The sequence below is a fragment of the Klebsiella sp. PK18 genome, assembly GCF_057784655.1.
This window is the reverse complement of record NZ_JBYNWC010000002.1, coordinates 1-57,671: the sequence shown is the minus strand read 5'-3', so window position 1 is coordinate 57,671 and position 57,671 is coordinate 1. Positions and strand designations below refer to the sequence as shown.

Here is a 57,671-nt window from a genome sequence, read left to right as displayed (position 1 = left end):
GGAGGATATATAGGCTTGTCTATTTGTATAGTCATGGGGATTGGGAAATCAACACCAACCAGAGCAACTTCTCCTTGCTTGAGGCTTGGTAAAAATGATGCTGCAGATTTATCAATTTCACCACAAGCTCGCTCAACAACATCTCTATCTCTATCATTCGTTAAACGATGGACTAACAAGGTTCCAATTTGACTAAGTACACCTTCTGTAATATCTCTAGGCCTTTGTGTTGTTAGGCAAATATTTAGGCCATACTTTCGACCTTCTTTTGCGATCATCTCGAAAGCATCAAGTTTAACCGCATGATCTTCTGATCCCACTCGCTTACCAAGAAAGTTATGGGCTTCGTCTACTATGACTAATAATGGATTAAGTCTGAATTTTTCTAGACGAGCTAGTGTTAAAAGCTTTCTTCCAATAACATTTGCAAGAATTTCTCTTGCATAGAATTCATAGCTTACATCACTAAGGCATAACCTGAGCACCCGTTTATTAGACAATAAAAAGGATTCTAATATTGTTCCTAATGTTTCAATTTCCTCGCCACTATTAAAAACAGATTTTAATGAGCTCGCATAAGTGACAGCTTGAATTCTTGTTAAAAGAGAAGAGCAATAGCTTAAGTCTTGAGTTGCAGCGTTTCCCCAAGAATTGTCACCATTGTCGTAACAACATTCCTGAACGATTTGCTTTATGAGTTTAGTTATATCAAAAGGTTGGGATGGATTATCAACAAGTTTTGAGTTATCTCCTGTATTCATCGCGCGGCGATAATCTGTTTTAGGTTGGTTTATTTTTTTCAAAATACCATCAGTTGCAATGGTTGGGTCTAATGATACTAATCTAAGGCTTTTTATGGCCTCTTTAAGTTTAGGTCCCTGAACCTTACCAGAGGGATCAAACATAGCAACAAAATCTGATTCAATGAAATCAGTAGGTGGTATTCTAAACTCTAAGGAGTTAATGTTTTTATTTATTGGTGAGCTTAAATGGTAATGTAAGCAGTGTTCTGATTGAAATGATCTATATTCGCTTGTTGCATCAATGATTATTGTCTTGGAATTTTCATAATTAGAGCATTCTTCTATCAGTTTAGCTGTTGTCCAGCTTTTTCCTCCTCCAGTAGCACCAAGAATGGCGCAATGTCTTCCAAAAAGTTTATCTGGCTCAACTGTGACTATACTTGTAGAACCTCCTGAAATATATCCTAAAACAATTCCGACCCGTTCTTCCTCATCACTTACGAGACCTTTATTAATTAGTTCTGGGATTAAAGATATAAAGTCCAAAGGAGCAGAGTAAACTCTATCACCTAATCGAGGGTAGGATTTTATTCCTGAATCAATACGGAAATTCGATGGATCTATTGTACCAAGTAATTGAATTACCCCTACGGCATCAACTTTATAGTTCTTATGTAACTCACCAGATATCTCTCCTCTATCACGTTCGGGTAGTTTAACTTCTATTAATCGCCCTAATACTATGGATTGTTGACCTTCAATTAATAATATTTCCCCAACTTCGCCTTTACCATATCTAGAGCCATCTAAATATGTGCCGCTAATTTCACCGGCATAATTTAGGTTAACTCTGACGGTTTGAGCGAAAATTGATGAAATAACTCCCACCTTTAGATCGTTTCTTAGAATTCCAAGTTGAAGTGTTATGTTTTTCATATTTAATCGTTAGCTCCAACTTGTTTTATGATTTTAGCTAATTGTTCGGCTGGTGTTAATGCTTTGAGATTAGGAACTAGTTTGACAAAATCAATAAATGAGGAGTTTATAAAATGTATATCATATCCTGATAATGCAAGTTCCATTAGCAATGGCCAATATTTGCTTGAGCCGTTTTCTCCATTGTTTTGTATATGGGTTGCACATTTATAATCCACAACAATTAATCGCATGCTCGGATTCGATTTAATTGCTGAATAAATTGGCTCAGAAAGGTGATCATCATTAAAACCAAACCCAGATATCACTAGACAATTATTCTTTTTTCTTAAGAAATCAAGAAGTCTTGAAAGTAACTCCAAGTGAGGTTGGATAAAAGCTTGTTGGTATTTACCTTTGGCAGGATAAATTAGACAAGCGTTTGTGGCTTCAGGTTTGTTAGATTCATAGATTTGCCCATCTTTTCTTATCCAACTAACTGAGCCGTGAAGTTTGAATAATTGGAATACACCTTCTATAAATTCGTGCTCGTTTTCATCTCTTTTCACGACATCATAGTTAAAGTACTTACCATCGAACCTACGAAGGCCTGTATAGGAAAGACCATCTACTACCATCATTCCTAATTCTGAAGCAGCTGTTTCAAAAGTTAAATCATAGTTAGTGGTAAAAACTTTAAGCCTAGGGTCTCTTACTCTTCTTCTTGCCATTTTTTGAAGTAAATTCACGTAGGCTGTAAGATCGCAATTTCCATCATCAATAAATGAACGACATTTGTCTAAAATAATCAATTTAACTTGGTTTAAAAAATTCAATACATTTTCATCATCATGGAAAGCTAAGTATGCTTCACAATTTGAAAGAAAGTGTTCAATGTTTGGGTAGTCTCGTTCTGAATATCTTACTTTATCACAAACAGTTATTGCATCTGGCTTCAATTGCCCATTTTCTAGCAATAAAGGGTTTTCCCACATTGCAAACTTCCAAAGATCCCACATGCTTGGTCCACCAACATCACCAAGTGACGTGCCGCTACCAGCGAAGAATGAGAGGTTAGGGAATTGTAATGATTTTAATAAAAATTCATTAACATATGCTTGGTTGTCTTTTAATTTTTTATTTTCTCCTTCGGATAGAGGTAATGGTTGCGGAATTGGTGTGCCTGCATCTTCTAATATTTTGTTCTGCCTGCGATCACGCCAATATATATATGATTTATAATCTAATGCTTTCCAGTCAGTACTGCCTGGTTTCAAATAAGAGAGGTATCCGTCAGGATTGGTAGCCATGATCATTATCCATTGATGTCGTCAGGAAGTTGTCCCTTCAATTTACTACACATGATGAAGAAGAAAAAGTAACCATAAATACAATATTAAAATATCTTGCGTTCAATACGTTACTGCCTTTGTTGAATAAATCGAACTTTTGCTGAGTTGAAGGATCAGATCACGCATCTTCCCGACAACGCAGACCGTTCCGTGGCAAAGCAAAAGTTCAAAATCACCAACTGGCCCACCTACAATAAAGCCCTCATCAACCGTGGCTCCATAACTTTCTGGCTGGATGATGAAGCTATTCAGGCCTGGTATGAGTCGGCAACGCCTTCATCACGGGGAAGACCTCAGCGCTATTCTGATCTCGCCATCACCACCGTTCTGGTCATTAAACGCGTGTTCAGGTTGACCCTGCGGGCTGCACAGGGTTTCATTGATTCCATTTTTACACTGATGAATGTTCCGTTGCGCTGCCCGGATTACACCAGTGTCAGCAAGCGCGCAAAGTCGGTTAATGTCAGTTTCAAAACGTTCACCCGAGGTGAAATCGCGCATCTGGTGATTGATTCCACCGGGCTGAAGGTCTTTGGTGAAGGCGAATGGAAAGTCAAAAAACACGGCAAAGAACGCCGTCGTATATGGCGAAAGTTGCATCTGGCAGTTGACAGCAAAACACATGAAATCATCTGTGCAGACCTGTCGCTGAACAATGTGACGGACTCAGAAGCCTTCCCGGGTCTTATCCGGCAGACTCACAGAAAAATCAGGGCAGCATCGGCAGACGGCGCTTACGACACCCGGCTCTGTCACGATGAACTGCGGCGTAAGAAAATCAGCGCCCTTATCCGTCCCCGAAAAGGTGCGGGTTACTGGCCCGGTGAATATGCAGACCGTAACCGTGCAGTGGCTAATCAGCGAATGACCGGGAGTAATGCGCGGTGGAAATGGACAACAGATTACAACCGTCGCTCGATAGCGGAAACGGCGATGTACCGGGTAAAAGAGCTGTTCGGGGGTTCACTGACGCTGCGTGACTACGATGGCCAGGTTGCGGAGGCTATGGCCCTGGTACGAGCGCTGAACAAAATGACGAAAGCAGGTATGCCTGAAAGCGTGCGTATTGCCTGAAAACACAACCCGCTACGGGGGAGACTTACCCGAAATCTGATTTATTCAACAAAGCCGTGCCGAGCCTCAAGGTGCACCGGTCTCGCCTTTTCACCTCACTGCGTGTTGATGCTGAGTAGGTTAATTAACTGCTCGACAATCTTGTCCTCATCGAGAACCAGATTCACACTAGCCACCTGTAATTGTTCCTTGCCTGCTAGAATCCTATAGCCTGCATTCAGAGGTTGCGTTCCCAGACCTGCATGATGTGGATAGAGAAGCATAACTTGTGGGCATTGATAAATCCGTGCATAGGCCATCATCTGGTAGACATCAGCCTGCGATATGCCATGCCTGGCATCTTCGGGATGACGACCAATACGCTTCCATTTAGTGTCTATGATCATAACAATCTGATGGTTCCGCTCGATAAGCAGATCTGGTCGGGTCTGGAAGCGTGGTTTGCCTTCTTTTACGTCCTCGATCAGACAGTATAACCTGCCTGCCTGTGCACGAACCGTCCATTCCGTACCGCGTACAGCACGCTTCGCCAGCGCCGCTATATATGCCTCGAACAGGTCGTTCATTGGGAAAAGCAGTGTAATCCCGTTCTGCGCTCGTTTATCGTGGTGTGTAGCTTGCCAGTCGCGTCGCAGGAGAAGACGTGCCAGATTGTAGAGGGCTTCCCAGCGATGATTGGTTCGGTCGATCCGTACCTGTGACCACGGCAGATGACTGAAAGGGACGTCGCTAACACCCGATAACAGGATGCGCAATTCATTCAGACGACGGAGCGTATCAGCAGCGCGGGCATAATGGTGAAGCAGAACTACACACGCCTTCATAATTCGAAGCAGGGCGGTATCAGCCGACAGTTCGTCGTAACGACAGGCGAGACGGTCGGGGCGGACGGCAAGCGTAGTGAATTGTCGTTTGATATTGAGCCTTCCGCGCAATGAGGGCAAATCGTCTTCCTGTGCCAAATAGGTGCGCGGTAATCCCCGATGTACTTCAGATAAGAGTCGCTCGGCGAACAAGCGGATGAGTATCTCAAGTAAGCTTTCAGCTTGTCTCGCCATTGTTGCAGCCTGTCCATTGCCGAGTTTAAGGCCGAGGGCGACATCAAGCATACGTATCAGGCGATTGCGTATTGTGGCGTCCGGTTCTATCGTCTCGTCGTCGAATTTGGGCAGGATCTCAAGACTACATCCCGGAGCGGCAATGACCCCAACCATTTGCCCGGCAATAATTTTGCTATGGCGATCGATTAAGATATTAGTACCGTGCTGATTTGCCAGCGGATGCTCGCGCGCCGCCGTAAGCAGCGCGTTAGCCTGAGGGCGGGTAAAAGCATGAGGAGCGTTTATGCTGCTTTCAGTGTTCACACAAACACCACCCCATTCGCGAACCGTGAGGTGCGTCATTCTTTCGATTCACCAGCCACCTCAAGATCGGTGACATTTAACGTTCTGGTTTTGCCTATCAGTCGATCAAAGGCGTCATTTATGAACGGTGCACGTACCGACCAGCTTGATAATGGTTCCCCCTCTATTCCGGGTGGCGGTAAAATCTGCGCTTCCTGCATAAAACCATCGCCCAGCACTGCCGCGATTCGGCTCCAGTCCTCGAAGAAATACTCTTGTAACAGCGGTATGACCTTATTGCGCACTGCATCTTCAACTTGTGCCCTGGATTCACAATTGATAAAGAAGGCGTGTCCAATGCGATATTCCCGACCTATAAGATATTCAATACGCTGGTTGATGGTGGTAAGAACGGCTTTGAGATCGATCCCCTCTACTTCACTTAGCAGGGTCGCGTCGGGAGCCATTTCCCGGAAGTTGAATCGCCGCCTTAATGCTGTGTCGAGCAATGCGATGGATCGATCGGCGGTATTCATGGTGCCTATGATATGAAGGTTGGCGGGGATGCCAAAATCTTTCTTTTTCGAATAAGGCAGAGTTACGGTGAGTGCATCAGGCATTCCAAGACGTTTATCCGGCTCAATTAACGTAATCAGTTCACCGAACACTTTCGAGATATTTGCCCGGTTGATCTCATCAATAATGAGGACGAATTGTTCTGGTTGTCCTTTAACATCGGAACTATTATCCAGGTTCTCTGTACTCGAGAGCAGTCTGCCTAGCGCCGGGATATTCACACGACTGGTGGCAATGGAATAGAGCGTCCGCATGGTGAAGTTACCATCGATAATTGTATCGAGTGGCAGTGGTTCATCAAGGGTCAGTAGCCAGCGAACTGGGCGGCGGTGGGCATAGTAACCTTCGGCTTCAGGAACGAAATAGTAATCACCAGTTATTTCAGCGATAGCGCGAAACGCAGTGTTCCCGTAAGGGACAATCACGATATCACCAGGCTTCATTTCGCAACGGAAGGGATAGGTTTGCGTCCAGTTACTAGGCGTCAGATTCCCTGGATTTTGCTTGATCCATTCATCATGAATCGCGTTGAACGATGAGAATCTATCCGCGCTCCAGTCTATGGTCCCACCCCACCCCAGAGCGATATACCCATTGTCGCGGGCATCTTCATACACATCGTCTTCGGTGCCAATTGTCCCTTGCCCCATTTTCCAGAAGCGTTTCTGGGATAGTTGCAGTGCCGAGGCATCTGTCTGTGCACGGGGTTGTGTTCTGGCCTGATCGGCAAGGGCACAAATTTCTCTGAAGAGCCCCGGCGTAGGCATGAGTCTGAATCCAGCAGACGAAGACTCATCTTCACCGATTTCTGGACGAAGGCCCTCAACGAAGGTTTCGTAGTCATAGCTCTGGTGGAATGTGACGAAAGAGATTCTCTTTTCTGCCATCAGTTCGTTATAGCGCGCCATCAGGGCCGCACGCCCATCTTTTGAGTTCGGATAGGCATCTTTGCCATCGCAGAGCGCTACGGCTTCCCTCGCCGTGTGATAGGTCTTTCCGGTACCTGGAGGACCGTAAAAAATAAGGTTAGTCGGAGTTGGTTTAGTCTGGGCCACCAGTTCGCTTCCTTCCGTAAGGATGAACGTATATTTCCGGGTTGTGCTCTTTTTAGGCCCTTCCGTCACCGGAGGGGGAACATCCGCTAGTTCCTGAAATTTTTGACCATCAAGAGCCTGACAGATGTTCGGCCATCCCTTGTCGAGACCCATTTCAGTATTCAGAGGACCAACTACCAGGGTGACACTTGCGTCACCTCGCTCTCTGGCTGGGGTGATGTAGTTTTCAAGGACATAATCCCGAATTTCGTCGGCCTGAGAGTCATCACCGCTCAGAAAACGTCCATATTGTCCGAGCCAGCTATTCCAGTTGGACAATCGGTTAAGCGGTTGCTCTGATTCAGGCATTAGTAACCGATAGTCATTGCCGTTGTCTTTGGCATCACGGCGAATCTCTTTGATCCGCTGCCGCAATTGCGCAAATCCATCCGCCTGGTAGGCTGCATCCAGATCTGCATGAGGAGAACCAAGTGCTGCGAGATTTTTTTCTATAGTTTTGACAGCATAAATACGGGAATTGAGGCCTGCTTGCGTTTTGGCGCCTCTGCTCTTCAACCATTCCTGAAATTCAACTTCGAGCATTTCCGATGCACTCTCATTTTCGTTAACTTACTGATAGCTATCATTGTGGATGATGGAAGGGGCAGTACTGCAACTCTTCGCTACAGATTGCCAATACTATTAATCTTCCTTGCTGATTGTCTCGCTTGCGGGGCGAAGGGTTTGACCAACCTGACATAGCAGACAGGCATCATCCTCGAATGTCATGGTCCCTCAGGAGTGCAGCCCAAGCGCTGTGTCGCTTACCGTAAACATAGCACTATGGATGCCTCGGTCAAGGTATGTTTTTCCATAATTTATTGATAAGAAACAATAATAGTTATTATGTAATGATTTGAACCTTTATGAGCCTTTTAATAAATCGTCATGACCAAAACTATGTAGCAGCTGAAGGTGGAAGTGTGGACAAATTCCTGGACCTTCAGGAGTTAATTTATGCATTCATACGAGGACCGGATTCGGGCCGTCGAACTCTATTACCGGTACGGAAAGAAAGCCTCCGTTGTCGTCATGGAGCTGGGATATCCTTCCACAAAACAGCTGGGCCGTTGGGTTCGGGTTTATGAAGAGAAGGGCGATTTACCCAGGGAATTAAAGCCAAGAGAACGCTATTCACGTACACAGAAAATTGCTGCTGTTGAGCATTATCTTCCTCACGGTGGTTGCCTGTCGTACACTCGCCGAGCCATCGGCTACCCCAGTAACGAAATTCTAAAGCGCTGGATTGAAGAGTTTTACCCAAATGCGCGTCCCCTGGTCATTCGCTCAGGCACAAGCAAATGCTTCAGCCCGGAAGAGAGGTCTCAGGCCGTCCGGGAGCTCTGTAACCGACGTGGAACCGCGCGTAAAGTTGCACAAAGCATAGGCGTCAGCGTCCCGGTCCTGTACAAATGGAAGAAAGACCTTATCAGTGACGAGGCTTATCAATCCATGCGCAAACGAAAGGCAGCCCCTCAGGATAAAAATCAGGATGCTTTACTCGGTGAAATCCAGCGTCTCAGGAAGCAGGTTCATCAGCTGCAGCTCGAACGTGACATACTGACAAAGGCGAATGAACTGATAAAAAAAGATCTGGGCATCAGCTTTCTGAAACTGAAAAACAGGGAGAAAACCCTGATAGTTGATGCCCTTAAGAAAAAGTACCCCGTTGCTGAGTTGCTAAGCGTTCTGCAACTTGCCCGCACCTGTTATTTTTACCACAAAGCCAGCAAACGTCTGTACGATAAGTATGCGGAAATACGCGTGATCATGGCCGATATCTTTGAGGAGAATTACCGCTGTTACGGCTACCGGCGCCTTCACGCGATGCTTCGCAGTAACAACAGGGTTATTTCTGAAAAGGTTGTCCGCAGAGTGATGGCAGAAGAGCAGCTCGTTGTTAAGCGCACCAGGCGACGACGATTTAACTCTTACTGTGGCGAAATCGGTCCGGCACCGGAAAATTTACTCGCCCGGGATTTTAGTTCCTGCAGGCCAAATGAGAAGTGGCTGACCGATATTACGGAGTTCCAGCTTCCGGCTGGAAAAGTCTATCTGTCGCCGGTTATCGACTGCTTTGATGGCCAGGTTGTAAGCTGGTCGATAGGAACACGCCCGGACGCGACGCTGGTGAATACGATGCTCGATGACGCACTCGATACGCTCAACGAACATGATAAACCGGTGATACACAGCGATCGTGGTGGCCATTACCGGTGGCCGGGCTGGCTCGAGCGTATCAACACCTCCGGACTTATAAGGTCCATGTCGCGCAAAGGATGCTCGTCGGATAATGCTGCGTGTGAAGGCTTCTTCGGGCGTATCAAAAACGAAATGTTCTATGGCAGAGACTGGGCGGGTATCACGCTGGAAAAATTTATCTGCTTCCTGGACAGGTACATACGCTGGTATAACGAGAAACGTATCAAGCTATCATTAGGTGCAATGAGTCCTGTGAAGTACCGGCAGCATCTTGGGATCACAACATAACAGTCCAGGAAAACATCCGCAGCCCCAGCACGGACATTACAACTTTTTTGTTACAGCATTTGTCAATGCAGTTTTAAAGTGTCACCTCTTTGTGCAAAATAGAAAGGGCACTTTTGGCCTATGTTATCGTCATGAAGCACAGTAGAGTTACTTCTGCATCGACAAAAACTTTATCCACATGATATTGAACCAGTTGCATCTCTGGAGTCTGGTCAAACTTTCTTTTTAAATGTATTAACAATTTTTTTCATGAAATTGACTATTAGAAAATAGAAAAATTACTGATTCGGAGGGATTATGAATAAATCATTAGATGAACTAATTGTTAAATTAACTGGTTATCTTGGCGCTCTAAGGGAACAAAAACCCAACAATGAAAGCATTGGTAAATTCCCGAGTAAAAGAAATCTATTATCCAATAATGAAGCACACATAAAAATCATTATTGAACAAGGAGAAAGATTGTTAAGCCTTAATAAGGAGAACGAACTATTTGGTTTAAAATTCCACCAAAATGATAAAGCAGTTTTAATGGAGAATTTCGCGGCAGACCTTGAGCAATTTGCTACAACAAAAGGGTTTTATTTAGGTGGAAAGCACGTACTCTCGTACGGTCAATCTAGGATTGCAGAGCACGCCTTTTTCCACTTGGCCGCTTCGCCACTCCTACCCAACACTTACGCAACAATAGAGCAGCATGCAGGTCAGGTTTTTAGCGTTTATTCTATTCCGTTCAAAATAAGAGTGGCGCTTGAAAATAAAATAAAAAGCATTATCGGATTTAGAAGTTTAAATATAATTAAAAAGAATGGAAGGAATGATGAATCTTATGAGTTGCCTTTTACGCACATCCTCAATGAGTTAAAACACACAAAATGTCTAGACTTGCCATGTTCTTTAGATGATATAAAAAACATATATCAATGGAGTTGTAACTTTTGTCATACCGGAGAAAAAGAACCATTATGGCTTTCAATGAAAGCATTGGAGATGATTTCACCACTATTTATCTTTAAATATCAAAAAATACATGAAATTGATATTGCAGATCTGTGGCATAGATATGTTTTATCGGAGGAGTATATTACATCGAAGCTAATTGATTATAAAGGCCTTGCTCACCCAGTGTATTACTTCAAGAAAGGGTGGTCGATCCAGAAATTACAAAAGCATCTAAATAACCCTAAAGATTCGAAAAGGAAGTATAGTAGAAAAGATGCAACTGAAATTACCTTTAACCTATCTGAAACAGAACTTTGTGAGGTTTCATGCTATTGGTGTTCTAGGACAAAGGAGCACTATTGAACTTTAAAAACCTATATAAATGAAATTTCAAAGTACCTCTTTTACTTGTAAGGTATAAGTGGCACTTTTCAATGCTTCTCAATCTCCTGCGGAAAATTTGGCCGCAATTAGTTTCATTGTCCTTTCCATACCCTGATAGACAGTCGCATCTGTAATATTTAGCCTTGCGAGTTCCTTCATTATTCTAGCTTTGTTTCTGATCACTATTTTTTCTACTTTAAACTCTTGCATAGAATCATCAGGATTTGATACTAAATCTGGATAAACAGCATTATTTCCGAATAATAAGAATGCACCTGACTGTGATGATATTCTTTCATTATTATTTCGTCCTTTAACGAAAATTAACCTTTCCAAATCTGTTGGTAAAATTACATCTTTAAAATAAGGCTTTTCATCCTTAATATAATGTATGAGTTTTTGACAAGCTTCAATTTTATTGAAAGTCTCCTTGTCCATATTGCAATCCAGCTGATCTTTCAAGGTTTGGCTTAGCATTGATATGTTTGAGATGCAACTTACTGTATCAGAATCAAAAAATTTTATACGTTCCCTTTTGGTTTTGAAAATAATCACATGTCCATCAATCTCATTTGTTAGTTCATTATTACTAATGTCACAGCAAGCGAAATACAGAGCGATTAATGGATTTGATGTTATATCCAACAAACGAGTTGGCAATCCGTAATGTTGCATCCTTACTAACTTATCTAGCATTGTTTTATCATCAACAAACTCAGCTGGCCTTGCTGTTAAGGCTTCACGGACTAAGCTTGATTCATTGTGTAAATGCTTAAAGTTACCTTTTTTGTTTTTCCTGAAAACAGATGGGGCTAACTCATAAGATACGTCAGAATGTCCACGATAAAAGATCTCTTCATCTTCTTTATGTTCTTGCTCTAAAACACACGCCATGAAACTTTGAATATTATCAATTATTGGGTAATTATCGGTCTCATCGGGAAGTGCTTCGGCAGGAGGGAGTGGGGTGCTTCTTGTTGTTATATTTAGAAGGGCTAGTGTTTGATTTAAATCGCTAGACTTTATTCCCCAGTGAGTACGTTTCAATCCATATGAACCTAATTCTAAAACTTTTTGATATAACTCTTTGTCTATTACAACCACATCATCTTGTGAATGAGTGATTTGAAAATCAAACTCAACGTTTTTGTTAACTGTTCGTAGGTTTGATATAACACCAAGCCGAAGAGTAATGTACTCAACATTACTTCTGGAATAAAGCTCTGACATGAATAACGTAGGTAATTTCTCAATATAAGATAGTGCCTTGTCATTCAAGGGGCTTAACTTCAGTCGGATGTCCTCAGAGGTGCCTTCTAACATACGTGAAATTGGGAAGTCACAACTACCATTAACCTTTTCATACATGGGCCAATGTTCAAAATAGTCAGGTTCTCCGCCCATAATTAGATTAAACATTAAAAATAAATCCTTATATTAAATTAGATGAGTGTTTGACAATCCATTCTATTGCAGTAGGTGTTCTCATCCATGACTTAATATTATGATTCACTTAATCAATGGCTTCATCCAATTAACCTTATGTAATATATCCACTGTTGGACTTCGGTTGCATACGGCATTTTGATAACAAGCCGGGGATGTGGCTGTTAGAATCAATCGCAGTTCTGGCGATATCATCGGCATCAGGGGATGACTGTCTGTAGGCGAGGAGGGCGCGTGTATACTGAAGATACGGGCGCACATCTTCTGAATAATCATCCAGTAGTAAGGTCAGATCATCCACCATTTCGAGTTCAAGATAATAGTTCGCTAATAAATGGCGAATCCCCTGGTTGTCGTTCGGGTTGAGCTTGAGCATTTCGCGGCAATGAGCCATGGCAGGGTAGAAATTACCTGACTCCCATAAAGCATCAGCCAAAGCTGCTTTTGCTCTCATATATGGACGCGTTTCGACAAATCCCCAGAAATTGCCCGCAAATTCCTGAAAATCCTCGCCAAGAGCAATACTGGCTGCGTACAAAGCCGTTTCCAGATTCCCGATTTTTGACTCAGGAGGTTCTTGAGATATCTCGCAGTAGAATGAGTATGCGTCAGCACAGAGCGGGGATTTCTTGATAGCTTTTCTGATGAGTTTCATCACAACGTCCAGGTCATCAGTTTCCCAGGCATCGAACATAAATTCCTGAGCCGCAGCCAGATCCAGCTGTAATTGCTCAGAACTGACGGCATTTTTATATAAATCAACGCGCTTTTTAGTCGGGAATTTAATCATCTCGAGTATCCTTTTGGGAGCTCACGGTTACCTGGTACTTCGCAGTACTGATGGTCGATTCTACCGCTTTGAACTTGCCACAAACAAGCTCGGGTCTGCAAGAACGGGATTGATAGCCCTGAGCTGTTCCTGGACGCGCATCTGAGCCTTACGGCTGAGCGATTTTTTGCTTCGTTGCCGTTTGCCTTCGCTTTCCCGCTCATCCTGTTTTACCTGTGCCAGTCTGAGTACTGTCCCGAGCCGTTTGTTATCAACAATCTGCCCTTGGTCGACACAGGCCAGTTTATCGAATGCCTGGCACTCAAGGCTCCGGTGTCCGTAGTGGAAGGCGAGGGTGCCATCGGGATAATCCAGCACTTTAATTTTCTCACAGGCAAGACGGCTATTTTCTTCTGTCGTGTCAATGAGATAAAGGATCTTATCGTACTGGAAGGTCAGTGATTTCGACACGGTACGAACATCATGCCAGGCAAAGATGTCTCTTAATTCATCGGGGCTTTCCTGCACCGGACGATGCAAATCTTTCGGGAACCTTGCTGGTCGTGAAAACCGACGGTTAAAGTCAGCGATGAAAGTGGCAAGCCAGGCATTCGCGGCTTCAATGCCGGTAATGCCTTCCAGACGCATTTCTTTGATCAGCCGATCCTGAAGTGTCTGATTCGCACGTTCCACGCGGCCTTTAGCTTCAGAGCTGTTGGCGCAAATAAGCTCGATTGCCAGGCCATAGAGGACACGTCCAAACTGGGTAACGGTGGTATTGCGGTTCTCCGGACCACTGACGCGAAATATTGCGTGTTTATCACTGTACAGCGATACCGGCTTCCCATGCTGCTCAATGTATTCCCGGGTTGCCAGCATGTAGTCAAAGGCTGTTTCTGATTCGCTGAACCGCAGATGCATCAGACGGCCGGTGGCATCATCGATAAAGACCAGAAGGCAGCATTTTGGCGCACGGCCTTCAAACCAGTCATGGTGGGAGCCGTCGATCTGGATAAGTTCAACCAGGCAATCACGCCGATGTCGGGGTTGATAAACCCGTGACTTGCGACGAGCATGCGGAACCCAGAGTCCGTCGGACGTCATCCAGTTGCGGACGGTCTCGATAGAAAGCCGGATATCATGGCGCTCTCTGAGTTTTTCAGCGGCCAGCGTGGGTCCAAAATCGCTGTAGTTCTCACGTATCAGTTTGAGCACGCGTAGTTTGAGAGATTCGGTCAACCTGCGGTTGCTGGGCTGGCCACGCTTGCGGCTGACAAGACCTTCAGCACCAGAAACCCGGTAACGATTGATAAGCCGTTGTGCCTGACGTTATGAAATGCCAAGCTGTGATGCAGCATCGCGACGGCGTAGACGCTTTTCACAAACTGCCTGTATCACTGGCAAGCGATGAATCTCTTTATCTGACATGGTCACCAACATGCGTTGAGTCCCTTAGAAGTGCATTCAGTTTAGCTTACTCTAAGGTGACATTTCTATCTGGATAAAAAGTGACATTACTAAATGGTTCTAACAGCATTGGTGCGCTTAATGCGTTTTATGTTCAAGGTGACCTCATCGCGCTGGAGTTTCCCAGCCAGCGAAGTATATCTGCGGCAAGCCTGTCGCTGGCCAGGCCAAAGGCCTCGACGACCTGGCTCATCGAACTACCGCTTATGGGTTGATGTATCACGAAACGCTGGCTGGCTATCACGCGACGGTCGGATGTTTGCACCAGACGCGCGTCAAACTGAATCAGCACTTCGTCTTTTTTATCGCTATAGACCCCCTGGAATGAGGATAAATCCCCCCCGAGTTCAAAATCGGCCTGCAAATTATCTTCATCACTACTGACAGAAATGAAACGGCCATCCGTGCGCAATTCCTGTGTCAAACGATTACGAAACAATACAGGCACCGAATCACTCCAGCGCGACCCGCTGTAGACTGTTATCTCTGCACCCTGAGGCTGAACCGCAATACGTGAACTGTTGATAAACTGGCTGGTACTGGGCTGCATAACACGCAGCGATCGGTTTATGGTTGGACCGCTGGCAGGCACTCCCGGCTGGGCTGGCAATAACCAAACCTGCGAAACAGGTCTTTGCGGCAACACCGTGCATGCGGCCAACGGCAGACATACCAGCACAATCAGCAGCCTTAGATTCTTGCGAGGTAAACAGGAAAACCCAAGAGTAAAAACGGCCATTATGGTGTAAACTCCTTCATACGTTCCGGCCCTCTTAAAAGGGCCGCTGGGTTTGCTTCCAGGCTATTGATCGCTCCGCGTAAAGTGGCCAGGGTTTTGCGTAATTCAGCTAAGGCTGGCCCCAGTTCGTTAAATCCCTGAATGCCGTTGTTAAGTGAATGCTGATTATCGATGACGATCTGATTTAACAGACTGGTCGTCTTTTGCAATAGTGCCAGGGTATTGGCCGCATTATTAACCAAATCTTTCCCCTTACCGTCCAGCAGCAAGTTTGCATTGCGCATCAGACGGTTGGTTTGCGCCAGCGTCTCGTTACTTTGTTTCGTCACTATCGCCAGTTGCTGCAGGATGGTACTGATATCTTCACGCTGATCGGCCACGGTACCAGTAATTTTTTCCAGGTTGTCTAACGTTTTGACTATTCGCTGCTGATTTTCCGTAGTGAGTATCTGATTTAAGCGTAACAGGACCTCATTAACGTTGGTCATTACATCTTCGCCATTAGTAAGCAACTGGTTCAGCGGAGAAGGGGTTGCAATGATCACAGGGATCCTATCATTTTCTCCCTCCAGCACCGGGCTGGTTTCACTTCCACCGCTAAGCTGAATAATTGATGTCCCGGTAATACCTGCCATAGCCAGCCGTGCCTTGGTATCCTGGCGAACAGGCGTAGAGGCCTCAACTCTGATCCGGGCCCAAACTTTACCGGGGTTATCCCTGTCCAGGCGAAGCTGAACCACCTCACCAACCCGGATCCCGCTAAAATTAACTGTACTTCCCTGGGAAAGGCCGCTCACCGCCTCGCTAAATACGATGTCGTACGTGTGGAACTGGCGATCTCTGTCAGATTTGCTCAGCCACAGGCTAAACAATAGCACTGCAGTGAAAATGATGAGAGTGAACAATCCAATGAGAACATGGTGAGCGCGAGTTTCCATTTTTTTATTGCCCCTCTTGTAACGTCGCCTGAGTCTGCTGTGCTGCTCGCCCGCGTGGGCCGTGGAAATATTCCTGAATCCAGGGATCTGGCGTTGCTGCCACCACGTCCAGTGAATCCACGACTAAAACTTTTTTTTGCGAAAGCACCGCTACCCTGTCGCAAATTGTATAAAGGGTATCCAGATCGTGTGTAACTAAGAATACAGTTAACCCAAGCGCATTGCGCAGCGTGGCAATGAGGTTATCAAACGCGGCGGCACCTATAGGGTCGAGACCAGCGGTTGGCTCATCAAGGAACAGGATTTCCGGATCCAAAGCCAGCGCTCTGGCCAGTGCAGCGCGTTTCACCATGCCACCTGAAAGTGACGAGGGATATTTATCTCCGGCGCTGCCGGGCAAACCAGCCAGTGCGAGTTTAACCTGCGCCAGCTGCTCGGCGTCGCGGCGAGGAAGCCCAGCAAACTCAATTAGCGGCAGAGCCACGTTCTCCGTGACTGTCAGCGAGCTGAACAATGCCCCTCGCTGAAACAGGACGCCAAAACGCCTTTCTAGCACGGAGCGGCGCACGCCACTGAGTTCGGTGATATTTTCACCAAATACCTCAATTCGTCCGTCCGTCGGGTGACGAAGACCGACGATGCTACGCAGGAGCACTGACTTTCCGGTACCCGACCCGCCCACTACACCCAGTATTTCGCCACGACACACATCGAGGTCGAGATCGACGTGTACACACTGCGGACCGAAGCAGTTACGCAGTTTACGAATGCGAATTATGGCGTCCTGACTCATGTCTTTTACCATCCCATCTCCATGAAAAACAGTGCCGCAACCGCATCCAGCAGGATCACTACGAATATTGAATGTACAACGCTTGCGGTGGTATGTTCTCCCACCGATTCAGCACTTCCGCTGACCTTAAATCCTTCGAGACAACCGATGATGGCAATCAGGAAAGCAAACACCGGAGCTTTAATCATTCCCACCCAAAAATGCTCAAAGCCGACGTTGTTCTGCATTATGGTTAAAAACATTGTTGGGGATATATCCAGTGTTAAAGCACATACAACAATACCACCCAAAATCCCGCAGATCATACCGATGAAGGTCATCATTGGCAGCGCCACAAGCAGCGCCATCACGCGTGGAAGCACCAGCAGTTCAACCGGATTTAGCCCCATTGTCTGGATAGCATCAATTTCTTCATTAGCCTTCATCAGGCCAATCTGTGCAGTGAAGGCACTGGCAGTTCGCCCGGCCATCAGTATTGCCGCCAGCAGCACGGCAAATTCGCGCAGGAATGAAAACGCCACCAGTTGAACGGTAAATATACTGGCGCCGAAAGTGGACAGTACCGTTGATCCCAGGAATGCAATTACCGCGCCGACCATAAAGGTCAGCAACGCAATGATAGGCACGGCATTCAGGCCAATTTGCTGCAGATTAGCGACCAGAGAAGTCACCCGCCAGTGAGCAGGACGCAACAGGGTGGCAAAAAGTACCTCCATCGTCAGCCCGATAAACCCGATGAGGGCAACAAGATTCTGCCAGAAGCTTTCTACCGACTTACCGATGTTCGCCAATAGCTCGGTCACAATCCCCGGCTGATGCTGCGCAGGAGGGGTGACGTAATTCTGTAGTGCCGATCTGACTGTTTGCAGCAGGACACGACGCTCTAAGGGAAGCGTTGGTGCAATACGTTCGAGCTCAAGCACATTTTTTTCACCAATAAGCTTAACCAGCAGCGTGGCGCCCGCGGTATCAAGTGCCCCTAACTGGCTCAGATCGAAAATGGCGTTCGAAAGGAGTTGAGGCTGTAACGCGCTGACGGCAGGCTCCAGATAAGCATAATGCGCTAGCACCCAGTCACCGGAGGCAGCGATACGGGGAGGATTTACCGTTTGATCAATGTTGAGCAGTCTAGCGAGCGTCTGTTCAGTCATCATGAGGGCCTGTAATTACTCAATCTGTTCACGTGGCCTGAAGGCAAACCACTAAAAGATGTCATTACCTCAAAACATGTTGCCAGGTTGCAACACTGAACCCGCAGCATCCTTTTGAAAGTCGATATCATAATAGGCGCCAGTAGTACGCCTAATGCCTGGTAATCAGGGCGCCTTTAGAGAATTTTATCAGTAAAAACAGATGCCTGCCCGGAAAATCAATCACACTAGGTAATGAATATTTACACTTCGCATAGTACGGTAAGCATAGCAGCAACGCGTAGTGTTGCTGCGCCAGCGTTGAACCGTTTCAACTTTCCAGGCGATCGATATCACACCTTTTTTTGGCCTGGCTCATATACACGACCACTACCCTTTCTCCTGATGGCTGAAGCCGCCCGGAAATGGATGAGGCCGGATGTGATCAGTAAAGTGGCAAAAGAGATCGCCAGATGCTGTGCTTATTTCCCGGCCCTAAAGGGCGAGGCTTCAGGCGCATCAACGGCAATGTGAAGAATCAGGAATCGGAGCTCATCTCGCCTGTTGGTTGATAAGATGACGGTGGCTGGTTCATGTTCTTTAACGCTAATTTATACATACCCCCCATCTTTCAGGGGGATGCTAACTGGGCGCTGTTGCTCGAGGCTGCCTGAGAAGGCTTCTGACCTGACAATGCCTGCCATGAGACAGGCACTTACGAAGTCACAGGAGAGCACAACTATCGCTGAGCACAGCAGTGCTAAAGACCTGGAAAACTCTATTGTCTGGGGAACTTGTCATCAATCCCCCAGGTGATTACCGCAGCTTATACACACCTGCCTGCCAGGGGCTCAATGACAGGGATGTGCTGTGCGGCGCAGCCGCCTGCTGCTGAGTATCAATGACCACTTCCTCGATGGCATCATTAGCCGGGAGGGTATAGCGGACCGGGTACTCCTTAAAGTTCACCACGACCAGATAACGCTCGTTACCCAGCGTTCGGGTATAGGCATAAACGGTATTGTCCTGTGGATTAAGATCCTGATAGGCGCCATATACCAGAGCAGGGATATGGTGGCGTAGATGAATCATTTTTTTATAGTAATTCAGCACTGAATCTTCGCGGGTTTGTTCGCGTTCGGCGTTGATCTCCACATAGTTTGGGTTGATGTGAAACCAGGGCTTTCCGTGAGTAAAACCGGCATTCAGGCTGTCATCCCACTGGAAAGGTGTTCTGCTGTTATCGCGGCTCGTTAGACGCACGTTATCGAGAAACTCGGTGGCCGTGACTTTTCCACTCTGAACATAATCCTGCCAGAAGCCTTTAACTTCGATGTCGTCAAATTCGTTGAGTTGTCTGAAGGGATAATTAGTCATTCCCAGCTCTGAGCCCTGATAAATAAACGGCGTTGCCCGCTGGGTGAGGGTGATCGTCGCCAGTGCCTTAGCCGAAGCTTCCCGCCATTGCGGCCTGTCATCCCCGAAATGGGATACCGCACGGGGGTTGTCATGGTTATCCAGGAAGAACGTGTTCCAGCCATACTTTCCGACCGTGACATCCATTTTGCTGATGATCTGGCGGAACTGAGAGAGCGACCACGGCTTGTGACGCCAGCGCTCATTGCTGTCACGATCGAGACGAATGAGGTCAAACATAAACGCCATATTCAGCTCATGCCGGCGGCGATCAAAAAACTGGGAAGAACGATCCAGCGGGACGCCAAAAATTTCACCCGCGGTGGCCACATCATACCGGGACAGTACCTCCCGGTTCATTTCCTGAATGTATCGATGAATATTAGGGCCCATGGTGTATTGTTCAGCAAAATTTTTCTGTTGTTCAGGTGTCAGATTGGGAAATCCGGGAATTTTTGAGTAGGTTGCCACCGTATCAAATCGCATGCCTGATACGCCTTTATCCAGCCAGAAGCGGAGCATTGCGTAAAGATCCTCGCGTACTTTCGGGTTATCCCAGTTGAGATCAGGCTGCTGCCTGGCAAAATAGTGTAAATAGTACTGTCCCGACTTCACGTCTTTTTGCCATGCCGAACCGCCGAAAAATGAGGAGTAATTATTAGGTGGCTGATTATCTTTTCCGTCACGCCAGAAATAATAGTTACGATAAGGACTATTTTTATCGCTTTTACTTTGAATAAACCACGGGTGTTGATCACTGGTATGGTTAATGACCACGTCGATCATTAAGCGCATATTTCGTTTTTTCATTTCGGCAACAAGATTATCAAAATCCTCCATTGTGCCATACTCTTTCATTATCTGACGGTAATTACTGATATCATAGCCGTTATCGGTGTTCGGAGAGTCGTAATGGGGATTGATCCAGATAGCGTCAATACCGAGCGATTTCAGATAGTCCAGCTTTTCAATAATACCGCGAATATCGCCAATGCCATCATCATTGGTGTCTTTAAATGAGCGAGGATAGATCTGATAAAAAACAGCTTCTTTCCACCATGCAGGATATTCACTTTCCTTTTGAACGTGAATATCCTGATTCAAGGATGGTGCAGCACTGACAGTCGGGCAGGCCAGACTTATTATCAAAGATGACAGCGCGACAGCCACCCCGGTACGTAGCGTAACAAAAGACATAATAATTTCCTTGCAAAGTCAGTTGTGAATGAGACGAATTGTTATTAAAGAAAATCGTAAATCATCAATAGCCAGAGTATGACTCCGGTAACAATAATTATTTTCAGGAAGGGATTGTTTCCCGGAAAGTTATATACCGGAGGCAGAGTGGAACGCCTGGCTTTGATGAGTAAATAAGGGGGGAGTATAATACTCCATAATACCAGTGATATCCCTGCAAAGGACAAGGCAGACAAAAAACCTTGCGGAGCAATAATACAGGCCAGTGCAGGAGGGAAATAAGTCAGAAATATTGCCAGCGGGCGTGAGCACTGACAGTTAATTTTGTTCAGTGTATCTTCAAGATAATCACTTAAGCCGATTGAAGCCGACATCAGTGAAGCTAAAACGGCAATACACCCAAAGGCGACCAGTATCAGACTGGTAGCTGAGGCGGTCCTGTGGATATTGAGGGCCGTGATAAAGGCGCCCATATTCCCGCCTTCATCGCTGACATGCCGGATAGCCTGAGGCGTGAGCGCGCCCATCGTGAGCGTCAGCCAGAAGGCGTAGACAGTTAATGAAACGGCGAAACCGTAATAGAGAGAGCGGAGGACCGCACGATGATTATCCCCCCGGTACATTCTTGTCAGAGAGGGGACGCTGCCATGAAATCCAAAAGCGATAACGCAGACCGGTACGATCGGCAGGTAGTACTGGAGCGGCGTGCTGCCGGCGAAGTCGAGTAATCTGAGTGCTTTTACGCCTCCTGCGGCACCGGCGAACAGCAGGAGAAAAAGGGTGAATTTGGCGGCGATAAGGCCGGAGAGGAGAAAACCGGGCAATTTGCCGCCGGCCCACAGAATCAGCGAGGTCGTCAGCGACAGCAAAATGATCGGCAGCCAGCTGCGGCCAGCAATATCGGGAGGAAGGAGATCCCACACTATCGATGCTGCGCCTGATATGTACGCGTAGGTCAGTAAATAAAGTACGAAACAGAAAGCCACGCCGATGATTACGCTGGCAGCGGGTCCGAGCAGGGCATGGGTGAAGGTATGAAAACTGGCGCCAGGAGGAAAGCGCATCGTAATGTCGACGAGGATCAACCCTGTAGTCAGCATCAATATGCCTGTTACCGACAGGACCAGAAGGCCCTTTATAAACCACACGTTGACGAAAGCAACCGGCAACGCGAACATGCCTCCACCGATAATGGTCGCCACCATAAGAGACGTTCCCCGTAGCGGGAAATTTGTTCCTTTCATATGAGCGAATGTCCGTAAGCGGCCTGACGAAGCAGGCCGGCAGTAGCTATTTATTTTGTGGCTTCAGCCAGTGATTCACTGAAGTTTTTATGGAAGTCGTCGATTTGGCCGCTCTCATGAAGCGCAGACAATGCGCAACGCAGAATGGCGTGTCCTTCCTCAACGGTTGGATACATCGCCACTGTCGTGGCGAAGCCGCGATCGTGCAGTTTTTTGCACATCGTAATGGCGAGGTCTTCGTTACCTATCAGGATCCCCCGAATCGGCATTGTTGTGCCCCGGTTAACTATCTCGGTCCCGCCGAACACTTCGTCAAAATAACGAATGACGTTCTGTAGCTTCTCCTGACGGGCTGTGACGGTGCCGTCCAGGTGGAGATCGGCTGCGGCGACGCAGGCGGCAATCCCCGGTAATGACGGAGGTCCACCAAAGGCGTAGGTTGTACCGTAGGTTTTGATAAAGTTGATGGTCTCAGCTTCCCGACAGGCGATAAATCCGCCGTGTGAGCCAAAAGCTTTGGACAGCGACCCGGCGATAATAATACGCTCGTCAAGCTGATGGTTGAGGCATGACATGACATATCCCGAACCGTAATCTCCGTAGATAGAGGTGCCGTGTGCATCGTCAATATAGGCGAAGCCGTCATACTGATGCGCCAGGCGGACGATATGTGCAACAGGGGCGACACCACCCATTGAGCCTACGCTGTCTGATACCGAGATCGGTGTCAGTCCCTGGCTGGCCGCATAGCGAAAAGCCTCTTCAATCCGCGCCTTGTCCTGGAAATCAATTCTGACGACTTCGCCAAACTGCTGTAAGAGTCCACGGTTGATCTGCAACGTCGCGTGCGCGGTCTTCTCCATAATAAAGTACGGTTTTTTACTGAACGTAAAATGCGGCAGCGTCCCGGATGCCAGCAGCGGCAGCACCGCGATGTGGCAGGGAGTCACTGCGTTGAACGTGAGGGTATGAGCCCCGTGCATGATGTCGTTCAGACGCGCTTCCAGCTGCGGAAAGAGATCGACTTTAACCCGCGTTCTGGCGACAGAAACCTGCACACCAAAACGTTCAATGGCATCGACAACCGCTTTTTTCAGCGCCGGGTGTGTCTCCAGCCCAAGGTAAGAGCAAGAGACAAATTCCACCATTTTTCTGCCATCGTCGAGGGTAATGACCTTACCCTCTCTTTTTACTGCGACCAGTTCGTTAATATGCTCGGAAAATACCCTGGTCTGATATTTTAATGACCTGTCTATTTTCCTTTTTTGCCAGTTTTCCATTGTGTTACCTTCATTGTAGTGACTACCAGAAGAGATAAAATTGCCAGTGTTAACGTGCTCATGCCGAGGGTTCTGTCAAAACCCATACCGGTATCCGTCAGTTTTACAGCGAAATAGCTGATGGCACCGGCACTCACTGTTTGAATAAATCCGGTGACGGACGCCGCAATACCTGTTTTTTTGCCTTTGATTTGCAGGGCGATGAAATTCGCGCTCGGGTAATAGGCGCCAAGGGTGAGATTGAAAATCATCGATCCGGCGATGCACAATAGCAGCGAGTGGCTACCGATAATAAATGGCAAGACCGACAGTGCATTAATGCCAAACAAAAACCACGGATTAATGATTCGCTCGAATTTTGCGAGCTGATTACCAATAATAAAAAATAATACGGAAGCAGAGAACAGCAGCGAGTAGTGTATGGTGCTTAGCCCAAGCTGCTGCATAAAGATGGCCGGCGACAGTGAGATATAGCAAAATAGCGAACTCAGGATCAGCGAAACCAGCAGCGTTCCCTGAATAAATGCCGGGGTGATAAAACCGGACGAAGAGGATACTGTGGCCACGTCATGATGCTCGAGGCGACGCGGAGAGAGCAGAAGGGTGACGACGCTGAACAGGGCCATGACAAGGAATATCGTGTTCCAGCTCAGATAGCCGAGGATTGCGGCGCCAGCCAGCGGCGCAATGAGAGGGACGACTGCACTGGCGGAAGAAATATCGGAAAGCGCACGCTTGAGTGTTAACGGGGAAAACGTCTCTTTGGCGATGGCTTTGGACAGAACCGGCCCGGCGCCGGCACCCAGAGCCTGTAATGCCCTGCCGGCCAACAACATCACTAAGCTGTCGGACATAAAACAGAGGATACTTCCCGCCAGGAAGAGCAAAAAGCTGGCCGTAAGTATTCGTAATTTACCCAGCTTTTCGCCAAGAAATCCTGACAGTAACTGACTGGCCGCGTATATCACCAGAAAACCACTAATGGTTAACTGAATAGATGAATAATCGGTATTAAACGCTTTTTGTAACAGGGGAAGCGCTGGAACGATCATATCTGTAGCCAGTGCGGAAACCGATGCGGCGAGAATAAGATATAAGTATATCCTGTACATAATAAACTATTCCGTTGGTATTAGTTGAAACATGAAATTATTATTTATCAACAGGCCGCTGAGTTTTTGCGAATGAACAAGCACCGATTCCATTTAAAATAAAAAGCCAGCTCAGTAAATGACAGCGTTGCGAACCGGTAAGCAGAATATTCCGCAACAGAGAGCAATACACTGCCAGAACCATTGCCGATTTCATTATCGATATCTCTTGAAAGCTAAATCGGTTTAGCAACAAGCCCCGACTCAGGTTGCGATGAGAGAGGTATAGCAATTCACGTACAGTACGTGATTGCATTTCCCGGTTGTAACGCAGCGATGGCCGCATAAGGGAGATGAGACGATTGATAATAAGAACTATGAGGGAGATCGCAGCCATATAAATTGTTTTGCCTGGAGCAAAAATCGGCTGTAAATCAACAGAGTGGGACTGTACCTGTAGCGAGGAAATCAGCAGTTGGCGGAGCAACGGCGACTTAACATTGCAGATATGCCGTTGATACAGCATTACCACATTTGAAGCCCAACTCGCTTCTGTCATAAGAACCTGGTCCGCACCCTGAAAAAGAAGCTGGCTGAAGACATCATTCCTTCGCCAAATCAGGGCCGGTGATGTTAGTAACAGGTAAGGCATGCTAATTCCTTGCATCGCTTCGAACTGTACTAAATGGTAACGTTAATTTTTTTAATGTTTCAACTAATTTTTATATAAAGTTTAAAATTATATTTATAATCAGTTAATTAGTCATAATGCAATGATGCGGAAACAAAGCTCATCACCATGAATCTTACTGTACGGAAACGTATAATATGATTAATTTTTAGACATTGGCACTTCAGTACTGGTACCGGAAGCCGCCCGGGAGTGGATGAGACAGGATGTAAGTGTTACAAAACTAAACGCCGCCCTGGCGGCGTATTCACCACTGATGGTGAATCTACCTGACGCACATCTTAACTTAGCCCAGAGGAAGTGCGAGCATCACAACTTTGCAGTTACACTGTATGTCAAAGCTCAGTGAAAATGTCTAATCACTGGCTCGTTAGAAATGTCCTGATGTTGAAAAGTCCGCTTAGTGCCAGAAGCGGACATTATTGCCACGATCAACAGGGCTGATATCAGTTCATCAGCCCTGTTGATCGCCTAGCCTGTTAAACTCAGAACCAGGTTTCCAGTTGTGTACCGAACATCAGCGAACCGCTGCTGTGATAGCCTGTACTGCCGAAGGTATCGGTCGATGAATAGTTATCCAGATTTTTGTCCCAGCTCATCCAAGTGACGAAGAAGCGGATCTCCGGGCGTTCGAAGAAGTCGGTGACGTTCTGCATTTTAAAGGTCGGCGCAAAGGTCAGCTTGTAGAAGCTGCCGGATACCGGCTTATTGCCGTTAAAGCCCTTCGGATCGATGTCCATATACTGATAGCTGGCCTCGTACTGTAGGGCAAAGTTCTGATTAATCTCCTGGATCAGCCGTGAGTTGAGTGTCACCCAGTCATAGTGGTCGGATTCGATGTAGCGGCTGTTGCTGCTTTGCGCTACCAGTAGAGGGGCAATACTCAGCCTGTCTCTCAACCGGGTCATGCCGTAGCTGGCGAACTTCACTGTCCAGGCATTGTCGATCAGATAGCCATCCGATCCCGGCCCCCGCACTTCTGCCCCAAGCGCTTTACCGTACAGCAGCACGGTTTTGGTCGTACCTTCATTGAGGCCGTAGAAACTGTCGCCGTGCCACGCCAGCATGGTATTGAATCCGTGCGAGGCGGCGTTATCCTGTGCCAGACCGTCGTTGATCCGCTTATCATTTTCTCTGGAGTAGAGGCCGTTCAGCATCCACTGCAAGTTACCGACGCGGTTGTTCAGCGAGAAGGTGTAGCTCTGGATAAAAGTATTCTCCGCGCCGGTTATGTTGTTGTATTCAACATTCTCCATTGCATCTATATCGTTGAAATTACGCCCATATACAGCCAGGTTGGTTTTGACATCGCCGAAGAAATTCACATCGTAAATCCCCGCACCGGTACCTACCAGGTTCATCATATCCGAGTCCAGCCAGTGGATATCGAAGTTATCCCGGTCCTCACGCTTGCCCGCCCACAGCGTTGACCCGCTGAACGCCCCGGTGAAGGTGGGCAGATCGCTCATTTCCACAAACGCCTGGCGCAGATTCATCTGGCCGTTAAACGCGCTGTCGGTGTTATAGGTTTTGTCCCACTCGGCAATTTTCATGTAGTAGCGGAAGCTCGAGTCGTTGGCGTAATGGTGTTTATAGTCGAAGTCGGCGGTGACGTAGGTGTCGGCCTCGTTGCCCAGGCGACCAACGCTCCCGCCAGTGCTGCCCGCCGGCGTCAGTGATGGACCCACGGTGGTGGTGGTGCCCTTTTTTCCGCTCAGGATGCCGGTGCGGGCGTAGCCGCCAAATTTAATTTCGGTATCGTCATTAATAATATCGCTCTTGCTGTTTTTATTTTTTAATTCTGCATCGCTGGCTCTTTTCTCCGCTACGGCAATTTTATTTTCGGCCAATTTTAATTTATTTTGTGAAATCTTAAGTTCCGCCTCCACCTTTTCCAGCCTGGCGTTAATTTCTTCCAGTGTTAATTCCGCTGCATGCGCAGGTAAAGTACAGGCCAGGATACAGAAAGTTAGAAATGCTATTTTCATCATTAATACCTGAGAGTGCCCCTGCTCTGAACAGACATATTCAGGGCATACGGGCTGCTATTAATAAGGTGAAGAATGTTTTACAACATCAGTCTGTGATATATTTATCGTTTATTATTATCCACCCTGACCAACAGAAGGGTGCAGATAAAGGCGATGACGGCCACGGCCACGCCGACGGTGATATAGGCAATAAACTGATAGCGATCGTACAGATACATCAGCGGTGACAGCAGCACCGCCAGCCCGTAGGAGTTGGCCTTAATCGACAGCAGGGCTAGCACCATGCCTCCCAGCGCCGAGCTGCACAGCATCACGGCAATTGCCCGCATACCGGACTGCATGACGATACCGAACAGTGCAGGTTCCGAAACGCCCAGCAGCTGGGTAATGGTTGCCGAGATCCCGGCGGTCTTAAACGCCACGTTTTTCGACTTCAGGGAGATCGCCAGGCACACGGCAGCATTGGCGAAACCGTACATCGCGCAGACGGTAATCAGAGGGTTGAAGCCGGTACCGGCGATCAGCGAGGTCTCAATCATAATGAACATATGATGCATCCCGGTCATCACCGCAATTGGATAGATAAAGCCGATCAGCAGGCCGCCGATACCGGCAGGCAGCGCGAGGAACTGCTGGATAGCCATCACCGCATAGTGCTCAAAGCCGTGAACCAGCGGGCCGAGCACCAGCAGCGCAATTGCCACGGCGCAGAGGATCACCAGGAACGGGGTGAAGATCAGATCCATCGAGTTAGGCATAATCCGACGGAAAACCTTCTCCAGCTTCGCACCGATAATGCCGGTGATAAGCGCGGTCAGTATCGATCCCTGATAGCCGACCAGTGGAATAAAACCGAAGAGATAGATCGGCTGCGCATTGCCGTAAGCCACCGAATAGGCGTTAGGCAGGGCGGGGGAAACCAGCATCAACCCGATCAGAAAACCGATAATCGGCGTGCCGCCAAACTTCTTAAACGCCGACCAGCAGATAAACGCCGCCAGAAAAGCAAAGGCCGTATCGCAAAGCACAGTCATCAGGGTAGTCACCGACGCCGGCAGGGCGAGGGTGCTGGCGCCAAACCACGCTAGCACCGTATCGTTAAACAGCACGCCCTTCAGCCCAAGGAACAGGCCCGTTGCACCCAGCACTGGCACGATCGGCACAAACACATCCGAGAGATGGCGGATTCCCGCCTGCAGCGAGCTGCTGCCCTGGCGGCTCATTTCATCCTTGCTGACTTCGCTGATATTAAACGCCTGCATAAACTCGGAGTAAACCTTATTCACAATCCCGGTGCCGAGAATCACCTGATACTGTCCTGAGTTAAAAAATACGCCTTTCACTTCATCGACGTTTCTTATTTTCTCATCGTCTATGAGGCCGCGATCTTTTACCTGTAATCGCAGGCGGGTGGCACAGTGGGTGGCGGAAATAATATTTTCCCGGCCAATGATATTCACCAGCTCAACGGCAATGTTTTTATATTTATTCATGTTGGGTTGTTCCCTTGATAAGAATGCTTTGATAAGGCTTTAATGATGAACTGAGCTGCGGATAGTTATTAACGATAATATCGCCCTCCGGTATTTTATAATCAACTGCGTGGTGACTGAGGTTAGTGACAGACGTAAAGCATTCACTCGCCGTGCGGCGCTGATAGCTGATGATTTCCGGCGAGGCGGTTTCCAGCGGGATAAAATCGCCCCAGATCAGCGCATCGGAATATTTTTTGCGTAGGCGAATCAGCTGCTGGTAGAAGGCAAACACTGAATCCGCATCCTGCTGCTGTGCGGCGGCGTTAATCAACGCGTCCTCTGCCGACAGCGCCAGCCAGGGTTTCGCCCCCTGATTAAATCCGCTGTTCACCGTGTTGTCCCACGGGAACGGCGTGCGCGAGTTGTCACGCGAGCGGTGATTGACGAACGCCAGCGACTGCCGCTCGGAGAAGCCTTCCGCCAGCGCGCGATGGTAGTTATCAATGCTGGAAATATCGTCGAATTCGCTGATATTGCTGCGGCAGAAGTTCGTCATGCCCAGTTCCTGTCCCTGATAGATGTACGGCGTGCCGCGCAGGAAAAAGTACATTGCCGCCAGGCACTTGGCACCAGTCGCATTCTGGTAATCCGGGTGAACCAGTTTCGACAGCGCTCGCGGCTGGTCGTGATTCTCAATAAAGCTGGTACCCCAGCCGCACTGTGCAAAGGCGTTCTGGCTGTCGAACAGCGCCTCGCGGAACTCGGCCACCGTCCAGTCACGGCGGCGGAACCACTCCGAGCCGTTTTCCACATCAATATCCGCCGCGTGGAAGTCAAAAATCATATCGAAGTAGCCGTTCTCCCCGATAAACTGGCCGTACTCTGTATAGGGAACGCCCGGCGCTTCACCGACGGTGACGCAGGCATATTTATCAAAGGTGTTTTCCTTCAGCTCGTTCAGAAACACGTCAATGCCGGGGCGGTTGCGCGCCTTGCTTTTGATCGACCCCAGCCCGTCAACGCCGTCGACCGGCACGGAGGCGTAGTCGGCATCTTTCTTGATAAAGGTAATCGCATCCACGCGGAATCCGGCCACGCCTTTCTCCAGCCACCAGTTAATCATCCGGTAAATCGCCTCGCGCATCTGCGGATTTTCCCAGTTCAGGTCAGGCTGCTTTTTATGGAATACGTGCAGGTAATACGTATCTTCCCCCGGCACTTTTTCCCACGCGCTGCCGCCAAAAATCGAGCGCCAGTTATTCGGCGGCAGGCCGTTGACCGCCGGGCGGAACAGATAATAATCGCGATAGGGGGAATCCGCATCGGCCAGCGCCTGCTGGAACCACTGATGCTCATCGCTGGTGTGATTCACCACCAGATCGATCATTATTTTAATCCCCAGCGCTGCGGCTTTATCGATCAGCGTATCCACATCGCGCATCTCGCCGAACTCCGGGTTTACCGCGTAGTAATCGGCGATGTCATAGCCGTTATCGGCCATCGGCGACAGATAAAACGGCGAAATCCACAACATAGTCACGCCCAGCGACTGCAGGTAGGGCAGTTTTTCGATAATCCCCGGCAGATCGCCAATCCCGTCGTTATTACTGTCTTTAAAGCTCCTTGGATAGATTTGGTAAATCACGGATTCTTTCCACCAGGCGTTATCCTGGCCTGCTTGCTGCTTTAACATGTCCACCTCCGGGGTGTGGTATCGATACCACATTGTGATAAAAAAATTTACGCCGACTTTCTGAGCACCAGTTCCGCTTTCAGATCGTCACTGTTGTAGCGGTAGGGTTTACCGGTTATAAGGGCAATCAAATATTCCACTGAGAACTGACCCAGCTTGTCCACCGGCTGGTTCACCGTGGTAATCGGCACGCTGACCATTTCGGAAACCGGCAGGTTATCGAAGCCGACGACCGCGATATCCTGCGGCACCCGAATGTCATGGTTGGTCAGCCAAGTGACCAGGCCGCAGGCCACATCGTCACTGCCGGTAAACACCACGTCAGGCCGTGCGGAAGAGGGCAGCTCCGCCAGCTGTTCCGCCAGGCGGATGCCGTCTTTGTAGGTGTGCAGTCTGCGGAAAATCAGCTCGTTATCAACGGTTCTGCCAGCGGCTGTCATCGCCCTCAGGAAACCCCGGTTACGGCGCTCGCCATGGCCTTTTTGCAGGAAGTCTCCGCCGGTGCAGTAGGCGATTTTCTGGTAACCCTGTTCCAGCAGATAGCCCATCGCGTTAAACGTTGCCTCTTCATCATCCACCCGTACCACCGGCAGATCCGCGCCGTCGACGCGGGTGTTGCACAGCAGAATAGGGCCGTGCTGCTGATATTTTTCCAGCACCGCTTTATCGCTCTCCACCGAGCAGAGGATCAGGCCATCAATAATCTTTTTCTTGAGCAGATCGAGGCAGTTGGCTTCTTCCCCAACGCTGTCGTGGTTCTGCACGATCAGCACCGAATAGCCGTTTTTACGCGCCGTGACTTCCAGCGCATCCACCAGATTGGCGAAGAAGGGGTTGGTGATCCGCGATACCAGAATACCGATGCGGTGCGACTTCACCCCGCGCATCTGCTGGGCGGCGGTGCTTGGCTCATAGTCCAGCGCCTTCATCGCCGCGAGGATACGCACTTTCTTATCTTCGGAGATGTAAGGATGATTGTTCAGGAATCGCGAGACAGTGGTTACCGACAGTCCGGCGTGCTCTGCCACATCTTTAATGGTTGCAGTCATAATGTATGAAATCGATATCAGAATGCTGCTACGTTATTTTTCAGTGGAAATATTGTCAATCGGAGACTTTCAGAATTTGATCGCAATCACATGAAATCAATCAGAGGTTTCCAGATGACGGGCAGGGAGCTGGAATCTAGCTTATAAAAATCGTGAATCCCGTAGCTTTGAGATGCACCGGTATCCGGTTCCCTGGTCACTGGTTCAGTACAGAAGGCCTGGATTATCCAGATCCTTGTAGCCCTAGCAGAGGCTGAACGTAAGCGCATTCTGGAGGATATTCTTAAGGGGAAACTGAGCATTAAACCTTAATATAAACAATTAATTATCTCCTTAACGTACTTTTTGTTCCTTGGTCTTCAAACCCCAACACCTGGAACCCCCATCAAAAATCCAGATGTCTCCATGACACAAAGGCTTGATCCTTTATGCCAGAAAAAGTGACATCACTAAATGGGTTAAAAGTGACATCAGAATATTGGAGTTACAGTACATGTCAAAGCTCAGTGAAAATGTCTAATCACTGGCTCGTTAGAAATGTCCTGATGTTGAAAAGTCCGCTTAGTGCCAGGAGCGGACATTCATATCTGAGTACTGAGAGCCTTAAGCCGCTTTGCTAATGAAGACAGGCGATCTGCGTCCAGCACGCAATGCGACTTCCCCATCTCACTCAGCGCTGAAACTCACCAAAACCAACGTCGCCTGGGTTCTTGCCAGGCTCCCTGCCACAGGTCAAAACGTGTGAGTGGTTCAAGTTTTTTTAGAACTGCCGATTCACCCGCGGATGAGAGACTTCGCTCCGAAATGGAAATACCGAAAAGGCCTTCAGCGACCGGGAATATTTCACATTCTGGTGTCAGCGATCCCAATGCTTTTTCTATCTTGTTACGTTCTGCTTTGATAATTAACTGAAGTCCCATCAGCTCTTAAACTCCACCATGGCTATCTGCTCAAGTGCTTGCCTGATCTGGGCCTGAACCTGATCTGGGATGGATTGCCCTCTGATGTCATAGACGACCCGGCAAGTTTGAATGTGCGGTGGAAGCTGCGATAGCCCCCAGCTTATTCTGGCAATATTGTATGCAATACTGAGTTTTATCGATTCCGGTGATGCCAGAGCGTGGTTGGCCACAAGGAGAAATTCGCCGCGTTCTTCATTTATAAACTCTGGGGTAAACATTACGTATCCCTTTCATTGGCTTCGCCAACTTCTGGCAATTAAATGCCTTTTCATCTTAGCATGAATCCTGTTCGAGTCACGATGTCCGCTGTTCGCTCAAAGCGGACCTGACAACAAGCTGGTCGGTCCGCTCCGTACCAATAGTAGACGTTGTTAAGCTCATGCAGTATGGATTCACGAAGAACATACGTTATTTTTTGTCCTGATTGACTCGGAATGAAAGCTCCTGATGGCTCTCATTTCGCTCGCTGTAACGATCTGCAAGATAACCGGTTTGTCCCTTAAGCAGCACTGTGATTTTAAACAGCTCCTCGGCTACATCGACGGAAATAAATGTTTCTCGACTATTCTCTAAGGCAACTTGCGGCCTATAAAAAAGAACCGGGTATAACCCGGCTCTTTTTAACTGATTTCAAAATCTTTTAATTCCCCACCTTCAGCAATCAGCTTTGAGATCCGCTTCGGCATTCGCCCCTGACCTGACCATGTTTTTGACTCTCCAGTTTCGTCAGTATATCGATACTTCGCGGGGCGAGGGGAGCGCGTCTTTTTAACCTTACCCGGAGAGCCAATAGCAGCCATAAGTTCGGATGGGTCGATACCCTAATCAAACATCATCTGACGAAGTGTTTCCAGTTTATCGCGGCGCTGACTTTCATTTGCAATGACGTAATGTCTCTTCTTCTCGTCGTTCTATAAGAATAATTTTAAACTTTTCCAGAACATCTTCCAGTACATCTAATGACATTTCACGAATCTGGGAACGTAAGGTACGGATATTATTTAACTGTGTAAGAGCATCTGACATAAAGAGACCTTTTAACATTTTTTCGTTGTTCAGTAAATACCAATGTCGACGGTTGCTCATCAACCCGATTTTTATTAATGAGCATTTTAATCCGATTGGTACATATTGTTATTAACGAGGTTTAGACTACTGATATAAATCTCTTATCGCAAGACAAAATTAAGAGGAATGTGCAAGAAAAAAATCCCAACTCCTACGAAATGTACCTGCATTTTTGCGGGTACTAAAAACTATGATGCCAGGAGTCATCTAAAGAGCCTTTTATACACTCATAACTTGTTGTTTCAGTCATACCTGATGAGCTTTAAATCAGGAGAGACATTTAGTGAATTAGCGCCGCCACTTAGTAAGGTTTTTCACAAATGGCAAGATGGACGCAGGGGAGAGACACCTGCATTTTGTCAGAGGGTAGCGAATTACTCTCTCTTTATAGAGGTGTTTCTAAAAAAGTGTAATGTAAAAAAAGCCTGCTGTTAGCAGGCCATAAAAGTTTTTAACTCATTTTTTGTTCGATTCTGATAAATAGGGTAAGCGTGCAATTAAACGTGGATCAGAGAGCATGACAAAAATGCTATAAATATTTCCTGGCCGCATCAAGTATCTCCTGTGACGTTAACTCCCTGTCAGTAGCCACGTAAACAATACCATGATCGCCAGTTAAGGAAGGAAAACCTGCAGACATAATCTGAAGATGTGTTTCTTCACCGTTTGGATATTCCTGCCTGATAGAGGATATACCTTCCAGAACGGTTATGACTTTACAGGATTCAGCATTAAAGAAAACAAGGACTTTAATCATATTCTATTACCCTGTTCTCTCGTAGATATTAACTGGCAGATGCCATTAAGTTCAAAGCCATTACGCACTTCTTATTTAACTTGCGGTTAACTTGAGCTTTTAGACTTTTTATGCAGTAGTACTGCACTTCATCACATCGGTTAGCATACTCATAATTTTGAAAAATAGGCTGATTAGATATTAAGAATAAACGACTTTCATCTGATTTAAGTTATGGATCTGTCTACTCAGGAATAATCCTTCATCGTTGTCGCAGACCCACATATATTCATTTATCGCAAAGTATTACGTTTGTAGCAGCAGGCCCTTTTTCACCACTCTGCATGGCGAACTCAACTTTCTGTCCTTCAAATAAGGTATTGAAATTCTCACCATGGAGTGCGGAGAAATGGACGAAGACATCTTTGCTTCCGTCAAGAGGTGAAATAAAACCAAAACCTTTATCTTCGTTAAACCATTTTACCAAACCTTTAATTCTTGTGGACATACTGACTCCCATTAAACATAATAGCATTAATAGCAAACGTATAAGATTAAACGTATGGACTCAAAAGAGGAGATATCAACGATAGCGCCTGGTAATGAGAACTGCCCGGAAAGCTTCAAAATTTCATTCGTACATCGAACTGATGGGATTCATTAAGGCACATGGAATCGATATAAGCAAATTATCTTTTAGCCGTCCAGAGGTCCTGTAGGAAAAATAAAAATGGCTGAATGCCATTTTCAATGTATAGTCTTTACGTGTTTTCAGTAAGGAATTGACTTGTCCCATAAAATGACAGGAATTGTCAAAAGCTTTGACATTCTTAGTGGTAAAGGCCTCATCATCCCATCTGATGGCCGAAAAGACGTTCTGCTTCACATTTCAGCCGTTAACTTTCGCGAATCAGAATTACTCATCCCAGGAAGCCGCATAGAATTTTTCCGGATCAACGGTCTCAGGGGGCCTGTGGCTGCAAACATTTATCTTTCCTGATTTTCAGCGTGACAAAATAAACAGATCAAAACTTAACCACATGTGATACGGTGAAGTTCATTCATTGAAAGGTTAATGGTTATGTCTGTTATCAATTATGCAATGAAACTCTTCAGCAGTGCGTCTACTGCCACTGCTGCCTGTCCTGTTTGTGGCTTAAAATCAGTACAACCGTTGTCAAAAATCCGGCTCAACCAGACCATGCTTTGCCCCGGATGTAAGGCTCTGTTTATCTCCCGATGCTAGCTCGACCAAAACCGCAGAACAGAGCTCATGTCCTATACTTATGTTAGATTCCGGCAGCTGTTAAATCCCTGATGCCTGACGCACATCCTGAGAGAACGTTTCTGAACTGATTTCGCAACTGCTCCTGCGCGCTAACGTCGCATCAGAGCAATGCTATGAAAATGAACCCAAGAGCGTGGTTTAACCGCTCCCGTATTCCGATGAATGCTGCCGAAAACGTAACGTTTTCGGCGAACGATCCTGCCGGTGAAAGCTCGCCGCGGTCAGAACTCTTTTCGACCGTCCAGATGGAACGCTACGGCCAGAAGCTGGCGCGGACTCATAAAGTATCACCGGATAAGCACCCTTATTATCTTCTGAAACGACTTGGTGACAATGAAGCCGTCATTACCCAAAACTGCTATGAGCTTAACGCCGGTAAAAAGACCAGTATCATGCCCGCCGGTGAATGGTTGCTGGACAATTATTATCTGATTGAGGAACAAATCCGCACTGTCCGCCAGCATCTGCCGAAAAGCTTTGGCAAAGGTCTTCCGTCGCTGGTATCGCCGCTGAATTGCCCACGAATTTATCATATTGCATCAGAGGCCATTGCTCACGGCGATGGCCGCTGGGATGCCGCAAGCCTGACCAGCTATCTCACTGCCTATCAACAGGTGACACCGCTGACACTAGGTGAAATCTGGGCGTTACCGGGAATGCTGCGCCTTGCGCTGATTGAAAATCTTCGTCGTATCAGTATGGAAGTGATAAAAGCGCAGCAGGACAGAAACCTTGCTGATACGTGGATAACAAGGATTGTCGAATGCGCAGAGAGTGCGCCTGGTGATTTAATCATGGTGGTTGCCGATATGGCGCGCTCCCGACCTCCGTTAACCAGTGCGTTTGTCGCAGAGCTGGTGCGGCGCCTGCAGGGACATGGCAACGCGCTGTCGTTACCTCTGACCTGGGTTGATCAGTGCCTTCGGGAACAGGGGATCACCACTGACGTTCTCATACATAGTTTCAATCAGCAGCTTGCCGCCAGCCAGCTGTCCGTCAGTAACAGCATCGCGGGCCTGCGTTTATTGAGTGAAACGGACTGGGCTGATTTCGCCGAAACCATAAGCGTTGTCGAACAGGTATTACGCAATGATCCTGCCGGCATCTATCCCCGGATGCACTTCAATACCCGGGATCATTACCGGCACGTAGTTGAGGTTCTGGCCAGAGACAGTGGTCTCAGCGAGCCTGAGGTTGCTGACAGGGTGCTGGCGCTTTCAGAGGAAAAAGCGTCCGAGACACCGGAACATCATGTTGGTTATTATCTTGCGGGCGAAGGTCGACAGGCGCTGGATATTCATCTCCTGGCAGACGCCTCAGGGCTCATACGCTTGCGGCACAGTTTCAACAGAATAACCCTGCTGTCATGGCTTGGAAGCCTGGCGTTGCTGACAACCGCTGCGACCGCAGCAATATTGCGCGCAACCGCCATGCAGGGCGCAGACTGGCTATTGATCGCGGTGATATTACCTCTGATTATCGCATTAACTCAGTTAATGAGCGATTTGCTCAGTGATACAGCCACCCGTTTTCGCGTTCCTCGACCCTTGCCGGGGATGGATTTTTCAGCCGGTATTCCCGCTGACAGTGCCACCATGTTAGTCATTCCCTGCATGTTGACCAGCCACGAAAGTTTCAGCCAGCTCCTCACCAGTCTTGAAGTCTGCTGGTTGGGGAATGAAAACGAAAATCTCAGGTTCGCGCTGCTCACTGATTTTGCTGATTCTGAAAATGAACCCTCGCCGGAAAGTCACACGCTGCTAAGACAGGCTATCGCCGATACGCAGGCGCTTAATCGCCGCTACCCCTCCGGCCGACCACGTTTTTATCTGTTACATCGCCAGCCTGAATGGAACCCCTCGGAAGGAGCGTGGATGGGCTATGAACGCAAGCGGGGAAAACTGGCGTTACTGAACAGCTGGTTGCGCCATCCCGGAACGCAATTCGTCAGCGTTGCAGAGATGCCTGCCCACCTTTTACCGGGTCACATAAAATACGTCATTACCCTGGACAGCGATACGGTGCTCCCGCGCGATACGGCACACAAACTCGTCGCGACGATGGCGCATCCGCTGAATACGCCTGAGTATGATCCGGTACGCCAGAGGGTGGTCAAAGGATTCGGTATTTTACAGCCCGGTCTTGCGGAGGAGATACCACGTAACGGTCAGGGGCGTTACGCAGCCCTGCGCAGCAGCGTACCGGGCAATAACCCTTATTCGATGATGTCTTCGGATATTTATCAGGATCTCTTTGGGGAAGGCTCGTTTGTGGGCAAAGGGATTTACGATGTTGATATTTTTATGCAGGCCACTACCAACATCTGCCCGGAAAATCTGGTACTCAGCCACGATCTGCTTGAAGGATGCTATGCACGTTCGGGTCTGCTGAGCGAGGTGTTACTCTACGAACAGTACCCTAATAATTATCTGTCGGATGTTGCACGACGTTCACGCTGGATCCGGGGTGACTGGCAACTGCTTAACTGGCTAAAACCACGCGTCAGAAAAGCCGATGGAACCCGGGTCAGGAATCCGCTTACCGCGCTTTCTTACTGGAAATTACTCGATAATCTACGTCGCAGTCTGGTCGCCCCCTCCTTACTGATATTGCTGTTCTTCGCTCTGCTTTGGGTACCCAATCCGGTTTACTGGCTGGGCATACTGTTGCTGATATGGCTGTTGCCAGCCATCCTCTGCATTAGCCACGACCTTCTGCATAAACCTCTGCGTCGCCGCGTGAAGCCGCATCTGTTACTGGTGGGGGCGGGCGCGCTAAAGCGTCTGTCAGGTATCAGCCTTAATTTTGCGATACTGCCGCACGAAGCCGGATATTCGCTGAAAGCGATCGCCGTGACGCTATGGCGACTGGGGATAAGCAGGCGTCACCTCAGCCAGTGGGTCAGCCACAGCCAGGACAGCAGTCAGGCCAGACCCACTGTTGCACGTTTTTATCAGGCGATGTGGCTGAACGTTGCCGGTGGCGTGGCGCTGACAATACTGACAGGACAATTTGCCCCACAGCTGCTGGGGATTGCGTTACCGATCGGTTTGGTATGGTGTGTGGCACCGCTGCTGATGAGCTGGCTGAGTCGCCAGCCCGTGCGTAAGGTTTTTTCGCCTAATCAGGAACAAAAACAGCTGTTACGCCAGACAAGCCGTGAAATCTGGGCTTTTTTTGAAACATTTGCCACAGCAAAAGAGAACTGGCTTCCGCCTGATAATTATCAGGAAATACCACAACCGACGGTGGCACACCGAACTTCTCCTACCAATATTGGTCTTTCACTTATGGCTAACCTGACGGCATGGGACTTTGGCTACCTGCCTGGCGGAGAGGTGCTCCGGCGCGTGTCGCTCACGCTCGACACGATGGATAAAATGGAGCACTACCGGGGCCATCTCTACAACTGGTATGACACCCGTACGCTGGTCCCCCTCAGTCCACGCTATATCTCCAGCGTCGACAGCGGCAACATGGCCGGGCATTTATTGACCCTGCGTGCAGGCCTGTCCGCCATGCGTCATCAGCCTGTTTTAAGCAACCAACAGATACTGGCAGGACTGAACGATACGCTGGATATTCTGGAAAAACAGTGGGGTAAGAACCCACCTGACAGCCTGAGACTGCTGCGCAAGCATTGCCTGAACGCGGTGTCGCTCTCTCCGCAGGCGCTTTTCAGCGAACTGAAAAGCATGCGCACCCAGTGCAACCATCTGACCAGCGCATGTCATCAGGGATCTCCTCTTCAGATGCGCTGGGCTGGACATCTGGAGCATCAACTGGTTCAGCTTTGCCATGAGTGGTCTCTGTTGCTTGGCTGGTTGCCTGCATCCTGGAATGAACAGACGCTGCCGACGCTGAGTGAGCTTGCCCGTCCGACATTAACCGGTACAGGAACGCCTCCGGCGTCAGTGGCGGAGCAGGCCCGAATGCGACTCAATATTATCACCGAGCTGGAACAGCGGCTGGATGAGCATGCCCGGATGGATTTCGCCTTTCTGTACAGTGAAGCAACCAGTCTGCTCAGCGTCGGTTATAACTGTGACACCAATATGCCTGACAAGAGCCACTACGATCTCCTGCCGTCTGAAATCCGCCTGACCAGTTTTCTTGCCATTGCGACTAATCAGCTGCCTCTTAAAAGCTGGTACGCGCTGGGTCGATTGTTTACCACGATTGATAATGAAACTGCCCTGATGTCATGGAGCGGATCCATGTTTGAATATCTGATGCCGAATCTGGTGATGCCCACCTGGCCCGGCAGCCTGCTCGATGAAATGAGTCAGTCGGCGGTTATGCGCCAGATTCACTGGGGGAAAGAACGCGGGGTACCATGGGGTGTTTCAGAGTCTGGCTATCATGCTTTTGATGTTCAGCATAATTATCAGTATCAGGCATTTGGCGTACCGGGGCTCGGTCTGCGCAGGGGACTTGCCGATGACATGGTTGTTGCTCCTTACGCCACGCTGCTGGCGCTGATGGTTTCCCCACAGAGAGCCTGTGAGAACCTGTTCAGGCTGCAAAAAAATGGTGCACGCGGAGAATACGGTTTTTATGAAGCGCTGGACTATACCCCCTCACGTCTTGCAACCGGTCAGCTCTATGCGGTGGTACAGTCCTGGATGGCGCATCACCAGGGTATGGCATTTCAGGCGCTGGCTCATGTGCTGCTTGACGCCCCCATGACTGAACGCTTTATGTCCAGCACGGTATTCCGGTCAGCGAGTCTGCTGTTACAGGAGCGTGTGCCGGATGCGGTCGATCTGTACAGTCCGCGCCGTCATTTTGAATCTCATGAGGGCAGGGTCAAACCCGTTCGCTATGAACCCCGTATTTTCTATAGCGTGGATACCCCCTCCCCGGATATTCAACTGCTGTCCAACGGCCATTATCATCTGATGTTGACCGCGGGCGGCGGTGGTTACAGTCGCTGGAATGATATTGCACTAACGCGCTGGCGCAGTGATACCACCCGTGATAACTGGGGAGCATTCTGCTACATCCGCGATACCCAGACGGGAGTTGTGTGGAGCAATACCTGGCAACCAACAGGCTACACCAGCGGACAAGACGAGGAAGTGTTGTTCACCGATGCGGGGGCAGAATTCAGACGCAGCTTAGGGGGACTCAGCGTCAAAACTCAGGTGGTGATCTCTCCGGAGGATGATGTTGAATTGCGACGGCTCACACTGATTCATCGTGGTCGCAAGCCTCGCTCTCTGGAGCTGACAACCTATGCTGAAGTGGTACTGGCACCTGATGCCAGCGATCTGGCACACCCGGCATTCAGCAATTTGTTTATTCAGACTGAGCTGGCTCCTGAGCGTGACGCTATTCTTTGCCACCGGCGCCCGCGCTCACCGGATGAACCGGGCTCTTGCCTGTTTCACATGATGGTGGTGCACGGCGATAACCGACATAACGTGTCGTTTGAAACGGACAGGGCAAGGTTTATTGGACGTGGCAGAAACCCTGCGAATGCACAGGCAATAGAGACGGGAGGGATGCTAGGCAACACGTCGGGCTCGGTGCTGGATCCGATACTGGCAATTCGCAACGCCATCATTCTGCAGCCGGGGCAGCCGGTTACGATTGATATCATTTATGGCATCAGCGAGACCCGTCAGCAGAGCCTGGCGTTGCTGGAGAAATATCGCGATTACCCTATCGCCGATCGCGTCTTTGAACTGGCCTGGTCTCACAGTCTGGTGGTATTGCGCCAGATGAACGCCAGTGAAGATGATGCCACGTTGTTCAATAGTCTCGCCAGCGCTGTGCTTTACCCTGTCCAGGAGCTGCGCGCCGAAGGCCAGGCGATCGGCCGCAATCGGCGTGGCCAGTCCGGACTGTGGGGCTGGGCAATTTCAGGGGATCTGCCGATAGTGCTGCTGAGTATAACCAGCGAGGAAAGTATCACCTCAGTGACCACACTGATTCAGGCACACCGTTACTGGAGACAGAAAGGGCTGGATGTTGATTTGGTCATCCTGAATAACAGCCCCGGCGGCTACCAGCAGGGATTACAAAATCAGATTATGGAGTTAATTTATGCCGGGTCTGAAGCCAGTCTGCTGGATAAAAAGGGCGGGCTTTTTGTCCGGAACGGTGAGCATCTCTCCGCTGAGGATAAGTTGCTTTTGATGAGCGTGGCCTGTCTTTATCTTGATGACCGCGCAGGGGGGATTAATGAGCAGCTTAACCAGCGTATTCATACCCTGAAATCGCCGGCAAGGGCATTCATTCCGCGTGCTGTGCGCGAGCGTAATCAACATACGGACTGGAGCCCTGATACCAGTCAGTTATGCCATTTCAATGGGTACGGTGGATTTTCTCAGGATGGGCGGGAGTACCAGATCGTCCTTCGGGAAAATACGCTTACACCGGCTCCCTGGTCGAACATACTGGCAAATTCTCGTTTTGGATGTGTGATCTCAGAGGCAGGGCAGGCCTATACCTGGTATGAGAATGCCCATGAATACCGGTTGACGCCGTGGGAGAACGATCCGGTGAGCGATCGCAGCGGCGAGGCATTTTACCTGCGCGATGAAGAGAGCGGGGAGTGCTGGTCGCCGACGGCTTTACCTGTTCGCGGACACGGTGATTACCTGACCCGCCATGGTTTTGGCTACAGCGTTTTTGCCCATCGTGAGAGTGGTATAGACAGCGAGTTGACGGTCCTGGTTGCTGAAGAAGATCCGGTTAAACTGGTGCTCCTGACGCTCAGCAACTCTTCGGGACGGACACGTCAACTTTCCGTCACAGGCTATGTAGAGTGGACGCTCGGAGAAACACGAACGCGCTCAGCCCCTCACATTGTGACACATGTGGCCAGAACGCCCGGCGGCTGCGGGGTGCTTGCGAATAACTTTTATGGTGATAATGGTGGCGGCCGAACTGCATTTTTTGCCGTCAGCGGTAATGACTGTTCTCTGACAGGGGACCGCCGGGAGTTTATTGGCCGTAATGGTTCCCTTCACGCCCCTTCGGCCATGAAACTGCAAAAGCTTTCTGGTAAGACGGGGGCCGGTCTGGATCCCTGCGGAGCGGTGCAATCGGCGGTTACATTAATTGACGGGGACCAGAGGACGTTTATTTTTATCCTCGGCGCAGAGGAGAATGATGTTTGTGCTCAGGAGATGCTGGCCCGCTACATGAACGAGGATACGGTCCGCCAGGAGCTGAACCGGATTCATAATCACTGGCACAATGTTCTCGATAAAATCGTAGTTAACACCCCCGACACGTCCGTAAATTTACTGGTTAATGGCTGGCTGTTGTATCAGACGGTCGCCTGCCGTCTTATGGCCCGGAGTGGCTACTATCAGTCTGGCGGTGCATTTGGTTTTCGCGATCAGCTGCAGGATACGCTGGCTCTGAGCCACGCTGCTCCGGACCGGATGCGTGAACAGATAATACTCTGCGCATCACGGCAGTTTATCGAGGGGGATGTGCAGCACTGGTGGCACCCGCCCCACGGCAACGGTGTGCGTACCCGCTGTTCCGATGACTATCTTTGGCTGCCGCTTGCTGTTTGCCACTATGTTGAAACGACGGGGGATATGGATGCACTGGAAATACGCATTCCTTATCTGGAGGGACGCTCGCTTCAGCCTGGTGAAGAGTCTGTCTATGACACGCCGGTCATCAGCGGCACCGAAGAGACACTCTGGTTACACTGCGTCAAAGCTATTCACTATGGACTTCGCTTCGGGGAGCATGGCCTGCCGCTGATGGGTGCTGGTGACTGGAATGACGGGATGAACCGGGTGGGTATCGAAGGCAAAGGTGAAAGCGTCTGGCTGGGCTTCTTCCTGTACGACATTTTGCAGCGGTTTGCAGCGCTGGCGGAGCGCAGGCTGGATGAAAGCGTCGCCGCGATGTGCCGTTCACAGGCTCTGCGCCTGCAAAGTAATCTCGAAGCCCACGCCTGGGATGGGGAATGGTACCGGCGCGGGTATTTTGACGATGGTACTCCCCTGGGATCGAAAACCTCACAGGACTGCCGGATTGATGCGATTGCGCAGAGCTGGTCTGTATTGTCCGGCGCCGCGAGCCCGGGACGGTGCGCAAAGACCATGCAGGCGCTGGATAAGCACCTTGTGGATAACGAAGGAGGGCTGATCAAACTGTTAACGCCTCCTTTCGACGGACACGGTCCAAATCCGGGCTACATACAGGGGTACCTGCCAGGCGTGCGGGAAAACGGAGGGCAGTATACGCATGGCGCCATCTGGGCAGTGATGGCCTTTGCCAGAATGGGGAATGCCGGACGAGCCTGGCAACTCTGGTCAATGCTCAACCCTATAAATCATACCCTGAATGCGGACTCTGTCGGGATTTATAAAGCTGAGCCTTATGTCATGAGTGCTGATGTCTACAGCGTCGCTCCCCATACCGGACGTGCAGGGTGGAGCTGGTATACCGGTTCCGCAGGCTGGGCCTGGCGTTTACTTACCGAGGAATTACTGGGGATAAAACGTTCCGGCACTGAGTTTAGTGTTCATGCCCAGTTACCGGATGAGTGGTCGTCTTTTTCTATGGCATATCAATATGGTGAAAGCCATTATCAGATTAGTGTTTCACGCGGCGATGCAGAATATTGCGTGACACTGGATGGTGTTCTCCTCCCTGATGACAGAATACCGCTGAAGGATGATGGACAAAACCATACGGTTGAGATCATTCAGAACTGACACTGAGCCCGGAGGTGCATTAACGTCTGCCGTTAATGCGCTGATTATCCCTGAGAACATCAATCGCAGTCTGCATGGCGATTTTGTCATCCCGCCTTTTTTGTTTGTCCTGCATGACCTGAAGGTATTCCAGCAAGGTGCGGGTATTAATCGGTCGGCCCTGTTTACCCACAGCCAGCACGGCTTCGCCAAGAATAATTTTCACAGGCGGTAGTTGTGCCGGATACCAGTCAAGGGTGTCTTCTGATTTCATCTTAAATTTCTCACGGAAGGGTAGTGTATCATAAATCAGACGTTCAATTTTCAATATCTGATATACTGATTCAGACACAACTTAACATAACTTATGCCAGTTATTTTTATATTAAAGCGTATAATAATTACTGTATTCCTCAGAGAATTATTTATGTCTTATACAAATGGGCTCAGGTATTTTAAAGAAAGACCGGTTCATGTTGCCTGCCCGGCATGCGCACACAGAGCCGATCAGAAAGCAGGTAAACTAAGAAAAGATGCGGTTCTTGAGTGCCCTGCCTGCGGACTGTTGTTCAGACCTTCAGAATGCTGGTGTATCGGCGGCTGATCAGCTTCTGCCACTTAACGTCAGTGATGTCGGGAAATGACAACATTTCTCCTGTACTGCAGTTGTCGAGGGTATGATAATGAAATCTAAAAAAACTGTTTTTATTGAAGGACATATCCTGTCAAACAGCTGTCACGGGCAGGCCGGTCAACTTTTCTGTATTCACCGGGTCAGGTTTAGTAATGGTAAATATGCGATTATACGGGTGGCATCCGGGATATGTTTCAAACCAGGCGAAATTATTCAACGAAACGATTGTGAGTGGTTTTATAAATTTACCAAAATTCGGCTTCTTTCTTTTGAGTACCTTGATGATGATGAATCAAGAAGACAATTTCTTGAGTATCAATGATAAAACATGGATTTATAACAGAATAACTTTGCTGGCTTACAATTCATTCCTGACTCTTTAAATTCTTTACTAGTCATTGCAAAGTTATTTTTCTGAATTTAGATGGCTTTAAATTGTCTAAAACAAAAAATGTATCGCTCAAGACGAATTGCTTCATTGTTTTCCTTTTGCGTTATAACCTTCATTAGCATTAAGGAAATTTATGGCACAGACTTTTACTCATAATTTACTCCATCCCCGCTACTGGCTTACCTGGACTGGTTTGGGTCTGCTGTGGCTTCTCGTTCAGCTTCCTTACCCGGTTTTACATATTCTGGGCTCTGGTCTTGGAAAAATATCCAGACCCTTCCTGAAACGCCGGGAAGGGATTGCGAGTAGAAATATCGAACTGTGCTTTCCCGAGATGACACCGTTTGCCCGGAGCCAGATGGTCAATAAAAACTTTGTTTCTCTCGGGCTGGGACTGATGGAAACAGGAATGGCCTGGTTCTGGAGCGATGCGAGAGTCAAAAAATGGTTTGATGTCGAAGGGCTTGAAAACCTGACCGGTGCGACCAGAGGGGTAATGGTTGTCGGGATACATTTTATGTCCCTTGAATTGTGTGGAAGAGTAATGGGGTTATGCCATCCTATGATGGCAACGTATCGTCCACACAATAATCCATTAATGGAATGGGTACAGACAAAAGGGCGTATGCGTTCAAATAAGGCGATGATTAATCGACGTAATTTATCCGGTTTTGTTCATGCGCTAAAAGCTGGTGAAGCCGTGTGGTTTGCACCAGACCAGGATTATGGGTCTAAGGGAAGCGTTTTTGCACCTTTTTTCTCGGTAAAAAAAGCAGCCACGACGAACGGAACGTATGCTCTGTCAAAACTCGCTGGTGCAGACTTGCTCACACTTAGCATGATTCGACGTAGCGATAAAAAAGGTTATCACATGTATATCAGCAATCCGCTGTCAGGCTATCCAGGGGAGGACAAGGTCGCCGCAGCGGCTTATATGAACAAGATCATCGAGCGTGAAATTCTCCGTGCCCCTGAGCAATACCTGTGGATGCATCGCAGGTTCAAAACGCGTCCTGAAGGCGAAGTCTCTTTATACAAATGAACCACTCAACTTGTCATGAGCCAGAATCTATCTTTCTTGCCACTGCGTATTTGTAAAAAATGCGATAAAGAATTTTCGATCGGCTTCATGTTAACGATGGCGTAACTGACAACCAAGGTTAATCAATTGAAACTGTGCGGATTTGAAGGTCCGCTTCTCGCTCAAAGCGGACCTTAAACTCTCTTGCATTGCAGCTCTATGAAGATGGGATTATGTCTGCCATCATCTCCATGTCATTTCCTTGTACCGAAAATCTCGTCAGAACGTGATTGTAATGTTTTCAGCGCATTGAGCATATCGTCTTCGTCCAGAGATCGCTGGGATTTCTTCTCTGTGGGTTTCCTGCTTCGGCGCGAGGGGCCATCTCCGGCAGGGAGAGCCTGTGAACGGTTATTGTCGCGTTTGTCCTGTATCAGTTTGATAAATTCAAGTGTACGCCCGAGGCGCTTGTTGTCCACGATAGCCCACTGGTCGATTTCCTGAAGGCGATCATAGGTGGAGTAGGGAAGGACAACCCCGTTTAGCCGGAGCTCTTTCCGGCCATCCGGGTAATACCAGACCTCAATGTACTTGCCAATAGCCCTTCGGCTTAACTCATTGTCTTCAATCAGATAGAGCACTTTGTCATACTGCACCGTCAGGGATTTTGAAACACGGCGCGGTTCCCGCCATGTGAAAAATGCGGTCAGATCATCATCAGTTTCAAGTGGCCGGTGAACATCAAAGTCATGCCGGGGTGCTTTGCCAAAGCGCCGGTTGTAATCGGTCATAAACTCATCAGCAAAATCATTGGCTGCATCCACTGAGGAAATGCCCCTGAGCCGGAGCTCCTTTACCAGGCGATCCTGAAGCGTCAGATGGGCCCGTTCCACACGGCCTTTGGCTGAGCTGGTATTGGCGCAGATAGTCTGGATGTTCAGTTCGTGCATCGCACGGCCAAACTGGGTATAACCATCGCCACCGGTAGCGTTTTTATTGTTGATTCTGAAGACGCTGGCTTTATCGCTGTACAGCGCCAGGGGTTTGCCATGCTTCTCCAGATAGCCCCGCGTGGCTTCAAAATAGGTGAAAGTCGATTCCGATTTCACGAAACGGAGTTGCATCAGGCGGCTCGTCGCATCATCAACGTAGACCAGGGCAGTACAGGCAGGAGCACGGTTCTCGAACCAGTGATGGTCGCAACCATCAATCTGGATCAGTTCGCCGCAGCAAGCCCGGCGATAGCGTGGCTGCTGAATTTTTGGCGCACGTTGCTTGCGGGGAACCCAGAGCCCGGTTTTTATCATAAGCCGTCTGAGCGTTTCCTTACCAAGAACAATACCGTGATTTTCAGCGAGCTTTTCCCGCGCCAGTGTGGGGCCAAAATCGGCATAGCGTTCACGGATGATATTCAGGGCCTGATCAGTCAATGATGCGGGAAGCAGGCGATTTCCGGTGCGACCACGACTCTGGTTATTCATGCCCAGTGGCCCGGACTGACGATAACGTTTCAGCAGACGGCTGCAATGGCGCGGCGTGATACCGAGCATTTCGGCTGCCTGACCAGGACGCAGGTTGCGGTCGATGACATCCTGAAGGATTTTGAGGCGGTTGATTTCTTTCACGGTGAACATCCCGGTGTCATGTATAGCCACAGAAAACTCCTCATCAGGAAAAGCGAGTTGTTGACTAGGCATACAGGTCTGAGAACTATAGCCTGGACATTCCTTAATGAGCCACAAATAGACATTATCATTGAGCCCCTACAATCAAAGTGCGCATAACAAAGATTATGTTAAATATTGACATAAGAATCATAAATATCAATGCTTTACGTGAGTTTCAGCTACTTTCCCACTCCAGTAACTGGTCATGGAAGCTTAAGAAACAGAGTCCGCTCATGAGTTTGCGATGCCTTAAATCCATGGTGAGCATAGAAACCTTTGGCTTCTTCAGTAAGCGCGTGAACCATTATCGCACGAACGCCAATATTCTCAGCTACGCGATAACAGCGTAGAACCGCATCGTGAAGTAAATCGGCGCCAACCCCTTTTCCGTGGAATGAAACATCTACCGCCAGGCGAGCGAGTATAATCACCGGTATAGGATCTGGCATGTTACGCCGAAGACTACCTGTCGCTTCCGTATGGTTAACGCTACCGGTGGCCAGAGAGTAAAAACCAGCTACTTGCTTCGTACCCGTCTTGCAAACAACGAACGTTCGTGCAGCGCCAAGCGCTTGATTTTTTAAACTTCTCTGTTTTAACCATTCATCAAGTACCGTTTCCCCACTGACGAACTCTGCCAGTTGATGGGCGCTGGATAACGGCTCGGGCGCAGTTATACATCCCACTGAGGTTTCCTTGCCAGTAGTTTATTAATGGCGAGCTCATCCTCGACTGGTGCATCGAGCATATCGATGAACTCTGCATACTGTTCGTCGTTAAAATTGAAAACACGACGATCAAGGATCACGTTCTCCGCAGCCTTGCAGGCCATCTCAAGAATGAAGTCGGTTCGCGATTTATGGAGGATTTCTGCAGCGGCATCGATGAGTGCCCTCTGAGACTCTTTAGCTCTTAAGTTGAGTTGAACATCTGATTTCATACACACCTCTCTTGTATAGCAATTGATATACAAGAATAACACAACACGAACGTATAGCAAATGATATACACACCAAAGTGCCGACAATGCGATTCATGTTAAATATCAATAGGATGAGAGAAAATCTTTAAAGCGAAAAATAAATTTCTCTAAAAGTCAGTTTTAGCCTCCATAGCTTCTTCGGCCTCAAAAATTGTGAGGTAGTCTGGTTGTGGTGGCCAGCAACGACTGTTGGTCAATGGCAACTGAACAGAATTGAGAACATTGATATGATTGATAATGGAATAAGCAGCTCCACACCTCTGTGGCGTAAAATCCTCCAGGCCTGCCAGGATGAATTGCTCGATTCTCTGGGATATCCTTCGACATTGCGCCGTCGACTAAACAATGGGGCCTTGCCGGTAAAGCTGCCGCTAATTGAGGATACCATCTGGCTACGATCTGTTGTGTGCTGGCACACTTGGCTCAATTATGAAAAAAATTGTATTCGCTATCTTCGACCTGGCCATTATGGTGATTATGACTACCTAAAACTCCACATCCCGCAACTGGCCGGGCTGGTCAGCTGCGAGATTACAGAAAATTATCTCTGTGATATTTCTGAAATCGGTGGGATGAGCAGTTCAAAGAATGGTGACAGGCAGTGCCACGGCCTGGAGGATTTTGCACTGCAGTTCTGCCGGGAACTAGCCATACCAGTGAGTAGTGATCATCTGGACAACAATCTGTCACATTCCCAACTACGGTTGAATGAGATGGAATTCAGCAAATTTTCCTGGATGCCGGCACGGATATACTGGAACAACCTGGGTGGTTCACATCATTTTGCTGCTGCCCGGTTCCAGGCTAGCCAGCTGGGTCAGCGGGTTCCTCTGACAGGACGACTAACCTCCTACTGGATTAATCCGCAAAGTGTGAGGCTGCTGACGTCGAAATGGGACCTGTTCCTGATATCGGATAACGTGGTTTATGGTGAATTTAAAGATGCGCTGGCGCGACTCAAATGCCCGTTTGGCGTATCCCATCCCCCTCGATGGAAAGATGGAGAAGAGCAGCGTTTCCGGATTATATGGCTGGAACGTAATCAAACGGTCCCGTCGCGCGTATCGCGAACCCTGGCGCAGGCGGGATTTCCATCAGTAGGCCAGCTGCTGCTCAAACCGGAGCCCTGAGCCTGCGCAAAAGTCCACTTTTATCAGGCTCCCTGTAAAAGGGGCTTTCCTGTGCGATTATCCTCATCCACGGGGACGGGGGAATCTGTTTTGCTTTCCGTTGTGTTTATTATAACATGCCAGTCTATTGTACTAGTTGATAGGATCGTTTTTCGTGGAATATACCTCTATTACTGATGTCAGAAATCATATCGATCAGATAGACAGTGAGCTGGTCAAACTCATAGCTCTGCGTGCTCAATGCGTTAAAGCTGCAGCGGCGTTTAAAACAGATCAGGCATCCGTGCGTGCACCTGACAGAGTACAACAGGTCATCGACCGGGTTCGTGAAAGGGCATCGAATGAAGGCCTTCCGGAAGTCATCATTGAAAAAGTGTATCGCAGCATGATTAGTGCATTTATCGAGTACGAGCTGGAGCAACATAGCCGATTAGTTAAATGATCCCCGGTCTTCCCGTACCGCTCAATACAAGTTGACATTCTCCCCACCCTGAAGGACGGGGCTTAACGGCGCATCTGGTAAAGCTACAAACGAAAATGGCATTCAAGCGTTCAGGTCCGTGCCGTTCTGTTTCTGATATTCACTGATACTCAGATCGGACAAACGAATTTTATCCGAAACCTCCCTGAACTGCTCTTTCCAGCCATTTGTCAGATGTCTTTGTGACGCGATTTTGGAGGCAACGCTGAACGGCGTTCTCCCCTGTTTCTCGGAAAGCCAGAAAAGATGCTTACCAATATCATCATTCGGGACGCCATCGAGCGCATCCAGTAATTCGAAAAGGCCATACTTCATATCGCAAAAGGATGGCCTGTTTCTCCTGTCTTGCTATCTGTGCAAGAATATGGTGGATTTCATTTCGGCGGCGGGACCCATCGCTATCAGGTACTGAAGCGGTCTAGAACACCTCATTTTTACTTTCTGGCTATGCCGGATGACGTATCTGCAATTAATAAGCAGCTTACGGTTCAGTGGATGAGCGGCTAACGCTTTGCGTCAGCGTTGCATGTCTGGCTATGCGGAAAGAAAGTGGCGGCTCGCGGCGAGGCACAGCGACACCCTGGTGCTCATCGTGGCGTCCACTGCGACGCGGTTCCAGGGCTGGATGGCATTAAGGCGCGCGCTGAACGCGTCGACCAGCTGAATATGGCGCGGCGAGACCTTCGGGCCCGTGACGCTGAAGCGCATCTCGGCATACGTCACAGCCGAGACCAGCCGGGGGGTCTCCTTGTTACGGCTTACGCAGTGCCAGATCGCATACAAAGGTTTCGGCTTATCACCCACGAAACCTATCTGGCAAGGTATTCAAAACAGAGTGGATGAGCAGGTGTGTAAGTTCACACAGATATTGCAAATACCTCAGGGCTAATAAGGGGGTTACCTGATGTTGATGCAACATGTCGGAGTAGGCTTTTTTGGGTATTACCGAGCAACTGCTTATGCGATGAAACACTCCCTTATGCCCGAGATTGCGAAGTTAAGAATGAAGGCCCTGAACTTTTCTGGTATAAGCATGGTATCCGTGCCGCAGCTGATGCTTTTGGCGTATCAACACGAACGCTCTACTGGTGGCGCCTGTTGAAGAGCCGGATTCGTACCGATCAGGCAATAGTGCAGTCGCAGGTGGCTTGTCTCCCACTCTATTACTATCAGAAAAGCGCAATGGCTTTAGTTGACTATGGCAAACTTGCACGTGAACTTGAAGAAATTATCAGTAGTGAGGCACCATAATGTCCAGAGAACTTGTCCGACCAAAAATGGAAAAGCCGGAGCGGGCTTCAAAAGCAAGCAGCCTGACTAATATTGCGGCTAAAAAGAAAAATACTACAGGTGAAACGCCCAAAACAATACGTACGACCCCCGCCGAAAAGGTGCTTGCACAGGAGCTGGTCGAACAGATCCAGGCGCTGACACATAAAAATATCGCAGTATCGACGTTGTTGCGCGCAGGGCTCTACCTTGCACAGTCAGCCGGGCCAGAGAAGGTGCTAAAAGCAATTAAGGAAAATATCTAATGTATTACTTACGTAATACATTAGTATTAACTTTATAATATCAGGGGTTGATCTTTATACAATCAACCTCTATTATAGCTGCAGGGTATCGCAAGTACCCTGCATGAATAGGACTACTTTAGCTTACAGATTGCGGCGGATACCAGACATGGCAAAGCAATGCAGAAGAGACCTGCAAGCCAGGCAGTTGGCCCCGCCGCAAACCCAATAGCCCACAACACTGCAGTCACTTTAGCGAATAAAACGGCATGTATGGTTTGCTCTACCAGACCCGCAAGCACGCCCACGGAGATACTTTTTTTACTCAGGATTGAAGACCCGCACCAACTTGTAATCATACAGGCAAGCGCAATGCAAAATGCACCAGCTGACCAGGTTGCAAGCCCAGCGCCAAATCCAATAGCCTGAAGTACCCCAATAGCCCAGGTTACGAGTTCCTGATGGATAGATTGCTCCACCAGACCAACAAGCGATCCGATACAGATTTCTTGTTTATTGAGGCCAAATAATCCACGGCGTTTCTTACGGGGGGGGTCTTGATTTCCATAATGCGTGACGTCCGGACCAGAGATGATTAGAGCTTGAAAATAATTTTTTGTAGACATAGCAGTCTCCTTGGTTAGTTATTGAGTTATTTCCCCGAGTTACAGCATTCAAAGTTTTCATTTAGAAACCTTTCAGATTGTTAAAAAATGGTTGGCAGTAATAGCCACGTGATACTTCTTCATTAGTTGTCAGTTCATTTCATTTCCTTATTCGCGAAGCCCGAAAGCTGTTTTTTGGGTATACGAATCCATCTCCGCAGTAGCGGAATAAAGAATTGCGTCATTTGCTTCGGGCACAAAAAAAGCAGGCCCGTGCGCACCGGTGCCTGCTGTCTTGGCTTAGCTAAGCTTAGCCAACAGAACAGGGAACCGGATAGTATTTTTTCATCTGGGGGTTGCCCTGGCCTCTGTCGGCCACATGACAGTATTCTCTGTCATGTTCAGAATAAGGTTATCCTACCCTGAAATAAGCATTTTTGTCAATAGTCAACATGTATTTTCAGTTATTATCTTTCTATTTTGCCGCTTTCTCTGTTGCGTCAACGATTATCTCGTGCTAAGTACAACCTCCCGCTATCTCTTACGATGAGAATCTCCCCTCGCAGCTGCGTTGCTTGGCACAATGGGTCAGGCCTGTGCTTCTGTTACCATTTCCGGCGAAAACCAGAGTAATGGAGTAAACCAGATCAGTGGTGCTGATAATATTTAACTGAAGTGCAGATATCGCAATATGCCGGAACCGGCACGTAATGCACCCGGCTGCGGCCTGATATTCACCATCAGGCGAAATAAGAAGACAACAGAATCACTGTTGAGTGGGGTGTGCATCATTTTCTATTATGATGCCAGAAGGCCTGATGGAAGTCAAAATATATTTCATCGAAGGGTTGACGCATGTGCAGAAATAGTACATAAAAAAAATCTGGAAAATTTTCTCTTATTTAAGTAATGCCTGATAGTTAGACATTCGTTATGTTGAGTTTATTTGTTGTACTTATTGCATAACATATATGTATATAAGTATGCCGAACTAATATTGTACTGATGACTATATTGCAGATAAGTATGTTGTCCGGTTAAAAAACATTCCTTCAGTTTCATTAGTCAGGATAGTTCTACAGCTTCTGAACTATCCTGACTTCCAGTGTACTGCTACCGCAACCTAGTGGCAGGTCAGTAATGTCGGCTTCCTTACTGATTTCCGAACTTGCGATGTAGTCGTCTGGTGAGAACGTCAATCGACTCCTTACGCCCGGAAAAGAGGTCATTCACGACATACTCCATTATCTCGAATGCCGCTTCGATATCGCCGGTGGTCACTTCATCATAGGTATGACTGCCGGCGTTACCCAGGAATTTAATGGCCATCAGCGTGTTCTTATAGGGGGTATATTGCCCGTCAAGAAGTTCAATACGTTGATGAAGGTTAATGCGTTTCTGTCTATCGTTATGTTCAGGAATATCAATCGCCGTCAGCATTCTCTCAACAGCTATTCTGATCAAATTGGCCGCAGATCCTGGCTGGCTGAGATAGGCGGAAAAAGACGCCGTTAGAGGAGCGGTAATCTCATCGGGACATTTTTCGGGGAGTGCAAATGGATGCAACGTCGGAACAAAGCTCATTGGTTCATACCAGGGAACATAATCACGATTTCGCATTTCATCGTCCCAATCCTCCTCCCAGCCTCCCTTACCAATACAGACAACCACTTCATCGCAGTTTGCCCGGGAACAGTGCGCCATGCAGCTGAATACCGTCTCATCCATATAAGGTTCAAACCAATCCTCATTCTGAATTTGTCGACTTTCCAGCAGTGACTTAGCGTGGAAAGTCTCTTTATCAATAATCAGTGTTTTCTGGGCACATGCCGGACATGGCCATTCCACATTCAGGCTCGCGAAAAATCTAGACGAAATTTTATGAACAGACATTTACTTGGACTCCGAAGGTAATAGTGATGAGATCTGAATCAGATCTTCAAATTTAGTGAAACCCTGCTTTCACCATAATCCATTAGCCGTTTTTGAAAAAGAGCAATGACACTCAATGACCGACATGTCGGATAAACGGGTGTGCTTACACTTACTCTTTTTTTTCCTTCTGGCGAACCAACAAACAGCCCGTTTATAGAGAGATTCTGCAGACGACAAAAGGATTAATCCCTGAAATTGCACTGAATTGTCACCTGAAGTTGTGCAGGACAAGCCAGGTTACTCTTACAAGGGATACCATCGTAATTTAAAAAACACCTAAGACCTAAACGACAGCTAAGTACATAGTGCCGGACGGATCATGATTTTTTATTTAACTTACGGACTTCATTTTTCAGCAAATATCTTTTCTCTTCTGTTGTAAACTTATGAAAGCGTTACGCGAAATCCCGCAAGGTTACAGGGGTGTACCAGGCCGGAAATCGCGTAGCGCTCTCTTCTCTTCTGTTTCCTGCCTAACATGTACATCCTGGCATTACTCCAATTCTCCCAAAAACCGTAAAACGGCCCTCAGCCCGCGTCATGACTGGCTTCATGGAGGATCTGAGCAGAAAAAGGATCCTTTACGTATTTGGTTTTTCCCGCAATAATGCGGGTTAAGCAAACAAAAGGATCCGCGTGCTGCGATTTATTGTCATGGCAGGATCTGCCGTTTCAGGCCAGAATAACGGCATCCAAACCCGTCGTGCGCTACGTGAAAAATAACTCATGAACAGCATCATTCCCCTGCAGAATTCACCAGAACGCGTCTCCCTGCTGCCGATCGCCCCGGGCGTTGATTTTGCGACCGCGGTGGCACTCCGGCGGATGGCCACCTCAACAGGGGCCACGCCGGCTTACCTCCTGGCGCCGGAAGTGAGCGCCCTCCTATGGTATATGCCGGACCAGCGTCACCATATGCTGTTCGCCACCATGTGGAATACCGGGATCCGTATCGGCGAAGCCCGGACGCTCACCCCGGAATCCTTCGACCTGGATGGTCTGCGCCCTTTTGTTCGGGTGCTGTCGGAAAAAGTGCGGGCACGTCGTGGCCGGCCGCCAAAAGATGAAGTGCGTCTGGTACCGCTGACGGATGCCAGTTTTGTGCGTCAGATGGAAAGCTGGATGGTCACCACCCGCCCCCGCCGGCGTGAGCCGTTATGGCCGGTCACGGATGAGACAATGCGCAACTGGCTGAAACAGGCGGTGAAGCGGGCTGAAGCTGACGGCGTGCATTTTTCGATTCCGGTAACGCCGCATACTTTCCGGCACAGCTATATCATGCACATGCTTTATCACCGGCAGCCCAGGAAGGTCATCCAGGCGCTGGCCGGGCATAAGGATCCGCGCTCGATGGAAGTCTATACCCGGGTATTTGCGCTGGACATGGCAGCCACCCTGGCCGTTCCCTTTACCGGTGACGGTCGAGATGCTGCGGAGATCCTTCGTTCCCTGCCACCCGCCGGCTGAGATTGTCGGGCAGGCGGCCGGAGCTTTTGCCGCTACGTGAAAGGACTCGCTCCGCTCCCGGGTGAGGCTCAACGTGCCGGACGCATAAGCGTGACGCTTATCCGGTATGACCCGGACATCATTTCTGTTCGGGTCTGGGCTAATACCGCATCCAGTCCCCCCTCACCTTCATATCGCACCATGACATCATCCGCATTAAGCAGGCCCGGTCTTCAGGTGATCAACTGACATCTTCATACCGCAGACAATAAAAATTACTGTGATCCGGATATCAGCAGGAGTCCTGAGCGAGCAGGTTACAGTGTAAATACCTGAGGGGCCTTTCAAACCCGGCAAGCCTGGTCGTTATTCAGTACGAACATATCGTCAGTGACTGCGTCCCGGGGCGGTTCTGACAGCCATGGGCTTTCTCTTTACGATTGCAGGCGGACCGCGGGTACGACAGGATTAGCGAACTTCGGAGGACTGGTTTTAGCGGCAATACGGGGATCAATGCTTTGCTGAGCAGTTTCATTCAGTGCGGACCGGGGATGTACTCAAATATTGACTGTGGGATGCAGTCATATGGAGAGTACTCAGCTGGCCGGGTAACATCCCCGTCAAACTTACATACCGCAGTCAATATCAGCATACTCTGGCCAGAAATAACATACTTCAGTCAATATTGTCCGTTATTCACATGCAGGAAAGAGAGCGAATATTGACTGTGGTATGCGTGATGCATATCACAGTCAATAACTAATCGCTTATGCATACGGCAGTCATGGTAATGCGTATCGCAGTCAATTTTCCGGCTTCATCGCCGAGAGCGCTTCAGCAAGTTTCTGAGGATCGATGCCTGCAGCCTTCAGTGCCTTAATGACTTCGTCATAATTCTGCTCCGGCGCCTGCTCCTCTTCCTCCCTGCGCGGTACCTTCACCGTCCCACTGATGAGTTTGGGATTGCGATAATGCACACTGAAGTAAGTCGCCCGGCCACGTTTAAACTCGGTGTAATCCAGATAGCCGATATCCCGTAGCTGCTCCATCGCCTTTCGGACCGTGTGGTTCTGCGTATAGACATTTGAGGTGAGATTCAGCCTGTCCCGCATACGTTTCATGGAGATAGGCGCGGGATTCTGGGGAAGGCTCTCGATGTAGGTATACAGTGCCTGGGCCGATTCCTTCCGCTGCAGGGCGTCAATCGCTTTCAGCCGAAGCAGTACCCGCCTGTCCATGTGGTAAAGCTCAAAGAGCTTGGGTTCAGCCTTGATCTCCACGATATCCTCGTTGATGTCATAATAGGCTGACTGCACCAGATGGGTGGTCCATCCTTTCGTCTCGCTCTGGAATTTCAGAGTAACCGAGGCGAGTTTAAACAGAGAATTACTGATGCGATCGCGCATTTTCTTGTTTGAGCGCCGGGAGTCAAATCCACACATCTTAACGAATTCAACGAACGACAGTTCCAGGGTGTCACTTTTTACCCCATACTCTGACATCGAGCGAATGATGCCGAGCCAGACTTTAAAATCCGTGTCCATATCAAGACGCGAGCCGGTGATCTTAACGTCGGTGTACCCTTCGCTTTTAGCAATGGACAGTTGTACAAGCTCCTCAGTGGCATCTGTGACGTTTTTCCGGTTCGCCTTACTCCTGGAGGTTGATTTCAGGGTTGGAACGAAGAGACCGAGCCTCATGAGCGCTACCGGCTGCACAGTACTGGTACTGTTGACATCCAGCTTAACAACTTCACCGGTTGTCTTGTCCACTTCCTGAAGATTGAGAGGTAAGCTGTTATTTTCGCTCGTCAT

43 protein-coding genes and 6 pseudogenes (1 of these 49 running past the window's edge) are annotated in these 57,671 nt (G+C 48.5%); 14 read left to right on the top strand and 35 right to left on the bottom strand.

From position 1 onward, the window contains the following. Together AC3EMD_RS27685 and AC3EMD_RS27680 are read right to left on the bottom strand one after the other, a co-directional pair. Window positions 1–1,679, bottom strand: partial view of an ATP-binding protein gene (locus AC3EMD_RS27685; protein WP_074422160.1) — the 5' portion only. The gene continues 43 nt to the left of window position 1, outside the view; only the first 1,679 of its 1,722 coding nucleotides appear in the window; its start codon is at window positions 1,677–1,679; its stop codon lies off the left edge, out of view. Window positions 1,680–1,681: 2 nt separating this feature from the next. Beyond that, complete coding sequence (locus AC3EMD_RS27680; protein ID WP_077259000.1) at window positions 1,682–2,968, bottom strand: SIR2 family protein; 1,287 nt, start codon at window positions 2,966–2,968, stop codon at window positions 1,682–1,684. Window positions 2,969–3,115: 147 nt separating this feature from the next. On the opposite strand from AC3EMD_RS27680, the gene AC3EMD_RS27675 reads away from it, so the two are divergent. After that, window positions 3,116–4,084, top strand: a complete 969-nt coding sequence (locus AC3EMD_RS27675) for an IS5 family transposase (protein WP_302074224.1) — start codon at window positions 3,116–3,118, stop codon at window positions 4,082–4,084. 95 nt (window positions 4,085–4,179) lie between these two features. Here AC3EMD_RS27675 and AC3EMD_RS27670 read toward each other — a convergent pair whose 3' ends face one another. Then, the gene (locus AC3EMD_RS27670) at window positions 4,180–5,487 is read right to left on the bottom strand and encodes an McrC family protein (protein WP_302074223.1); all 1,308 of its coding nucleotides are present in this window, start codon (window positions 5,485–5,487) and stop codon (window positions 4,180–4,182) included. Further along, on the bottom strand, window positions 5,484–7,640 hold the full coding sequence (locus AC3EMD_RS27665; RefSeq protein ID WP_302074222.1) for an AAA family ATPase: 2,157 nt from the start codon (window positions 7,638–7,640) through the stop codon (window positions 5,484–5,486). The genes AC3EMD_RS27670 and AC3EMD_RS27665 overlap by 4 nt, the downstream gene beginning before the upstream one ends. 414 nt (window positions 7,641–8,054) lie before the next feature. Between AC3EMD_RS27665 and AC3EMD_RS27660 the strand changes: the two genes are divergently transcribed. Together AC3EMD_RS27660 and AC3EMD_RS27655 are read left to right on the top strand one after the other, a co-directional pair. After that, complete coding sequence (locus AC3EMD_RS27660; RefSeq protein WP_302074221.1) at window positions 8,055–9,587, top strand: IS3-like element ISKpn38 family transposase; 1,533 nt, start codon at window positions 8,055–8,057, stop codon at window positions 9,585–9,587. A 297-nt stretch (window positions 9,588–9,884) separates the two neighbouring features. Then, complete coding sequence (locus AC3EMD_RS27655) at window positions 9,885–10,892, top strand: hypothetical protein (protein ID WP_049155622.1); 1,008 nt, start codon at window positions 9,885–9,887, stop codon at window positions 10,890–10,892. A gap of 78 nt (window positions 10,893–10,970) precedes the next feature. On the opposite strand, the gene AC3EMD_RS27650 is transcribed toward AC3EMD_RS27655, so the two are convergent. The 22 genes and pseudogenes from AC3EMD_RS27650 to AC3EMD_RS27545 all read right to left on the bottom strand — a co-directional run bounded on the left by AC3EMD_RS27650 (window position 10,971) and on the right by AC3EMD_RS27545 (window position 34,596). Continuing rightward, a complete protein-coding gene (locus AC3EMD_RS27650) occupies window positions 10,971–12,332 on the bottom strand; it encodes an FRG domain-containing protein (protein WP_302074220.1) in 1,362 nt (453 codons plus the stop codon). Between the two features lie 121 nt (window positions 12,333–12,453). After that, complete coding sequence (locus AC3EMD_RS27645; RefSeq protein WP_302074219.1) at window positions 12,454–13,149, bottom strand: tetratricopeptide repeat protein; 696 nt, start codon at window positions 13,147–13,149, stop codon at window positions 12,454–12,456. 60 nt (window positions 13,150–13,209) lie between these two features. After that, a pseudogene (locus AC3EMD_RS27640) lies at window positions 13,210–14,556 on the bottom strand (ISNCY family transposase). A 133-nt stretch (window positions 14,557–14,689) separates the two neighbouring features. Beyond that, complete coding sequence (locus AC3EMD_RS27635; RefSeq protein ID WP_302074218.1) at window positions 14,690–15,334, bottom strand: ABC-type transport auxiliary lipoprotein family protein; 645 nt, start codon at window positions 15,332–15,334, stop codon at window positions 14,690–14,692. Continuing rightward, window positions 15,334–16,272: an MlaD family protein gene (locus tag AC3EMD_RS27630; protein WP_055323524.1), complete on the bottom strand. Its 939-nt coding sequence runs from the start codon at window positions 16,270–16,272 to the stop codon at window positions 15,334–15,336. The genes AC3EMD_RS27635 and AC3EMD_RS27630 overlap by 1 nt, the downstream gene beginning before the upstream one ends. 4 nt (window positions 16,273–16,276) lie before the next feature. Then, window positions 16,277–17,077 (bottom strand): ABC transporter ATP-binding protein, encoded by an 801-nt coding sequence (locus AC3EMD_RS27625; RefSeq protein ID WP_040107888.1) that lies wholly within the window; start codon window positions 17,075–17,077, stop codon window positions 16,277–16,279. Further along, window positions 17,071–18,216: an MlaE family ABC transporter permease gene (locus AC3EMD_RS27620; RefSeq protein ID WP_302074232.1), complete on the bottom strand. Its 1,146-nt coding sequence runs from the start codon at window positions 18,214–18,216 to the stop codon at window positions 17,071–17,073. Before AC3EMD_RS27620 ends, AC3EMD_RS27625 begins: the two co-directional genes overlap by 7 nt. A gap of 795 nt (window positions 18,217–19,011) precedes the next feature. Further along, complete coding sequence (locus AC3EMD_RS27615; protein WP_302074217.1) at window positions 19,012–20,808, bottom strand: glycoside hydrolase family 13 protein; 1,797 nt, start codon at window positions 20,806–20,808, stop codon at window positions 19,012–19,014. Between the two features lie 44 nt (window positions 20,809–20,852). After that, complete coding sequence (locus AC3EMD_RS27610) at window positions 20,853–22,013, bottom strand: aromatic amino acid transport family protein (RefSeq protein ID WP_302074216.1); 1,161 nt, start codon at window positions 22,011–22,013, stop codon at window positions 20,853–20,855. Between the two features lie 89 nt (window positions 22,014–22,102). Then, entirely contained in the window at window positions 22,103–23,332 is a 1,230-nt protein-coding gene (locus AC3EMD_RS27605; protein ID WP_040107892.1) for an 8-amino-7-oxononanoate synthase family protein, read from the bottom strand. Continuing rightward, window positions 23,305–24,444: an MFS transporter gene (locus AC3EMD_RS27600; RefSeq protein ID WP_040107893.1), complete on the bottom strand. Its 1,140-nt coding sequence runs from the start codon at window positions 24,442–24,444 to the stop codon at window positions 23,305–23,307. The genes AC3EMD_RS27605 and AC3EMD_RS27600 overlap by 28 nt, the downstream gene beginning before the upstream one ends. A gap of 40 nt (window positions 24,445–24,484) precedes the next feature. After that, window positions 24,485–25,075 carry a hypothetical protein gene (locus tag AC3EMD_RS27595; RefSeq protein WP_052251507.1) on the bottom strand — a complete coding sequence of 197 codons (591 nt, stop codon included), beginning with the start codon at window positions 25,073–25,075 and terminating at the stop codon, window positions 24,485–24,487. 524 nt (window positions 25,076–25,599) lie between these two features. Further along, entirely contained in the window at window positions 25,600–27,105 is a 1,506-nt protein-coding gene (locus tag AC3EMD_RS27590) for a carbohydrate porin (RefSeq protein WP_063106367.1), read from the bottom strand. A gap of 101 nt (window positions 27,106–27,206) precedes the next feature. Further along, entirely contained in the window at window positions 27,207–28,598 is a 1,392-nt protein-coding gene (locus tag AC3EMD_RS27585; protein ID WP_063106368.1) for a PTS transporter subunit EIIC, read from the bottom strand. After that, window positions 28,591–30,273, bottom strand: coding sequence for an alpha-glucosidase (locus tag AC3EMD_RS27580; protein ID WP_040107895.1), 1,683 nt, complete (start codon window positions 30,271–30,273; stop codon window positions 28,591–28,593). Before AC3EMD_RS27580 ends, AC3EMD_RS27585 begins: the two co-directional genes overlap by 8 nt. A 47-nt stretch (window positions 30,274–30,320) precedes the next feature. Continuing rightward, window positions 30,321–31,322 (bottom strand): LacI family DNA-binding transcriptional regulator, encoded by a 1,002-nt coding sequence (locus tag AC3EMD_RS27575; RefSeq protein WP_040107896.1) that lies wholly within the window; start codon window positions 31,320–31,322, stop codon window positions 30,321–30,323. A gap of 683 nt (window positions 31,323–32,005) precedes the next feature. Beyond that, a complete protein-coding gene (locus AC3EMD_RS27570) occupies window positions 32,006–32,242 on the bottom strand; it encodes a hypothetical protein (protein ID WP_071599419.1) in 237 nt (78 codons plus the stop codon). Continuing rightward, window positions 32,242–32,502, bottom strand: coding sequence for a hypothetical protein (locus tag AC3EMD_RS27565; RefSeq protein ID WP_012968162.1), 261 nt, complete (start codon window positions 32,500–32,502; stop codon window positions 32,242–32,244). Before AC3EMD_RS27565 ends, AC3EMD_RS27570 begins: the two co-directional genes overlap by 1 nt. Window positions 32,503–32,692: 190 nt before the next feature. After that, a pseudogene (locus tag AC3EMD_RS27560) lies at window positions 32,693–32,827 on the bottom strand (arsenical resistance protein ArsH); the annotation flags it as partial. Window positions 32,828–32,904: 77 nt separating this feature from the next. Continuing rightward, window positions 32,905–33,310, bottom strand: a pseudogene (locus AC3EMD_RS27555) (H-NS family histone-like protein). A 571-nt stretch (window positions 33,311–33,881) separates the two neighbouring features. Further along, window positions 33,882–34,109 carry a hypothetical protein gene (locus AC3EMD_RS27550; RefSeq protein WP_040107967.1) on the bottom strand — a complete coding sequence of 76 codons (228 nt, stop codon included), beginning with the start codon at window positions 34,107–34,109 and terminating at the stop codon, window positions 33,882–33,884. A 268-nt stretch (window positions 34,110–34,377) separates the two neighbouring features. Further along, on the bottom strand, window positions 34,378–34,596 hold the full coding sequence (locus tag AC3EMD_RS27545) for a cold shock domain-containing protein (RefSeq protein WP_023279058.1): 219 nt from the start codon (window positions 34,594–34,596) through the stop codon (window positions 34,378–34,380). Window positions 34,597–34,875: 279 nt separating this feature from the next. Here AC3EMD_RS27545 and cspF point away from each other — a divergent pair, with 279 nt between their 5' ends. The 3 genes from cspF to AC3EMD_RS27530 all read left to right on the top strand — a co-directional run bounded on the left by cspF (window position 34,876) and on the right by AC3EMD_RS27530 (window position 44,072). After that, window positions 34,876–35,088 (top strand): cold shock-like protein CspF, encoded by a 213-nt coding sequence (gene cspF / locus AC3EMD_RS27540; RefSeq protein WP_302074215.1) that lies wholly within the window; start codon window positions 34,876–34,878, stop codon window positions 35,086–35,088. 75 nt (window positions 35,089–35,163) lie between these two features. After that, on the top strand, window positions 35,164–35,334 hold the full coding sequence (locus tag AC3EMD_RS27535; protein WP_306463583.1) for a YnfU family zinc-binding protein: 171 nt from the start codon (window positions 35,164–35,166) through the stop codon (window positions 35,332–35,334). A 155-nt stretch (window positions 35,335–35,489) separates the two neighbouring features. Beyond that, entirely contained in the window at window positions 35,490–44,072 is an 8,583-nt protein-coding gene (locus tag AC3EMD_RS27530; protein WP_302074214.1) for a glycoside hydrolase family 94 protein, read from the top strand. A gap of 19 nt (window positions 44,073–44,091) precedes the next feature. On the opposite strand, the gene AC3EMD_RS27525 is transcribed toward AC3EMD_RS27530, so the two are convergent. Beyond that, window positions 44,092–44,325 (bottom strand): hypothetical protein, encoded by a 234-nt coding sequence (locus AC3EMD_RS27525; protein WP_004132711.1) that lies wholly within the window; start codon window positions 44,323–44,325, stop codon window positions 44,092–44,094. Between the two features lie 93 nt (window positions 44,326–44,418). On the opposite strand from AC3EMD_RS27525, the gene AC3EMD_RS27520 reads away from it, so the two are divergent. The 3 genes from AC3EMD_RS27520 to lpxP all read left to right on the top strand — a co-directional run bounded on the left by AC3EMD_RS27520 (window position 44,419) and on the right by lpxP (window position 46,118). Then, window positions 44,419–44,655: a YnfU family zinc-binding protein gene (locus tag AC3EMD_RS27520; protein WP_071885096.1), complete on the top strand. Its 237-nt coding sequence runs from the start codon at window positions 44,419–44,421 to the stop codon at window positions 44,653–44,655. A gap of 79 nt (window positions 44,656–44,734) precedes the next feature. After that, on the top strand, window positions 44,735–45,007 hold the full coding sequence (locus AC3EMD_RS27515) for a hypothetical protein (RefSeq protein ID WP_171842335.1): 273 nt from the start codon (window positions 44,735–44,737) through the stop codon (window positions 45,005–45,007). Window positions 45,008–45,209: 202 nt separating this feature from the next. Continuing rightward, window positions 45,210–46,118, top strand: a complete 909-nt coding sequence (gene lpxP / locus AC3EMD_RS27510) for a kdo(2)-lipid IV(A) palmitoleoyltransferase (RefSeq protein ID WP_302074213.1) — start codon at window positions 45,210–45,212, stop codon at window positions 46,116–46,118. A 233-nt stretch (window positions 46,119–46,351) separates the two neighbouring features. On the opposite strand, the gene AC3EMD_RS27505 is transcribed toward lpxP, so the two are convergent. The 3 genes from AC3EMD_RS27505 to AC3EMD_RS27495 all read right to left on the bottom strand — a co-directional run bounded on the left by AC3EMD_RS27505 (window position 46,352) and on the right by AC3EMD_RS27495 (window position 48,704). Beyond that, on the bottom strand, window positions 46,352–47,731 hold the full coding sequence (locus AC3EMD_RS27505) for an ISNCY family transposase (protein WP_371331122.1): 1,380 nt from the start codon (window positions 47,729–47,731) through the stop codon (window positions 46,352–46,354). 236 nt (window positions 47,732–47,967) lie between these two features. Continuing rightward, window positions 47,968–48,450 (bottom strand): GNAT family N-acetyltransferase, encoded by a 483-nt coding sequence (locus tag AC3EMD_RS27500; protein WP_302074211.1) that lies wholly within the window; start codon window positions 48,448–48,450, stop codon window positions 47,968–47,970. Then, complete coding sequence (locus tag AC3EMD_RS27495) at window positions 48,438–48,704, bottom strand: type II toxin-antitoxin system TacA family antitoxin (protein ID WP_049095044.1); 267 nt, start codon at window positions 48,702–48,704, stop codon at window positions 48,438–48,440. Before AC3EMD_RS27495 ends, AC3EMD_RS27500 begins: the two co-directional genes overlap by 13 nt. A 269-nt stretch (window positions 48,705–48,973) precedes the next feature. Between AC3EMD_RS27495 and AC3EMD_RS27490 the strand changes: the two genes are divergently transcribed. After that, on the top strand, window positions 48,974–49,876 hold the full coding sequence (locus tag AC3EMD_RS27490) for a DUF6685 family protein (protein WP_302074210.1): 903 nt from the start codon (window positions 48,974–48,976) through the stop codon (window positions 49,874–49,876). Between the two features lie 154 nt (window positions 49,877–50,030). Then, on the top strand, window positions 50,031–50,318 hold the full coding sequence (locus AC3EMD_RS27485) for a chorismate mutase (protein ID WP_075205832.1): 288 nt from the start codon (window positions 50,031–50,033) through the stop codon (window positions 50,316–50,318). A gap of 102 nt (window positions 50,319–50,420) precedes the next feature. On the opposite strand, the pseudogene AC3EMD_RS27480 reads toward AC3EMD_RS27485, so the two are convergent. Then, window positions 50,421–50,651, bottom strand: a pseudogene (locus AC3EMD_RS27480) (DNA-binding protein); the annotation flags it as partial. Between the two features lie 261 nt (window positions 50,652–50,912). Beyond that, window positions 50,913–51,092, bottom strand: a pseudogene (locus AC3EMD_RS27475) (VapC toxin family PIN domain ribonuclease); the annotation flags it as partial. A gap of 169 nt (window positions 51,093–51,261) precedes the next feature. Between AC3EMD_RS27475 and AC3EMD_RS27470 the strand changes: the two are divergent. Both AC3EMD_RS27470 and AC3EMD_RS27465 read left to right on the top strand, forming a co-directional pair. Beyond that, window positions 51,262–51,458 (top strand): annotated as a pseudogene (locus tag AC3EMD_RS27470) (IS481 family transposase); the annotation flags it as partial. A 149-nt stretch (window positions 51,459–51,607) separates the two neighbouring features. Beyond that, entirely contained in the window at window positions 51,608–51,892 is a 285-nt protein-coding gene (locus tag AC3EMD_RS27465; RefSeq protein WP_065426098.1) for a hypothetical protein, read from the top strand. Between the two features lie 113 nt (window positions 51,893–52,005). Here AC3EMD_RS27465 and AC3EMD_RS27460 read toward each other — a convergent pair whose 3' ends face one another. Continuing rightward, on the bottom strand, window positions 52,006–52,497 hold the full coding sequence (locus AC3EMD_RS27460) for a hypothetical protein (RefSeq protein WP_302074209.1): 492 nt from the start codon (window positions 52,495–52,497) through the stop codon (window positions 52,006–52,008). 1,131 nt (window positions 52,498–53,628) lie between these two features. Continuing rightward, the gene (locus AC3EMD_RS27455; protein WP_049155604.1) at window positions 53,629–54,369 is read right to left on the bottom strand and encodes a DUF4145 domain-containing protein; all 741 of its coding nucleotides are present in this window, start codon (window positions 54,367–54,369) and stop codon (window positions 53,629–53,631) included. Between the two features lie 768 nt (window positions 54,370–55,137). Here AC3EMD_RS27455 and AC3EMD_RS27450 point away from each other — a divergent pair. Continuing rightward, on the top strand, window positions 55,138–55,878 hold the full coding sequence (locus AC3EMD_RS27450; RefSeq protein WP_001515717.1) for a tyrosine-type recombinase/integrase: 741 nt from the start codon (window positions 55,138–55,140) through the stop codon (window positions 55,876–55,878). A gap of 782 nt (window positions 55,879–56,660) precedes the next feature. Here AC3EMD_RS27450 and AC3EMD_RS27445 read toward each other — a convergent pair. Beyond that, on the bottom strand, window positions 56,661–57,671 hold a 1,011-nt coding region (locus tag AC3EMD_RS27445; RefSeq protein WP_032740675.1), incomplete at its 5' end, for a RepB family plasmid replication initiator protein.

Excerpts from the sequence above, each read along its gene's own strand:
- AC3EMD_RS27680 (WP_077259000.1), bottom strand. The coding sequence starts at position 2,968 with ATGGCTACCAATCCTGACGGATACCTCTCTTATTTGAAACCAGGCAGT.
- AC3EMD_RS27670 (WP_302074223.1), bottom strand. The coding sequence starts at position 5,487 with ATGACGCACCTCACGGTTCGCGAATGGGGTGGTGTTTGTGTGAACACT.
- AC3EMD_RS27665 (WP_302074222.1), bottom strand. The coding sequence starts at position 7,640 with ATGCTCGAAGTTGAATTTCAGGAATGGTTGAAGAGCAGAGGCGCCAAA.
- AC3EMD_RS27660 (WP_302074221.1), top strand. The coding sequence starts at position 8,055 with ATGCATTCATACGAGGACCGGATTCGGGCCGTCGAACTCTATTACCGG.
- AC3EMD_RS27655 (WP_049155622.1), top strand. The coding sequence starts at position 9,885 with ATGAATAAATCATTAGATGAACTAATTGTTAAATTAACTGGTTATCTT.
- AC3EMD_RS27650 (WP_302074220.1), bottom strand. The coding sequence starts at position 12,332 with ATGTTTAATCTAATTATGGGCGGAGAACCTGACTATTTTGAACATTGG.
- AC3EMD_RS27645 (WP_302074219.1), bottom strand. The coding sequence starts at position 13,149 with ATGATTAAATTCCCGACTAAAAAGCGCGTTGATTTATATAAAAATGCC.
- AC3EMD_RS27635 (WP_302074218.1), bottom strand. The coding sequence starts at position 15,334 with ATGGCCGTTTTTACTCTTGGGTTTTCCTGTTTACCTCGCAAGAATCTA.
- AC3EMD_RS27630 (WP_055323524.1), bottom strand. The coding sequence starts at position 16,272 with ATGGAAACTCGCGCTCACCATGTTCTCATTGGATTGTTCACTCTCATC.
- AC3EMD_RS27625 (WP_040107888.1), bottom strand. The coding sequence starts at position 17,077 with ATGGTAAAAGACATGAGTCAGGACGCCATAATTCGCATTCGTAAACTG.
- AC3EMD_RS27620 (WP_302074232.1), bottom strand. The coding sequence starts at position 18,216 with ATGACTGAACAGACGCTCGCTAGACTGCTCAACATTGATCAAACGGTA.
- AC3EMD_RS27615 (WP_302074217.1), bottom strand. The coding sequence starts at position 20,808 with ATGTCTTTTGTTACGCTACGTACCGGGGTGGCTGTCGCGCTGTCATCT.
- AC3EMD_RS27610 (WP_302074216.1), bottom strand. The coding sequence starts at position 22,013 with ATGGTGGCGACCATTATCGGTGGAGGCATGTTCGCGTTGCCGGTTGCT.
- AC3EMD_RS27605 (WP_040107892.1), bottom strand. The coding sequence starts at position 23,332 with ATGGAAAACTGGCAAAAAAGGAAAATAGACAGGTCATTAAAATATCAG.
- AC3EMD_RS27600 (WP_040107893.1), bottom strand. The coding sequence starts at position 24,444 with ATGTACAGGATATACTTATATCTTATTCTCGCCGCATCGGTTTCCGCA.
- AC3EMD_RS27595 (WP_052251507.1), bottom strand. The coding sequence starts at position 25,075 with ATGCCTTACCTGTTACTAACATCACCGGCCCTGATTTGGCGAAGGAAT.
- AC3EMD_RS27590 (WP_063106367.1), bottom strand. The coding sequence starts at position 27,105 with ATGATGAAAATAGCATTTCTAACTTTCTGTATCCTGGCCTGTACTTTA.
- AC3EMD_RS27585 (WP_063106368.1), bottom strand. The coding sequence starts at position 28,598 with ATGAATAAATATAAAAACATTGCCGTTGAGCTGGTGAATATCATTGGC.
- AC3EMD_RS27580 (WP_040107895.1), bottom strand. The coding sequence starts at position 30,273 with ATGTTAAAGCAGCAAGCAGGCCAGGATAACGCCTGGTGGAAAGAATCC.
- AC3EMD_RS27575 (WP_040107896.1), bottom strand. The coding sequence starts at position 31,322 with ATGACTGCAACCATTAAAGATGTGGCAGAGCACGCCGGACTGTCGGTA.
- AC3EMD_RS27570 (WP_071599419.1), bottom strand. The coding sequence starts at position 32,242 with ATGGGACTTCAGTTAATTATCAAAGCAGAACGTAACAAGATAGAAAAA.
- AC3EMD_RS27565 (WP_012968162.1), bottom strand. The coding sequence starts at position 32,502 with ATGTTTACCCCAGAGTTTATAAATGAAGAACGCGGCGAATTTCTCCTT.
- AC3EMD_RS27550 (WP_040107967.1), bottom strand. The coding sequence starts at position 34,109 with ATGATTAAAGTCCTTGTTTTCTTTAATGCTGAATCCTGTAAAGTCATA.
- AC3EMD_RS27545 (WP_023279058.1), bottom strand. The coding sequence starts at position 34,596 with ATGTCCACAAGAATTAAAGGTTTGGTAAAATGGTTTAACGAAGATAAA.
- AC3EMD_RS27535 (WP_306463583.1), top strand. The coding sequence starts at position 35,164 with ATGGTTATGTCTGTTATCAATTATGCAATGAAACTCTTCAGCAGTGCG.
- AC3EMD_RS27530 (WP_302074214.1), top strand. The coding sequence starts at position 35,490 with ATGAAAATGAACCCAAGAGCGTGGTTTAACCGCTCCCGTATTCCGATG.
- AC3EMD_RS27525 (WP_004132711.1), bottom strand. The coding sequence starts at position 44,325 with ATGAAATCAGAAGACACCCTTGACTGGTATCCGGCACAACTACCGCCT.
- AC3EMD_RS27520 (WP_071885096.1), top strand. The coding sequence starts at position 44,419 with ATGCCAGTTATTTTTATATTAAAGCGTATAATAATTACTGTATTCCTC.
- AC3EMD_RS27515 (WP_171842335.1), top strand. The coding sequence starts at position 44,735 with ATGAAATCTAAAAAAACTGTTTTTATTGAAGGACATATCCTGTCAAAC.
- lpxP (WP_302074213.1), top strand. The coding sequence starts at position 45,210 with ATGGCACAGACTTTTACTCATAATTTACTCCATCCCCGCTACTGGCTT.
- AC3EMD_RS27505 (WP_371331122.1), bottom strand. The coding sequence starts at position 47,731 with ATGTTCACCGTGAAAGAAATCAACCGCCTCAAAATCCTTCAGGATGTC.
- AC3EMD_RS27495 (WP_049095044.1), bottom strand. The coding sequence starts at position 48,704 with ATGAAATCAGATGTTCAACTCAACTTAAGAGCTAAAGAGTCTCAGAGG.
- AC3EMD_RS27490 (WP_302074210.1), top strand. The coding sequence starts at position 48,974 with ATGATTGATAATGGAATAAGCAGCTCCACACCTCTGTGGCGTAAAATC.
- AC3EMD_RS27465 (WP_065426098.1), top strand. The coding sequence starts at position 51,608 with ATGTCCAGAGAACTTGTCCGACCAAAAATGGAAAAGCCGGAGCGGGCT.
- AC3EMD_RS27460 (WP_302074209.1), bottom strand. The coding sequence starts at position 52,497 with ATGTCTACAAAAAATTATTTTCAAGCTCTAATCATCTCTGGTCCGGAC.
- AC3EMD_RS27455 (WP_049155604.1), bottom strand. The coding sequence starts at position 54,369 with ATGTCTGTTCATAAAATTTCGTCTAGATTTTTCGCGAGCCTGAATGTG.
- AC3EMD_RS27450 (WP_001515717.1), top strand. The coding sequence starts at position 55,138 with ATGAACAGCATCATTCCCCTGCAGAATTCACCAGAACGCGTCTCCCTG.